Origin of the sequence: Pseudomonas sp. JV245A (assembly GCF_032424515.1) — a bacterium.
GTDB lineage: Bacteria > Pseudomonadota > Gammaproteobacteria > Pseudomonadales > Pseudomonadaceae > Aquipseudomonas > Aquipseudomonas protegens.
The window spans coordinates 56,177-113,847 of record NZ_VYKE01000002.1 but is presented as its reverse complement, the minus strand read 5'-3'; the positions used below and the strand labels follow the sequence as shown (position 1 = coordinate 113,847).

Sequence of the window (57,671 nt, the reverse complement as noted above, 5' to 3'; positions counted from 1 at the left end):
GGGCATTGGGCAAGGCGTGGTGGAAGATGATCCGCGCCTGGCTGACGCCCTTGAGCCGGGCCATCTCGATATAGGGGCTGGCCAGCACGTTGATCAAGGCCGCGCGGGTCATGCGCATCATTTGCGCGACCACCACCAGGCTCAGGGTCAGCACCGGCAGTAGCGAGCGCTCCAGCACCTCGGCGAACGATACCCCCGGAGCCAGGTTGGAGATACTCGGCAACCAGTTGAGCTTGACCGCGAACACCAGGATCAGGATATAGGCGACGAAAAACTCCGGGAACGACACCGCGCTCAGGGCGCTGGTGTTGAGCAGGCGGTCGAACCAACTGTTGCGGTACAGCGCCGCGAGCATGCCCAGCAGCAAGGCTACCGGCACCGACACCAGCGCCGCCAGCAAGGCCAGGGTAAAGGTGTTGCCCAGGCGCGTGCCGATCAGCTCGGCAATCGGCCGCTGGTTGGCCAGCGACAGGCCCAGGTCACCCTGCAGCAGTTGCCAGGCCCAGTGGCCGAAGCGGGTCAGCGGCGGCAGGTCCAGGCCCAGTTGGGCACGGAAGGCAGCGACAGTCTCGGGAGTTGCCGCCTGGCCGAGCATGGCCTGGGCGACATCGCCCGGGAGCATGCCAACGGCCAGGAAGATGATCACCGACACCGCCAACAGCGACAACAGGCCCAGGGCCAGGCGCTGGAGCAATAGTTTGCAAAGGCTATTCACCGTACAGCTCCTCGAACAGGATCAACGAAGAAAGGTGCAAAAAGTGTCGGGCTTACGCCTGCCACCAGCGCTCGATCAAGCGCAGGCCATCGAGCTCGCCATAGGGCGCGGTCAGCCCGCCGTGGGCCACGCGCTTGGAGCGTGCGGCCACTGAGCTTGCGAACAGCGGCACGATCGCCCCGCCCTCGTCACGGCACAGGGCCTGCATTTCGTTGTACATCTCCTGGCGCAGCGGCGCGTTCATCTCGCCGCGAGCGGCGTTGAGCAGCTGGTTGAAACGGGCGTTGTCCCAGTGCGTCTCGTTCCAGGCCGCGCCCTTGGCGTAGCCGATGCTGAACATGCGGTCGGCGGTCAGGCTGCTGTACCAGAACGAGGTGGTGAAGGGCTGCTTCATCCACACATTGGAAAAAAAGCCGTCGGCAGGTTCGCGCACCACGTCGATGTCGATACCGGCCTGGCGTGCCTGCTCCTTGAACAGTACCGAGGCATCCACCGCTCCGGTGTAAGCGGCATCGGAGGCCTGCAGGCGCACCTTGAGCGAATCGACCCCGGCCTGGCGCAGGTAGAAACGCGCCTTGTCCGGGTCATAGCCACGCTGCTCCAGGGCGCTGTTGATGAAGCGACTACCGGGCTGGATCGGGTGGTCGTTGCCAATCTGGCCATAGCCATAAAGCACCGAGGCCAGCAGGGTTTCGCGGTTGATCGCATGTTTGAGCGCCAGACGGATGTTGTTGTCCTGGAACTGCTGGCTGTCGGTCAGCATCGGGAAGGTGTAGTGCTGGGCGCCCTTGGTCTCTTCGATGACCAGATTGGGGTTGCGCTTGAGCAAGGCGACAGTCTTGAGATCGACCTTGTTGATCACATCGACCTGGCCGGTGACCAGGGCGTTGACCCGCGCGGCGCCATCGGCGATGGCCAGCAGCTCGGCGCTGGCGAAATGCGCGCGGCCGGCTTTCCAGTAATCCGGGCTGCGCTCAAGGTCCATGCGCACGCCGGGTTCGAAGCCCTTGAGGCGATAACCGCCGGTGCCGATCCCGGCCTGCCAGTCGGCGGCGCCGTCCTTGGCGGGCATGATCACCAGGTGATAATCGGCCACCACGTAGGCGAAGTCGGCATTGCCCGAATGCAGTTCGAACACCACGGTGTCATTGCCCTGGGCGCTGACCTTGGCAACATCGCCGAGCACAGTCTTGGCCGCCGAGGTGGACTTGTCGCCCAGGTGATGCCCGATTGAGGCGACCACATCGCCGGCATCCAGAGTCTTGCCGTTATGGAAGGTCACCCCCTGGCGCAAGGTGAAGGTCCAGATGCGTGCATCGGGGCTGGATTCCCAGCGCTCGGCAAGCTCGGGGATCGCCGTACCATCGACGCCGATTTCGCTCAGGGTGTTGTACACCGCCGAGAAACCGACAAAGGTAAAGGTGTCGCTCCATGAACCTGGATCACGAGAATCGGTAGTACTGCCACCGGCCAGGCCCATGCGCAGCACGCCGCCCGCTTTCGGGGTAGCCTCCCCGGCCCAGCCGCGTTGCGGCAAGCCCATTGAAAACGCCCCGGCCACGGCAACCGCCGCGGCGCTGTACTTGAGAAAATCCCGACGCGGCAGGCCGCTGTCGTGCATCGCTTGAGTTATTTTGTTGTTGTTATCGCTCATGGCATTGCCTCTGTTGAACCGCAGAGAAAAGGATTCAGCCGACCTCGCACGCACTGATGCTAAATATTTGTAATTGTCATCGTGACAAATACATTAAGCTCAAAAACAGGTCGCTGCCAATCCCCTTTTCTTTACGAGCGAGGCTCTTGCTAGGCGGGGTTTTGTCAGTACTATCGGTTCGAAGGGGCAGATCGGAATGTCGCTACTGCCCTACCACTGAAGAGAGAATTCAAACTAGATGAGTCAGTCGACCCGCCTGATCACCGCCTCATACATCCTCTCGTTCGTAGCGGCCAACGCGCCGCAGAGGTTGCGTACCGAGACCATTGCCAAGTGGGTCAAGACTCATCCCACCCGGGTACGCAGTCTCGTGTCGTTGATGGTCAAAGCCAATATTCTGAAGTCATGGCGCGGCGCCCACGGCGGCCTGACCCTCGCACGCCCAGCCAGCGATATCACCTTGCGTGAGGTCTATGACGCCGTACAGGAAAGCTCGCTGATCGCCGAGAAGATCGACAACCCGTTCTCAGGCATGGAAGAACACTGCAAGGTATTCGATGTATTCACCCGCCTGTTCGCCATGCTTGAAGCCAACATGCGCCTGGACCTTGGCACTATCACCGCAGACCAACTGTTCGTTGCCTTCGAAAAGCCGCAGGAAAATGTCAGGCAGGCCTAAGACCTTAGGGCGCAATGCTCGGGGCCTTCATCAGCGCAGCAAATGGGCGCTTATCGCTCCCGCGCTCGATTGATATACACCACAGCACTGGATTTCATGAGGACCTGATAGACATCAGGATCCTCATAAAACCAATCAACGACAGCAACTCCTCAAGCCTTGGATGCAGGGGTCTGTTCCGCCAGTGCCACGGCACGGAACATTGCGCGACGCTTGTTCAGCGTCTCTTCCCACTCCAGGGTCGGCACCGAGTCGGCAACAATCCCGCCGCCGGCCTGTACATGCAGCTCGCCGTTCTTGATCACCGCCGTGCGAATGGCAATGGCGGTGTCCATGTTGCCGTTCCAGGCGAAGTAACCCACGGCGCCGCCATAGATCCCACGCTTGACCGGTTCCAGCTCGTCGATGATTTCCATCGCACGGATTTTCGGTGCGCCGGACAGAGTGCCCGCCGGCAGGATCGCCCGCAGCGCATCCATGGCCGTCAGCCCGGCCTTGAGCTGGCCGGTGACGTTGGAAACGATGTGCATTACGTTGGAATAGCGCTCGATGACCATCTTTTCGGTGAGTTTCACCGAACCGATTTCCGAGACCCGACCGGTGTCGTTGCGTCCCAGGTCGATCAGCATCAGGTGCTCGGCGATCTCCTTGGCGTCCGACAGCAGGTCCTGCTCCAGGGCCAGGTCGGCCTCCTCGGAGGCGCCCCGCGGGCGGGTACCGGCGATCGGCCGCACAGTGATCAGGTTGTCTTCGACCCGCACCAGCACTTCCGGCGAGCTGCCCACTACGTGGAAATCACCGAAGTTGAAGAAGTACATGTAAGGGGTCGGGTTGAAGCAGCGCAGCGCCCGGTACAGGTCGATGGGCGCCGCCGAAAAATCGATGGACATGCGCTGGGACGGCACCACCTGCATGCAGTCACCGGCCAGGATGTATTCCTTGATAGTGTCCACGGCCCGCTCATAGTCAGCCTGGGTAAAGCTGGAGCGGAACAGCGGATCAGCGGCCAGCTGCTTGCTGAAATCCAGGCCCGGACGCGGAGTGATCGGCTGGCGCAGTTGCGCCAGCAATTCCTGCAAACGTGCCTGGCCGGCTTCGAAGGCGTTGTCCTGGCCAGGGTCGGCCAGCACGATGGCGTGCACCTTGCCCGCCAGGTTGTCGAACACCACTACCGCGTCGGAGACCATCAACAGGATATCCGGCACACCGATCGGATCCGGGTTCGGGCACGGGCCCAGGCGCGGCTCGACATAACGCACGCAGTCATAGCCGAAATAGCCCACCAGGCCACCGTTGAAACGCGGCAGGCCGGCGATGGTCGGGACGTTGTAGCGAGCTTTGAATTCCTCGACGAAGGCCAGCGGGTCGGCCACTTCGTGACTTTCGATCTCCACGCCATCATGGGTCACGCTGACCTGGAAGCCGTGCACCCGCAGCACAGTGCGGCACGGCAGGCCGATGATCGAGTAACGCCCCCACTTCTCACCGCCCTGCACCGACTCCAGCAGATAGGAGTTGGGCTGGTCGGCCAGTTTCAGGTAGATCGACAGCGGGGTGTCGAAGTCGGCAAGGGTTTCGCAGGCCAGCGGGATACGGTTGTAACCGGCTGCGGCCAAACGCAGGAATTCTTCGCGAATCATGGGGTGCCTCGTGGCTTGAGGGTCTAACAGTCAGGTATGCAAACGTGCCGGCGGGGCCGGCCAGACAAAAATCAGGCGCGCCAACGCCAGCGGGCCAGGGCCTTGATGACTTTCATCCAGAGTTTGCGAGTGACCACCACGATGGAGTTTCCAGAATGGGATGGAACAGCGTCGGGCAACGTTATCTCAGCGGCAGGTTCTAAGCAACCGGGGATCAGCGCCCGCAGGTTGTCGATCACCAGCGCCGGCGACTCCTCGGCAATCGGCCTGCCGTGGTTGTAGCCGTAGCTCAGGGCGACGCACTTGACCCCCGCCGCCTTGGCTGCCAGCACGTCACTGCGCGAATCGCCGACGAACAGTGATTGCGAGGCCGGCACGCTGGCCATCTTCATCACAAAGAACAGCGCCGCCGGGTCGGGTTTCTTCTGCGGCAGGGTATCGCCGCCGATGATCCAGCGGAAATACCGACCGATTTTCATCTGGTCCAGCAAGGGGGCCACGAAACGCTCGGGCTTGTTGGTAATCAGGGCCATTTCCACGCCCTGCTTGTGCAGCCACTTGAGAGTCTCGCGCGCACCGGGATAGACCACGGTCAACTCGTGGCTGTCCTCGTAGGCGGTATTGAACAGCTCCAGCGCATACTCGGCCTCGACATCGTCGACACCCTGGGCCTCCAGGCTGTTGGCCAGGGCCCGGCGCACCAGCATGGGCGCACCGTTGCCAACCCACTCACGCACCGCCTCGACACCGGCAGGCTTGCGCCCCAGCTTGAGCAGCATCTGATCCACGGCGGCCGCAAGGTCCGGTACCGAATCGACCAGGGTGCCATCCAGGTCGAACATCACCAGCCGTGGCAGGCGCCCCTGGAACAGCTGCTCAAAGGCGCTCATGGTCGCGCCAACGCCAGTTCGGCACGCATCTTCTCGATGACTTCCTGATAGTTCGGCGCATTGAAGATCGCCGAGCCTGCCACAAAGGTATCGGCGCCTGCGGCAGCGATTTCGCGGATGTTGCCCACGTTCACCCCACCGTCGATTTCCAGGCGGATATCCCGCCCGGAGGCATCGATCAAGGCACGAGCCTCACGCAGCTTGTCGAGGGTGCCCGGAATGAACTTCTGCCCGCCAAAGCCCGGGTTGACACTCATCAGCAGCACCATGTCGACCTTGTCCATCACGTACTTGAGCACGTCCAGCGGAGTTGCCGGGTTGAACACCAGGCCGGCCTTGCAACCGCCTTCGCGGATCATCTGCAGGGAACGGTCCACATGCAGCGTGGCTTCGGGGTGGAAGGTGATGTAGGTGGCGCCCGCTTCGATGAAGTCACCGATGATGCGGTCCACCGGAGTGACCATCAGGTGTGCATCGATCGGCGCGGTGATCCCGTACTTGCGCAGCGCAGCGCAGACCATCGGGCCGATGGTCAGGTTCGGCACATAGTGGTTGTCCATGACATCGAAATGCACGATGTCGGCGCCGGCGGCCAGGACATTGTCCACTTCCTCGCCCAGACGGGCGAAGTCGGCGGAGAGAATCGACGGAGCAATAGCGAAGGGCTGCATGACGCACCTTTTTTGAGCAGAATCACGATGGCGCGCATTGTATACCTCATGCTTTGGAGCGCACACCGTAACCGCGATGATCAGTAGGCCGCGCGATAGATCTTCTCGATATCGGCGGGGCTCAGCCGGCGCGGGTTGTTGCGCATCAAGCGCTCGATACCCGCGGCCTCGACGGCCATGGCCGGGATCGCATCCTCGGGCACGCCGAAGCTGCGCAAGCCGCTGGGAATTTCCACCGCCGCACACAACGCTGCCATGGCCTCCACTGCCCGGTCGGCCGCCTCGCTGGCGCTCAGGTGCGCGGTCTGTACCCCCATGGCCTCGGCGATATCCTGCATACGCTCGACGCAGGCCATCTTGTTCCAGGTCATGACATAGGGCAGCAGCAAGGCATTGCTGACCCCGTGGGACATATGAAAGCGTCCGCCCAGGGGATAGGCCATCGCATGTACCGCACCGACCCCGGCATTGCCGAAGGCCATGCCGGCCATCAGGCTGGCAGTGGCCATGTCCTCCCGAGCCTGCAGGTGAGCCGGGTTGGCAAAGGCCTTGGGCAAAGCCTTGACGATCAGCTTGATGGCGCCGATGGCCAGGGAGTCGGTGATCGCGGAAGCATTGAGGGACAGGTAGGCCTCGATGGCATGCGCCAGGGCATCGACGCCGCTGGCCGCGGTGACACGCGGTGGACAGGTCAGGGTCATCTGCGGGCTGACCAGGGCCACGTCCGGCAGCAGGTAGTCGCTGATGATGCCTTTCTTCAATTGCGCGACCCGGTCCGAGAGGATCGCCACATTGGTCACTTCCGAGCCAGTGCCTGCGGTGGTGGGAATGGCGATCAGCGGCGGCCCCTTGCGCGGCACCTGGTCGATGCCGAACAGATCCTCCAGGGCGCCGTGATAGCCGGCATAGGCTCCGACACTCTTGGCGATATCGATGGCGCTGCCGCCGCCCAGGCCGATCAGCCCGTCATGCCCACCCTCGCGGTACACCTGCATGCAGTCCTCGACGATGGCGATTTCCGGATCAGGCTGCACCCGGTCGAAGACTTCGTAACTGCGCTCCCCCAGGTGGGCCAGCGCCAGCTCCACCGTGCCGGACCTGAGCAGGGCAGTATCGGTGACGATCAGCGGGTTATCGACATCCAGGCGGGTCAGCTCGGCAGCCAGTTGCTCGATGGCGGTGCTGCCGGTCAGCAATTTATGGGCGATCTTGAAAGAGGAAATACTCATGTGCGCAGCCTCTTATATAAAGGTGGGAGCCGGCACAAGCGTAGCTGGGGATTGCGCAACCGGGCTGTCGCGATGCCCGATCGGCATCACGACAGTGCTCACGTTACCCGCCAAGGCTCAGGCCACCTCGCTTTCCACCGCCCGGGCGGGCTTGGCCTGGGGCCCTGGCTGGGCATCCGGGACGGGAGTTGCGTCCGCGTCGCCCAGGTCCTTGCTGAAAGTCCGGTCGTTCTCGCCCTTGAAGAAGTTCTTGCCGTAGATCAGCAGGCACAGCACCACGCCAATGGCAAAGCCCCAACTGGCGCCCTTGATCGCCAGCACTGCACCGATCACCCCTGCGATGCCCAGGTCACGCTGGCTACGGGCCTCGAGAATGCCCAGGCGCACGCTGACGTAGCCCTGGATCAGCAAGGTCAGCGCCAGCGCGACCCCGAGAATAGGCTGCACCAGGGTCACTACCGGCAACAGCAGCAAGCCGGTGTTGGTGCCCCAGCGGAACGAACCCATACCGCCATAGATCGACTTCATGGCCTTGGGCCCGCCCTTGAAGCGCTCGATCACCACCACCAGCATCGCCGCCCATTTCGGCCCGCACATGGCAATGTCCGGACCGAAGATGCTCATGAATGCGTTGCGCCCGCCGAAGATCAGGTGCGAGCGGTCCGGGTCGTAGTCGACTTTTTCGTCGGTGCGGATCTGCTCGGCCTCGTCCAGCAGCACCTTGGCGCTGAGCACATCGCCAAAGACGATGATGTACACCGCGAGCATGGTCGGCAGCGCGCTGATGAACATCGACAGCGGCGGCATGCCCAGGCCGAACACCGTGTAGTTGTTCCACAGGCCGATGAAGTCCGGCTTGCTCAGGCCCCACTGGATGGTCGGCCACGGCGCTTCACCGAACAGCGGCGCCAGCACTACCGCCAGCAGGATGATCGGCAGGATGCCCAGCTTGGCGAAGTTCCACCAGAAGCGGTTGCGCAGCTTGAGCTGGGCAAAGTGCTGGGAAAAGATCAGGTAGAAGGCAATGGCGATGGAAATGGTCCAGGGAAAACTGTCGAACTTGCCGCCCACCTGGAACACCGCGGTCACCGCACTGAGCCCGGCGCCGACAATGATTCCCGACTTGATCGCCGAGGGCACGAAGCCCACCACCTTGCGCGCCATGCCGGTGGCCCCCAGGGCGATGGAGAACACCCCGAGCATCAGCTGGAAGGCAATCAGCGCGTGGACACGCTCCGGGCCCACGGGAAACTGCGCGCAATAGGCCATCAGCAGCGGCACCGCCGGGGTGATCCAGCCGGGCACCACGGGGTCGCCCAGCAGGTGGTGGGCCAGGTACAACAAGCCGTTGAGCATGACCACAGCCAAGGCCATCTCGAAGGGCATGCCGAGGAACTCGGTCATCAGTGGAGTGGCCGCCAGGTCGACGGCGCACATCAGCAAGCCTTGCAGGTAGTCCGGCAGCTCGAATTTGTAGTGGATAAAGGGCAAACGCACCTTGAACGGGCCAAGGGCGATGTACGGCGTTTCGTGCCGAGTGTCGGAAGGCGTTGGCATCAACTGCACCTGTCTTATTGGTATTGGTGGCGGTGTAAAGCGGCCCGCGCCAGTTGGCACGGGCAAGGATCGATCAATAGGCAGCCCGGTAGATCTGCTCGATATCGCCGGGGCTCAGTTGGCGCGGGTTGTTGCGCATCAGCCGCTGGATACCCGCCGCTTCCAGGGCCATGGCCGGGATCGCGTCCTCGGGCACACCGAAGCTGCGCATGCCCGTGGGGATGTCCACCGCAGCGCACAGCGCAGCCATGGCCTGGACCGCCTGCTCTGCGGCCTGGCCATCACTGAGCCCGGCGATCGGCAGGTCCATGGCCTGGGCGATATCGCGAAAGCGCTCGACACAGGCCATCTTGTTCCAGGCCATGACGTAGGGCAGTAGCAGCGCGTTGCTCACCCCGTGGGCGATATTGAAGCGCCCGCCCAGGGGATAGGCCAGGGCATGCACCGCACCGACTCCGGCATTGCCGAAGGCCATGCCGGCCATCAGGCTGGCGGTGGCCATGTCTTCCCGGGCCTGCAGGTTGGCCGGGTTGGCGTAGGCCTTGGGCAGCGCCCTGACGATCAGGCGGATCGCGCCCAGGGCCAGGGAGTCGGTGATCGGCGAACCGTTGAGCGACAGGTAGGACTCCACCGCATGCACCAGCGCGTCGACGCCACTGGCGGCGGTGACGCTGCGCGGGCAGGTCAGGGTCATCACCGGGCTCACCAGCGCTACGTCCGGCAGCAGGTAATCGCTGACGATGCCCTTTTTCAACTGGGCCACCTTGTCCGAGAGGATCGCCACGTTGGTCACCTCCGAACCGGTGCCCGCAGTGGTAGGAATGGCAATCAGCGGCGGCCCCTTGCGCTGCACCTGATCCACCCCGAACAGTTCTTCCAGCGCGCCTTCATGGCCGGCGAACGCCGCCACCGCCTTGGCGATATCAATGGCGCTGCCGCCGCCCAGGCCGATCAGGCCATCGTGGCCACCGGCCCGGTAAGCCTGGGTGCAGGCCTGGACTATGGCGATTTCCGGCTCCGGCTGGACCTCGTCGAAGATCCGGTAGGCGCGCCCGCCCAGGTGGGCCAGGGCCAGATCGACGGTGCCGGACTTGACCAGGATCGCATCGGTGACGATCAGCGGGTTGCTGATCTGCAGGCGCGCCAGTTCGGCGTCCAGCTGCTCGATGGCGCCCTGGCCGGTAATCAGTTTGTTGGCAATCTTGAACGCAGAGATACTCATCAGCTCGGCCTTGTTTAATTGTTGTGGCAAGAGCGCCGTCAGGCGGCCACTCTCGAATGGGCTCGCAGGCTGTAGAGCGAAAGCTGTGCCAAGATACGCAAAGCCTTGATCTACAAGGCTCTGGAAGGAAATCCAGGGGAATGACCGGGCCGTCGCGATTGAATTGCTGATCGCTGCAGGCAGCTCTGATCAGAATCCTAATCAGAGTGTTCCCAGCGCTTCATCTTCTGCACCACCGTGGCCTGGCTCACCCCCAGCGCCTTGGCGGCCAGGCGGGTGGTCTTGTGCAGTTGCAGGGCCGCGCGAATCGCCTGGCGCTCGGCGTTCTCCAGCACCTTGCGCAGCGGCAGGCGGCTGTCGTCGGTGTTGCGGGCCTGTTGCTCGATCAGGTCCTCCGGCAGGTCCAGGGCCTCTATCACCTGGCCGGAGCAGGTCACCACCAGGCGCTCCACCACGTTGATCAGCTCGCGGATGTTCCCCGGCCAGGCGTACTCGCCCAGCAGTTCCAGGGCTTCCAGGCTCCACTGCACCTGACGCTGATAGCGCTGGTTGAAGTGCTCCAGGTAGTACTCCAGCAAGGGGCCGATTTCCTCGCTGCGCTCGCGCAGGGCCGGGATCGCGATGGGCACCACATTCAGGCGGTAATACAGGTCGGCGCGGAACTTGCCCTCGGCCACCCGCTGCTTGAGGTCGTGATGGGTGGCGCTGATGATGCGCACATCCACCTCCTTGAGCTCCAGGCCGCCCACCGGAATGAAGCGGTTCTCTTCGATGACCTTGAGCAGCTTGACCTGCACCGCCAGGGGCAGATCGCCGATCTCATCGAGAAACAGCGTACCGTTGTGTGCCAGTTCCAGCAGCCCGCGCTTGCCCTTGCTGCCGGCACCGGTGAAGGCACCCGGGGCATAGCCGAACAGCTCGGCCTCGATCAGGTTCTCCGGCAGCGCCCCGCAGTTGAGGGCCAGGAACGGTTCGCGGGCACGAGCACTGGCGTTGTGGATAAATTGCGCCACCAGGGTTTTACCCACACCCGTCTCCCCTTGCAGCAGCACCTTCACGTCGCAGTCGGCCACTTGCCGGGCCTGGGCAAAGACCCGCCCGGAAACCTCCTGGTCGGCCATCAGCGGTGATTGCAACAGGTCGTCACGCTGGCCCGCATGCAGCCGCGCAGTGCTGGTGCGCAGCTGCTTGAGCTGCTGCAACTCGTCGCGCTCGCGCTTGATGCGCAGCAGCTCGGTCATGTCGCGCACGGTGCTGACCACATAGCGAATGCTCTGGTCGGCGGCGAGGATCGGCGTGGCACTGACCAGCAACTTCTTGCCGTGGCTGAGGCTCTGCATCACCGACACCGGCCGACCGTCCTGCAGTACCCGTAGTGAAGCGGACTGGGAAATCACCCCGCTCTTCACCAGCTCCTGCATCGGCCGCCCCAGCAGCTCGGCGCCATTCAGGCCGGTGAGGCGCTCGTAGGCCTGGTTGACCTTGAGGGTCTGGCCCTGGCCATCGGTGATGTAGACGCCGTCATGCAGCGCATTGAGCAGCTCTTCGAAACTGGCATCGTTGAAGTTCACCCGCGACTCCACAGTAAGCATGGGAAGCGCGCAGTTTACGGGTGAACGACAAGCAGAGGGGACGGGGCGGCCCAGACCTTAGTACAAGGCCGCCCGAGGGGCTCAGGCCTGAGCCGTGCGCAGTTTCTCGCTGCGCCCGCGCAGCCATTCCAGGGTCAGCAGCAGGATCACCGAGAAGGCGATCAGCAACGTGGCCGCAGCGGCGATGGTCGGGCTGAGGTTCTCGCGGATGCCGCTGAACATCTGCCGCGGCAGGGTGGCCTGCTCCGGGCCGGCGAGGAACAGGGTCACTACCACTTCATCGAACGAGGTGGCGAAGGCGAACAGCGCGCCACTGATGACCCCGGGGGCGATCAACGGCAAGGTCACCCGGCGGAATGTGGTCAGCGGCGAGGCACCCAAACTGGCCGCGGCCCGCACCAGGTTGTGGTTGAAGCCCTGCAGGGTTGCCGACACGGTGATGATCACGAAAGGCACGCCGAGCACCGCATGCACGATGATCAGCGAAAAGAAACTGTTGCCCATGCCCAGCGGGGCGAAGAACAGGTAGCTGGCCACACCGATGATCACTACCGGTACCACCATCGGCGAAATCACCAGGGCCATCACCAGCGCCTTGCCGGGGAAATCACCGCGGGTCAGGCCGATGGCCGCCAGGGTGCCGAAGACCATGGCCAGCAAGGTTGCGGCCGGCGCCACGATGACGCTGTTCTTCAGCGCGCGCATCCACTCGGCAGAGGCGAAGAAGTCCTGGTACCAGTGCAGCGAAAAGCCCTGCAGCGGGTACACCAGGAAACTGCCGGAGTTGAACGACAGCGGGATGATTACCAGCACCGGCAACACCAGGAACAACAGGATCAAGCCGCAGAGAATCCGCAAGCTGTAGAACCAGACCCGTTCGACGGGCGACATGTAGGGGCTCAGCATTTCGATTCTCTCCTTAGCTCAGGCGCAGGCGGCTTGCGCCCACAAGCCAGCTGTAAATCAGATAGAGCACGATGGTCGCCAGCAACAGCAGGCCGCCCAGGGCCGTGGCCATGCCCCAGTTGATGCTGGTGTTGGTATAGAAGGCGACGAAGTAGCTGACCATCTGGTCGTTCGGGCTGCCCAGCAATGCCGGGGTGATGTAGTAACCAATCGCCAGGATGAACACCAGCAGGCAACCAGCGCCGACCCCGGCGTAGGTCTGCGGGAAATACACCCGCCAGAAGCTGGCGAACGGATGGCAGCCCAGGGAGATCGCCGCACGCATGTAGGTCGGCGAGATGCCTTTCATCACGCTGTAGATCGGCAGGATCATGAACGGCAACAGGATGTGCACCATGGAGATGTAGACCCCGGTACGGTTGAACACCAGTTCCAGGGGCTTGTCGATCACCCCCATGGCCAGCAGCGCGCTGTTGATCAGGCCACCCGATTGCAGCAGCACGATCCACGCCGCCACTCGCACCAGGATCGAGGTCCAGAACGGCAGCAGCACCAGGATCATCAGGAGGTTGCTCTTGCGCGCCGGCAGGTTGGCCAGCAGGTACGCCAGGGGATAGGCCAGGGCCAGGCAGATGGCGGTGATCACCAGGCCCATCCAGAAGGTGCGGGCGAAGATGTCCAGGTAGATGGACTGGTCCGGGGTGGCCGGCGCCAGTTCGCCCAGGTCGTCGATGCGATGGTCCACCGCCGCCAGCAGGTAGTACGGGGTCAGGCTGCTGGTGTTGCGGCGGATCGCCTGCCAGTAGGCCGGGTCGCCCCAGCGCTCATCCAGGCTTTCCATGGCTTCTTTATAGGATTCGGGCTCGGCCTTGAACGGCAGGGCGCGAGCGGTCTTGGTCAGCAGGCTGCGGTAGCCGGCCAACTCCATGTTCAGGCGCTTGGACAGGTCGCCCAGGGTCTGATTCTTGCGGGCATCCGCCAGGTCTTCGCTCAAGGCCTTGTAGGCCCCTTCGGCGGGCAGGCCACGACCGTCCCAGGCACTCACGGCCGCCACAGTACGCGGCATGCCGCCGACCACTTCCGGGTTGCCGACGCTCTTGTACAGCAGCGCCACGATCGGTACCAGGAACACCAGCAGCAGAAACAGCACCAGGGGCGCGATCAGCGCCTGGGCCTTCCAGCGGTTGACCCGCTCGGCACGGGCCAGCCGCTGCTTGAGGGTCGGGCCGGTGACCGCGTTCAGGGGAACGGTGATGGTCATGACAAACTCCGCGAATCGATCTTTCGAATACAAACCACCAGGCGGCAGGAGCGGGCTTGGCCGCGCATCGAAGGCTGTGCTTCAACATCAAGGTTGATGCTGATGACGCCTTCGCGAGCAAGCTCGCTCCTACAACGGCAGGGGGTGGTTACTTGGCTGCCCAGGCGTTGAAGCGCTGTTCCAGTTGCTCACCGTTGTCAGCCCAGAAGCTGACGTCGATCTGCACCTGGTTGGCGATGTTTTCCGGAGTGGTCGGCATGTCCTTGAGGATGTCCTTGGCCAGCAGCGGCACGGCCTGGGTGTTGGCCGGGCCGTAGGCGATATTCTCCGAATAGGTCTTCTGCTGCTGCGGTTGCACCGAGTAGGCGATGAACTTCTTCGCCGCTTCGGCGCGAGCCTTGTCCAGGCCTTTTGGAATGGCCCAGGCGTCGAAGTCGTAGATGCCGCCGTTCCACACCACTTTCAGGTTGCTTTCCTTCTGCACCGCGGCGATCCGGCCGTTGTAGGCCGAGCTCATGACCACGTCGCCGGAAGCCAGGTACTGCGGCGGCTGGGCGCCGGCTTCCCACCACTGAATGTAGGGCTTGAGTTCATCGAGTTTCTTGAAGGCACGGTCCTGGCCATCCTTGCCGGCCAGGACCTTGTACACGTCCTTGGGCGCGACGCCGTCGGCCATCAGGGCGAACTCCAGGGTGTACTTGGCGCCCTTGCGCAGGCCGCGCTTGCCCGGGAACTGCTTGACGTCCCAGAAATCAGCCCAACTGCTCGGAGCGGTTTTCAGCTTGTCGGCGTTGTAGGCCAGTACCGTGGACCAGACGAAAAAGCCCACGCCGCACGGCTGGATCGCGCCCTTGACGTAGTCTTCGCTGTTACCGAACAGCGCCGGGTCCAGTTGCTCGAACATGTCCTCGTCGCAACCGCGGGACAGTTCCGGGGACTCCACTTCTACCAGGTCCCAGGACACACTCTTGGTGTCGACCATGGCCTTGATCTTGGCCATTTCGCCGTTGTATTCGCCGGCGATGATCTTGCCCTTGCCCGCCGCCTCCCAAGGGGCATAGAAGGCCTTGACCTGGGCCGCCTTGTTCGCCCCGCCAAAGGACACCACGGTCAGGTCCGGGCCCGCCGCCATGGCGTGCGCCGCACCCATCATGCCCAGTGCCAGGGCGGTGAATTTCAGGGATCTCAACATTTATTGTGTTCTCCACGTGCAGGTTGGTGTTGCAGGGGGGCGATCAATTCGCCTCTAGAAGCGGGTCGAGCGCGCGAACGTGCTCGACTTGCCAGCCAAGCGGCACCACGTCACCTACTGCCAGCGCAGGATCGAGCTCGGCAATCGGCTGTTTCACGAAGAAGTCGCTCTTGCCGCAGACTTCCAGGCGCACCCGGACGTGGTCGCCCAGATAGATGAATTCCGCCACCCGGCCGGAGAAGCGGTTGACGCAGCTTTCGCTGGAACCGTTGAGGCTCACCCGCTCCGGGCGGATGGACAAGGTCACCGGGCCGCCGACCTGGCCGACATTCACCGCCAGCGCCTCGACCTTCTCGCCACGCCCCAGCTCCACCACGCAACGCTCGCCGTTGTGGCTGTGCAGGCGGCCGTTGAGGCGGTTGTTCTCGCCGATGAAGTTGGCGACGAAGGTGTTCTTCGGCTCTTCGTAGAGAGTGCGCGGCGGCGCGATCTGCTGGATCTCGCCCTGGTGGAACACCGCCACCCGGTCGGACATGGTCAGGGCTTCGCCCTGGTCGTGGGTCACATAGACCACGGTCACGCCCAGGCGCTGGTGCAGGTGCTTGATCTCCATCTGCATGTGTTCGCGCAGTTGCTTGTCGAGGGCGCCAAGGGGTTCGTCCATCAGCACCAGCTGTGGCTCGAACACCAGGGCCCGGGCCAGGGCCACCCGCTGCTGCTGGCCGCCGGACAGCTGGGCCGGGTAGCGCTGGGCGAAAGCGTCGAGCTGGACCATGCTCAGCACCCGCTTGACCCGCTCGCTGATGTCGGTCTTGCTCAAGCCGCGTACCGACAGCGGAAAGGCCAGGTTCTCGGCCACGGTCATGTGGGGGAACAGCGCGTAGTTCTGGAACACCATGCCGATGTCGCGCTTGTGCGGCGGCACATTGTTGATCGAGCGCCCGGCCAGCTGGATCTCGCCGGCGGTCGGGGTTTCGAAACCGGCCAGCATCATCAGGCTGGTGGTCTTGCCGGAACCGGATGGCCCCAGCAGGGTGAGGAACTCGCCTTTGCGAATTTCCAGGTTGAGGTCTTTGACGATCAGGTTCTCGCCGTCGTAGCTCTTCTGCACACCACGAAAGCTGACCAGAACATCGTTGGCCCCAGCACTTGAAACGACCTCGCTCATACCCGCACCTTTTGTTTTAGACGGCTGTGGAACAAGCCTAGAGGAGCCTGCAGAGCGCGCAAATCGGGGGCCAGGAGAGATTCGCCTCAGCCCTCTGGAAGGTTGCGTGTAGGGATTGCCCTACAAGAATGGCGCGATTGGATAAGGGCGGAGGCAAACGGCAGGCTGCAAGCGGCAAGAAACGGCGAAAGCCTGAAAGCGCGGAATGTCGCAAATGGATAAGTGCCCTCCCCCAAGGGGAGGGAGAGCACCGCAGAGGGTGTCAGAGCAGCTTGTGTTCCATGGCGTATTTCACCAGTTCGGCCAGGGAGGTGATGTTGAGCTTCTGCATCAGCCGCGCCTTGTGGGTACTGATGGTCTTGCTGCTCAGGGCCAGTTGCTGGGCAATGTCGTTGACATTGGCGCCCTGGGCCAGGCGCTCGAAAACCGAGAATTCACGCTCGGAAAGCAGCGAATGCAAGGGCCGGGTATCGGTCAGACCGACCTCGAAGACCATACGGTCAGCCAGGTCCGGGTCGATATAGCGGCCGCCAGATGCCACCTTGCGAATGGCCGTCAGCAGCAGCGACGGATCACTGTCCTTGGTGGCGTAGCCGGCAGCGCCGATCTTCAGCGCCCGGGCGGCCATCTGCGCCTCGTCGTGCATCGACAGCACCAGGATCGCCGGCGGATTGCTCAGGGCACGGATCCGCGGAATGGCCTCCAGGCCGTTCACCCCGGGCATGGAGATATCCAGCAGCACCACTTCGCAAGGCACCTGACGCAGGGTCTCCAGCAACTGCTCGCCGTTGCTCGCCTCGCCCACCACGACCAGGTCCTTGGCCAGGCCAATCAGTTGCTTGATGCCTTCGCGAACGATGGTGTGGTCTTCGGCTACCAGTACACGGATCACGCGTGTCTCCTCATTATTGTTCTTGGTCCAGGGGCACCCGGACACTCAGGGTGGTGCCTTCGCCCCGCTCACTGTGCAGCGACAGGCTCCCGCCCATGATCAGCACCCGCTCGCGCATGCCCACCAGGCCAAAGGACGTCGGACGTGCAGAAGCGGTGTCGAAGCCCAGGCCGTCATCGCTGATGCTCATGCACAGCTCGTGTGCTTCCAGGGTCAGAGTGAGTTCCACAGTATGCGCCTGGGCATGGCGCATGACATTGGTCAGGGCCTCCTGGAGGATACGGAACAGGCCGACGGCCTTGGCGTCGCTCAAGCGCGGCAGGTTGTCCGGCACCTGGACCAGGCAGGGGATCTGGGTGCGGGCCTCGAACCGGCGGGCCTGCCATTCGATGGCCGAGGCGATGCCCGCATCGAGGATTGGCGGCCGCAGTGCGGTAGCCACATCCCGCACCAGCTGGAACAGCTGGGCGATCAGGCGCTTCATGCTGTTGAGGCGTTCATGCAGGCCCGGGTCGAGCTGGGCATAGGCCAGCTCACACATGGACGTTTCCAGCTTGAGCACAGTCAGCATCTGCCCCAGTTCGTCATGGACTTCCCGGGCAATGCGGGCCTTTTCCTCTTCGCGCACGCTTTCCAGGTGCGCCGACAGCTCCCGCAACTGTTCACGGGAGCTGGCCAGTTCCAGCTCGATGCGCTTGCTTTCGCTGATGTCCCAGACAATGCCGTCCCAGACAAACGCGCCGTCATCCAGGCGCCGGGTGATGGCCTTGATCTCGGCCCAGCGCTGCTGGCCCTGGCGAGTGAGGATGCGGCCCTGCCAGGACCAGTCGCTGTCGGTGTCCAGGGCCTGGTCCTGGGTCTGGTGATAGCTGGCCTTGTCGTCCGGGTGCACCAGGCTGCGCAGGCCCTTGTCCCGGTGGGCCAGCACTGATGGCGAGTAGCCCACCAGGGTCTCGCTGCCTTCGCTGATATAGGCGAAGTCGATCTGCCCGGTGACCGGCGCCCGCTCCAGGCGGAACACCAGGCCCGGCACGTTGGCTGCAATCCCCTGCAGACGCGCCTCGCTTTCGCGCAGGGCCGCCAGCGCGCGACGGCGCTCGGTCACGTCATTGAGATAGACCACCAGGTATTCGCTGTCGCGAAAGCGCAGGAAGCTCAGGGACACGTCCGCCGGCAGGATGCTGCCATCGGCACGCACACACTGGGTCTCGAAACTTTGCACGCCCTCCTCGCTGCCCCGGGCCCGCTTCCACAGGTTGAGCCAGCGATCCATATGCAGGTTGGGCTCGAAATCGATCAGCGGCCGGTCGATCACCCCGCCCGCCGGGTAACCGAGCATCTCTTCGGCTGCCCGGTTGGCGTAGCGCACATGGCTGTCCCAATTGACCCAGAGAATGCCCACGGTGCTCTGATCGATGGAGAACTGGGTCAGGCGCAGGGCTTCCTCGCTGGCGGCACGCAAGGCGATGTCCTCCCGCGCCGCCAGCAGGCGCTGCTCCAGGCTGCGCTGCTGGCGGCGCTGCCAGAAGACGATCGCCAGACTCGCCAGCAGCAGGATCACCAACAGCAGGCTGAGGTTCTGCCAGACCCCGGGGGACTCGCCAAGCCGCGGGTACTTGGGCTGGAGCCAGCGGCCATGGAGCTGCTCCAGCTCCTTGGCCGGGATCGCATGCAAGGCCGCTTCGACAATGCTCGCCAGTTCCGGCCAATCGCGGCGAGTGGCTACCCGCAGCAATTGCGGCAAGCCGATATCCCCCACCACGGCCAGCCCGGCGAACTCCGCCTCCCCCGAAAGGCGACTGAGCTGAGCCTCGTCCACCACCGCGTAGCGGGCCTGCTGGCTCAGCAGCAACTGCAGGGCCTGGCGCTCCAGGGGCACTCCTTGCAGGTTGAGGTTGGGGTAAGTCAGGCGCAGGTAATCGGCCACCGCACTGGGCATGCGCACGGCGACCCGGGCCTGGCTGTCGAGTTTTTCCAGCTCCACCGTACCTGCGCCCTTGCGCTCCCCGACCACCAGCTGCGGCACGCGCATATAGGGGTCGCTGAACAACCACAGGCGCAGACCGGCCGGGGTCTGGGTCAGGCCCGGGGCCATGTCCACCTCGCCGTCGCGCAGGGCCCGCTCCAGCTGTGCCTGGTCAGGGAAGTTGCGCCAGCTGAGCTCGATGTTCAGCGCCTTGGCCAGGGCTTGCATCAACTCGACATTGGCCCCGGACAGCCGCTGCAGGCGCCGGTCGTACTGGGCGAACGGCGCCTGCAACACCAGCCCCACCCGCAACTCGGGGTGCTGCGCCAGCCACTGGCGCTGTTCCAGGCTCAAGGGCGCAGTCGGCACCTGGGGCGCCGGGGCCGCATGGCCTATCAAGGGAAGGCACAGACAGCCGATAAGCAGAAGGCAGCGAAAACGCATCATCTGAAGTCTCACACCCTGACAAATACTGACCAACCCATTAGGCTGCCGGAATTACTTCTGGCCTGGAATATCCGATGCCCCTTGTCCACCGCTCGGCACTGCCCGCATTGTGCCTGTCGCTGATCCTGCCCTGGACCTTTTCTGTGCAAGCTGCCGACCCGGCTCCAGAAACCAAGACTCCCGAGGAACAACCGGCGCAACGCCAACCTCTGCCTGAGCGTAGCCAGGAAGACGCCGCCGCCCTGGAGCGCCAGTTGCCCGCCCTGGAACAGCAGCAGTTGCAAGCCGGCGGCGATACCTTCCTGGCCCTGTGGAAGCCGGCCAACACCAGCGACCCCAAGGGCGTGGTGATTATCCTCCCGGGAGCGGGTGAAACCGCTGACTGGCCGCAAGCCATTGCACCTTTGCGCAACAAATTGCCGGACACCGAGTGGGCCAGCCTGAGCCTGACCCTGCCCGACATGCTCAGCGAGGCCGCGCAACCACGGGTGGTCGAAGCCGCACCGGCCCCTACGGACAAGGCCAACACCGCCAAGGATGCCAGCACCGAGGCCAAGCCGATCGAGCAGGTCGCTGGCGGCGAAGCCGACGTGGCCGACCGGGTAGTAGCAGAAAGCACGGAAGAGCAGATCAAGGCGGATGCCGAGCGCATCTTCACCCGCGTCGATGCTGCCCTGGCCTTTGCCGAACAGCAGAACGCCCGCAGTATCGTGCTCCTGGGTCATGGTACGGGTGCCTACTGGGCCGCACGCTACCTCAGCGAGAAACAGCCGGCCCAGGTACAGAAGCTGGTGATGGTAGCAGCCCAGTCCCCGGCCAATGGCAAACCGCAACTGCTGGAGATCACGCCTACGTTGAAGCTGGCCACTGCCGACTTCTTCTATGTCGACAAGCCTCTGGCGCAAAAAGCCGCCCTGGAGCGACTGCAAGCGAGCAAGCGCCTGAAGCACTCGAACTTCAGCCAGATTCCCCTCAAGGCCCTGCCCGGCAACAACACCGCCCAGCAAGAGCAGCTGTTTCGCCGGGTACGCGGTTGGTTGAACCCTCAGAACACCGATAGCTGAGCCCACAGGCCGCGACTGCCGCAGCGGCAATCGCGGCCTGCACCCTCAACGGAATTCCCGGCGCTGGCGTATCAGGGCATAGGCGCTGTGCAGCTCCCGGGTCTTTTCCGTAGCCTCACGCACCTGTGCCTCGCTGGCGCCGTTGCCGGCGATCTTGTCCGGGTGATGGCGGCTGAGCAGGCGCCGATAGGCCCGCTTGATCTGCGCCGGCTCGCTGGTAGCTGCAACCCCCAACAGGCGCAGCGCCTCTTGATAAGTCAGGGCGCCTTCGGCCAGTGACTTCCTCGCCGGACCGTAGTCCTGCGCCAACGCCTGCACCTGCTCACGGGTCCAGCCCAGCCATTTGCCCCAGAGCTGGATCAGTTCGCGCTCCGCCGGCCCGACCCGGCCGTCGGCCCAGACCATGCGCCAACAGGCCCGCAGCACGCCTTCGGCGGCATGGGGCTGAGCCGCGAGGCGACGCAGATAGCCGCGCAGACGGTCATTGCCCGACTTGCCGCGGTTGAATGCGGCAATCGCCCGGCGCTGGGCCGCATCGTTCATCTCCAGCGAGCGCATTTCCTGGCGCGCCTGCTGGATATGCCCGTCCATCACCCGGCCATCACTCTTGGCCAGCCGCCCCAGCAGCACGAACAGCAATTCATCATTGCGCAACGCCGGGCGACCGCCCAGGCGTTCACGCACCTGCGCCCAGCTGTGCAGTTGCAGGCGCCGGTCCAGCGCCTGCCCCAGCAACGCACCGAGCATGGCCCCCGGAATACTGGCGATTGCAAATCCAGCTCCGGCTCCGATCAGAGTCCCTGGCCACCACATATCAGCGACTCGCTTGCAGCAAGTGTTCAACCTGGGCCAGACGCTCGACGGTGCCGACATCGACCCAGTGCCCCTGCATATGTTCGCCACTGACCTGGCCTTGGGCCATGGCTTCGCGCAATAGCGGCGCCAGCTTGAACGGACCGGCAACACAACCCTGGAATAACCGCGGATGCAGCACCGATATGCCGCTGAACGTGAGCGCCGCTGCGCCTGGCTGGCGGTCGTGCAACTGGCCGTTTACCAGGCAGAAGTCGCCACCACTGGGGTGGTGCGGCGGGTTGTCCACCATCACCAGATGAGCCAGCCCGGCCAGGGGCCGGCGCAGGGCGGCAAAATCGTAGTCGGTCCAGATATCGCCATTGACCACCAGGAACGGCGCGTCCCCCAACAAGGGCAATGCCTGGAAAATCCCGCCGCCGGTTTCCAGCGGCTGGCCTTCGGCCGAATACTGAATGTTCAGGCCCCAGCGCTGGCCATCGCCGAGGGCATCCTCGATCTGCTGGCCGAGCCAGGCATGGTTGATGACGATGTCGCGAAAACCTGCCGCCGCCAGGGCCCGCAGGTGGTACTCGATCAGCGGCATGCCCGCTACAGGCAGCAAGGGTTTGGGAGTGGTCAGGGTCAGGGGGCGCATCCGCTCGCCCTTGCCGGCTGCCAGGATCATCGCCTTCATGCATGGGCTCCCGCCGGCTGGCGCAGGCTGAGCAGCAGTTGCGACAGCTCTGCAAGCTCGGGGCGTCGGGACGTGACCGCCTCTATATAAGCAAAGAAGCGCGGCACGTCGGCCAGGTAGCGTGGTTTGCCATCGCGGTGGCAAATCCGCGAGAAGATACCGATCACCTTGAGGTGACGCTGCACGCCCATCAGGTCGCTGGCCCGCAGAAACTCGTCAAAGTCGTCCTGCACCGGGATACCCCGCGCCCGCGCCTGGTGCCAGTACTGGCTCAGCCAGCCTTGCACCCGGGACTCCGGCCAGCTGAGGAAGGCATCCTTGAACAGACAGGTCACGTCATAGGTCACCGGGCCGTAGACCGCATCCTGGAAGTCCAGCACGCCGGGGTTCGGTTCGCTGTGCATCAGGTTGCGTGGCATATAGTCGCGGTGCACCAGCACCTTGGGTTGCGCCAGGGCGCTGTCGATCAGCAGGTCGCTGGCACGCTGCCATTGCTCGCGCTGCTGTGGACTCAGGCTGATGCCCAGCTCACGGCCGATGTACCACTCGGGGAACAGCTCCAGTTCACGGCGCAGCAGGGCCACGTCGTAACTGGGCAGGGGCGCGTCCATCGGCAACTGCTGGAAGGCCAGCAAAGCCTGGAATGCATCCTCGAACAGTGCGTCGGCATTATGTTCGTTGATCACGTCCAGGTAGGTCTGATTGCCCAGGTCATTGAGCAACAGGAAGCCGCGAGGCAAATCTTCTGCATAAATTTTCGGCACGTTGATGCCGCAAGTCGCCAGTAAACGGGCGATATCCACGAAGGGTTTGCAGTTTTCCTGGGGGGGCGGAGCGTCCATCACCACGAAGCTGCGACCCGCGCCCTGCCAACGGAAATAACGACGGAAACTCGCGTCGCTGCTGGCTGCGGTCAATGTTGCCGGGGGCACTTCACCCCAGCCCTGCGCTGCATAAACAATCGCCAACTGCTCATCGAGCCAAACTTTCAGGTGTTGCAAGCGTACATCTTGGTCAGGCATTACAAGGGTCTCCGACGGCGCTAGCCGTCAAGCGGGTCATGCTTTATTATCCAGCATCTTTTTCAGACCATCGAGAGGCGTGCGGCCCACACCGCGGGCAGATGGCACGCAGGAAGCCCGGACTAATAAGATGGCATTGAAATCCCCCGCGTTTCGTAAAAAATTTCCGTTGCTGGTTACCGGCAGTTTGCTGGCCCTGCAACCTCTAGCCACTTCCTTCGTGGTCGCCGCGGAACAGTATGACTGCTCAGTCTCTGCTTCGGGTGGCTGGGCCTGTGCGCCGAAAACCAGCGCCGCCCAACTGCCGCCGCGCCCGGTCCACGACGCCAACTCGGTCAGCTCCAGCGTTGCCACGGCAGCCGATGCTACGGGCGAAGAAGCCAGCGGCGACAAGTCGAAGCTGGTGACCGAGGCCAAGGGCCGTGGCCTGAAGTCCCGCAGTGCGGACTACAGCCACCTCGACTGGGTACCGCGTGAGAAGCTCACCGCCGCTCAATTGGCCGAGACTGGTCCTTACTGCTCTGGTTCCTATATCGAACCGATTCGTCCTGGCATGAATGACAAGACGAATAAAAGTGACGCTCCGACCTTTATCGGCGCCAAGGCTTCCCGCTATCAGCAGGAAGAACAGGTGGCGACCCTGGCCGGTGACGTGGTCATGCGCCAGGGCAGCATGCAGGTCGAGGCCGACGAGGCCAGCCTGTATCAGGCCGAGAACCGCGGCGAACTAAGCGGCAACGTGCGCGTACGCGACAATGGCGCGCTGCTGGTGGGCGACCACGCCGACATCCAGCTGGATACCGGTGAAGCCAAGGTCGACAACGCCGAGTACGTTCTGCACAAATCCCGCGTCCGTGGTAATGCGCTGTACGCCAAGCGTGCGGAAAACGCCATCATCCGCCTCAAGGATGGTACGTACACCACGTGCGAACCGAACAGCAACGCCTGGCAGCTCAAGGGCAACAACATCACCTTGAACCCGGCCACCGGCTTCGGTACCGCGACCAACGTGACCCTTCGGGTCAAAGATATTCCGGTGCTCTACACCCCGTATATCTACTTCCCGATCGACGATCGTCGCCAGTCCGGCTTCCTGCCACCGAGCATCGGCACCAGCAGCGACACCGGTTTCATGCTGGTTACCCCCTACTACTTCAACCTGGCGCCCAACTACGACGCCACGTTGTACCCACGCTACATGGCCAAGCGCGGCCTGTTGATGGAAGGCGAGTTCCGCTACCTGACCAAGAGCAGCGAAGGTCAGTTCGGCGCCGCGTACCTCAACGACGACGACACCGATCGCAAGAAGCAGACCGACTACGAAAAAACCCGCTACATGCTCAACTGGCAGCACAAGGGCGGGCTTGATCAGCGTCTGATGACCGAAGTCGACTACACCAAGATCAGTGATCCGTACTACTTCCAGGACCTGGAAACCGATCAGATCGGCGTGAAGTCCACCGATTACGTCAACCAGCAAGGCGCCGTGACCTACCGTGGCGACGACTACACCGCACGCTTGAACGTGCAGGCGTACGAGCTGGCCAGCGTGTCCAACATCACACCGTACAACCGTCTGCCGCAGCTCACCTTAGCCGGTGAGCTGCCGTTCCATCCGCAGGGCCTGGACTTCACCTACGACACCGAGCTGGTGCGCTTTGAACGGGACCTGTTGAAAGGCAACTACACAGATAAAGATGGGGGCCCCATCGATCTGGATACCGGAGCCATTGGTACGCCACGACTGGATACCAACGTCGCCGGCCTGGCTCGCTCCAATGGTGATCGTTTGAACCTCAAGCCTGGTGTCAGCCTGCCGCTGAACTGGAGCTACGGTTATCTGACCCCATCCCTGAAGTACATGTACACCCAGTACAACACCGACCTCGATCGCCAGGGTAAAGATGACCTGGTCAACAACCGGAACAATTCAGCAGCCTTGGGTGAGTCGTTCAAAAGCTCGCAGAACCGTGGCGTACCAATCGCCAGTGTCGACGGCGGCCTGTACTTCGACCGTGATACCCAATGGTTTGGCACCAACTATCGCCAGACGCTGGAGCCACGTGCGTTCTACCTGTACGTACCGGAGAAGGACCAGAAAGACATTCCGGTATTCGACACGGGTGAACCGACCTTCAACTATTCTTCGCTGTTCCGCGAGAACCGGTTCTCCGGCTCCGACCGTGTCGGCGACGAAAACAAGCTGTCCCTGGGTCTAACCAGTCGCTGGATCGAAGACAACGGCTTCCAGCGCCAGCGTGTAAGCGTCGGCCAGGCCATGTACTTCAAGGACCGCACCGTTCAGTTGCCCGGTATCGACTACCGTACCCGCGCCGACGCCACCTCCAACGTCTCGCCTTACGCCCTCGAGTACGAATACCGTTTCAACCGCGACTGGCGCGCCAACGCCGAGTACAACTGGGATCCGGACAGCCACAGCCCGCGTTCCGGCAGTGCGATGTTCCACTATCAGCCTGAAGACAACCCGAACAAGGTGGTCAACGCCGGCTATCGCTATCGCAACGACCAGATTCGCTACGACCAGAACAGCGGTACCTGGAAAATGGGTGGCGACTACGGCACTCCGGGCACTCCGGGCTACGTGAAGGACTACTACAAGATCCAGCAGCATGACTTCTCGGTGATCTGGCCGATCGTGCCGCAATGGAACGCCATCAGCCGTTGGCAGTACGACTACAACCGTAACCGCACGCTCGAGGCCTTCGGTGGTTTCGAATACGACAACTGCTGCTGGAAACTGCGCCTGATCAGCCGTTACTGGGTCAAGTATGACGAGTTCAGTCAGAACGCTCCTGAGAACGAAAAAGGCGACCGCGGCATCTTCCTCCAAATTGTTCTGAAGGGTCTCGGTGGCGTCATGGGCACCAAAGTAGAGAGCTTCCTCGACAAAGGCATCCAAGGTTATCGTGAACGTGAAGACCAAGCTTTCTGATTGTCTGCGCCCGCTGATGCTGGGCGCGCTGTTCCTGAGTACTGCGGCCAGCGCCGCAGTACAGTCCATCGACAAGGTCGTGGCCATCGTCGACAACGACGTGGTCATGCAGAGCCAGTTGGACCAACGGGTTCACGAAGTCCAGCAAACCATCGCCAAGCGTGGCGGTGGTGTACCGCCTACCAGCGTCCTGGAGCAACAGGTTCTGGAACGCCTGATCGTTGAAAACCTGCAACTGCAGATTGGCGAACGCTCCGGCATCCGCATCACCGATGAAGAACTGAACCAGGCGATCGGCACCATTGCCCAGCGCAACAGCATGAGCATCGAGCAATTCCGTGCTGCCCTGGCCCACGATGGTCTCTCTTATGAGGACGCCCGTGACCAGGTTCGCCGCGAGATGATCATCAGCCGCGTGCGCCAGCGCCGTGTGGCCGAACGCATCCAGGTATCGGAACAGGAAGTGAAGAACTTCCTGGCCTCGGACCTGGGCAAGATGCAGCTCTCCGAAGAACTGCACCTGGCCAACATCCTGATCCCGACCCCGGAAAGCGCCAACTCCGAAGCCATTCAGAGTGCTGCCCGCCAGGCCATGGAGGTGTACCAGCAGCTCAAGCAGGGTGCGGACTTCGCCCAGCTGGCAATCGCCCGCTCCGGCAGCGACAACGCTCTGGAAGGCGGCGACATGGGCTGGCGCAAAGCGGCTCAACTGCCCCCTCCATTCGATCGCGAACTGAGCGCCATGGCCGTGGGCGACATTACCCAACCGGCCCGTACCCCTGGCGGCTTCATCATCCTCAAGCTGCTGGACAAGCGTGGCGGCGGCAATCAGGTGCGTGACGAAGTGCACGTGCGTCACATCCTGATCAAGCCAAGCGAAATTCGCAGCGAAGAAGAGACCAAGCGCCTGGCGCAGAAACTCTACGATCGCATCGAGGCCGGCGAAGACTTCGCCGAACTGGCGAAAAGCTACTCGGAAGACCCAGGCTCCGCCCTCAACGGCGGCGACCTCAACTGGATCGACCCGAACGCCCTGGTGCCGGAATTCCGCGAAGTGATGGCCAAGACCCCACAAGGTCAACTGTCCAAGCCCTTCAAGAGCCCTTACGGCTGGCACGTACTGGAAGTCCTTGGCCGTCGCGCCACCGACAGCACCAGCCAGGCCCGCGAACAGCAAGCCATGACCGTCCTGCGTAACCGCAAGTACGACGAAGAGCTGCAGACCTGGTTGCGGCAGATCCGTGACGAGGCCTACGTCGAAATCAAGCTGCCCGGCGCTGAACAGGCCGCACAGTGAAACCCAGACGTTTCGCTCTGACACCCGGCGAACCGGCGGGTATAGGTCCTGACCTGTGCCTGCTGCTCGCTTCGCAACCCCAGCCTCACCCCCTGATTGCCATTACCAGCCGCGACCTGCTCCTAGAGCGGGCCGCGCAGCTGGGCGTGGCCGTCGATCTGCTGCCGGTAACCCTGGAGCAACTGCCGACTGAACCCGCCCCGGCGAACAGCCTGTATGTCTGGGACACGCCCCTGGCCAAACCTGTGATCAGCGGCCAGCTGGACCAGGCCAATGCGGCTTTTGTCCTGCAAACCCTGACCCGCGCCGGCCAGGGCTGCCTGGACGGGCACTTTGCCGGCATGATCACCGCCCCCGTGCACAAAGGCGTGATCAACGACTCCGGGATCGCCTTTTCCGGCCATACCGAATTCCTCGCCGACCTGACCCACACCGAGCAAGTGGTGATGATGCTGGCCACCCACGGCCTGCGCGTGGCGCTGGTAACCACCCACCTGCCCTTGCGGGAAATCGCCGACGCCATCACTGTCGAGCGCCTGGAGCGGGTCACGCGGATCCTGCATGCCGACCTGCAGCACAAGTTCGGCATCGCCCGGCCACGCATCTTGGTCTGCGGGCTCAACCCCCACGCCGGTGAAGGCGGTCACCTGGGCCGCGAAGAAATCGACATCATCGAACCTACCCTAGAGCGCCTGCGCACCGAAGGCATGGACCTGCGCGGTCCGTTGCCTGCCGACACTCTGTTTACCCCCAAATATCTGGAGCACTGCGACGCAGTGCTGGCGATGTACCACGACCAAGGCTTGCCTGTGCTGAAATACAAAGGCTTCGGCGCGGCCGTCAACGTGACGCTCGGCTTGCCGATCATCCGCACCTCCGTCGACCACGGCACCGCCCTGGACCTGGCCGGCAGCGGCAAGATCGACACCGGCAGCCTGCAGGTCGCCCTGGAAACCGCCTACCAGATGGCCGAGAACCGTATATGACCGAGCAATACCAACACCGGGCGCGCAAGCGCTTCGGCCAGAACTTCCTGCATGACGCTGGCGTCATCGACCGCATCCTGCGGTCCATCCACGCCAAGCCCGAGGACCGCATGCTGGAAATCGGCCCGGGCCAGGGCGCCCTGACCGAAGGCCTGCTGGGCAGCGGCGCCCAGCTGGACGTGGTGGAGCTGGACAAGGACCTGATCCCGATCCTCAACCAGCAGTTCGCCGGCAAGAGCAACTTCAACCTGCACCAGGGCGACGCCCTGAAGTTCGACTTCAACACCCTGGGCGCAGCGCCAGGCAGCCTGCGGGTGGTCGGCAACCTGCCCTACAACATCTCTACTCCGCTGATCTTCCACCTGCTGCAGAACGCCGGACTGATCCGCGACATGCACTTCATGCTGCAAAAGGAAGTGGTCGAACGCCTGGCTGCCGGCCCTGGCGGTGGTGATTGGGGCCGCCTATCGATCATGGTCCAGTATCACTGCCGTGTGGAGCACCTGTTCAACGTCGGCCCGGGCGCCTTCAATCCGCCGCCAAAAGTCGACTCGGCGATCGTGCGCCTGGTGCCCCACGCGGTACTGCCACACCCTGCCAAGGATCATCGCCTGCTGGAGCGCATCGTGCGCGAAGCCTTCAACCAGCGCCGCAAGACCCTGCGCAACACCCTCAAGGCACTGCTCAGCAGCGCCGAGATCGAGGCCGCCGGCGTCGACGGCAGCCTGCGTCCCGAGCAACTGGACTTGGCCGCCTTCGTGCGCCTGGCCGATCAGTTGGCAGACCAGCCCAAGCCCGCTACCGACTGAAACGCCCTCGGCTGATATCGGGTAGGACGCCAGACAGGATGTCTGGTCTACTACCCGATACTTGACCTAGACTGACCTCCATCAGTCCTGTCCCGCGTCCCGCTTTGCTTTAAAGGCCTCTTGCATGTCCGATCCTCGTTACCAGGTCGACGTCAGCGTCGTCACTCGCTTTCTGGCAGACCAATCGCAACCCGAGCAGAACCGCTTCGCTTTCGCCTACACCATCACCGTGCAGAACAATGGCTCGCTTCCAGCCAAGCTGCTGTCCCGGCACTGGGTGATCACCGATGGCGACGGGCATGTCGAAGAGGTCCGTGGTGCCGGCGTGGTGGGCCAGCAACCGCTGATCGCCGCAGGCAAAAGCCACACCTACAGCAGCGGCACGGTAATGACCACCCGGGTTGGCAACATGCAGGGCAGCTATCAGATGCTCGCCGAGGACGGCAAACAGTTCGACGCCGTCATTGCGCCTTTCCGCCTGGCCGTGCCCGGAGCCTTGCACTGATGGCGACCTACGCCGTCGGCGACCTGCAAGGCTGCCTGGAACCTCTGCAATGCCTGCTTGAACAAGTAGCCTTCGATCCCGCCCGGGATCGCCTGTGGCTGGTGGGCGACCTGGTCAACCGTGGCCCGCAGTCGCTGGAAACCCTGCGCTACCTGTATTCGATCCGCGACTCGCTGGTCTGCGTGCTGGGCAATCACGACCTGCACCTGCTGGCCGTCTGGCGCAACGTCGAGCGCCTGAAGAAATCCGACACTCTGCGCGAGATCCTGGAGGCTCCCGATTGCGAGGAGCTCTTGCAGTGGCTGCGCCAGCAGAAGCTGATGCATTACGACGAAGCCCGCAACATCGCCATGGTGCACGCCGGCATAGCCCCCCAGTGGTCGCTGAAGAAAGCCCAGAAATGTGCCGCCGAGGTCGAAGAAGCGTTGCGCGACGACAACCTCTTCGCCCCCTTCCTGGACGGTATGTATGGCAATGATCCAGCGAAATGGGACAGTGATCTCAAAGGCGTGACTCGCCTGCGGGTCATCACCAACTACTTCACCCGCATGCGCTTCTGTACCAGCGACGGCAAGCTGGACCTCAAGAGCAAGGAGGGCCTGGACACCGCGCCACCGGGCTACGCCCCCTGGTTCAGCCACAAGGAGCGCAAGACCCGGGACCTGAAGATCATCTTCGGCCACTGGGCAGCCCTGGAAGGCCATTGCAACGAGCCCGGCATCTTCGCCCTGGACAGCGGCTGCGTCTGGGGCGGGGCCATGACCCTGCTGAATGTCGATAGCGGCGTACGCCTGACCTGCGACTGCGATGCCCAAGGCCGCACCGCCGCTCTTTCCCCCGAACCCCTGCCGGCACCGGCAAAGCGCTAGCCGGCGCTGATTATCAAGCTCCAGGAGCCCGCCATGAGCGAATTCAAACGCATCCCCCCAGAACAGGCCCAGGTACTGCGCGAGCAAGGTGCCGTGGTGGTGGACATCCGCGATCCGCAAACCTACGCACTGAACCACATCAGTGGCTCGCAACACCTGGACAATCACTCCATTTCCGACTTCATCCGCGCTGCTGACCTCGACGCTCCGCTAGTGGTGGTTTGCTATCACGGAAACTCGAGCCAGAGCGCGGCAGCCTACCTGGTCAGCCAGGGCTTTTCCGACGTCTACAGCCTGGATGGCGGCTTCGAACTGTGGCGCAGCACTTATCCAGCGGAAACCGCTCAGGGCAACCCTGAATAATTTTTTTCCGACGCTCTAGCCCGCGTACGACGCGGGCTGACGCAGCACCAGACGAACGGTAGCGGGCAACTAATTCCCCATCTCGCCTTGACCTCCCGGATTCCGAACTATCCTTAGCCTCAGGCCATCCAAATCAGGGGAGAGCCGGTACACCGGCGAGCGGGTCATCGGTACTAGCTTTCAAGGTCGATAGCTTTGAAAGTGTTCTGGGGGGTAAACAGCAGCTGGAAACTCAGCTGCATGCCAGCACTTGACTGACTGATCCGACGCCGGCTCCACGTATCGAGCGAGGTGACGTCATGAGTATTTTTAGCCACTTCCAACAACGCTTCGAATCCACACGCCAGGAAGAGTTTTCGCTGCAGGAATACCTGGAGCTGTGCAAGAAGGATCGAAGCGCCTACGCCTCGGCCGCCGAGCGCCTGCTGCTGGCCATCGGCGAGCCCGAATTGCTGGATACCTCGACCAATTCGAGGCTGTCGCGAATCTTCTCCAACAAAGTGATTCGCCGCTATCCGGCGTTCGAAGACTTCCATGGCATGGAAGAATGCATCGATCAGATCGTCTCCTACTTCCGTCATGCCGCTCAGGGCCTGGAAGAAAAGAAACAGATCCTCTATCTGCTGGGGCCGGTGGGCGGTGGTAAATCCTCCCTCGCCGAGAAACTCAAGCAACTGATCGAGAAAGTGCCCTTCTACGCCATCAAGGGCTCTCCGGTCTTCGAATCACCGCTGGGCCTGTTCAACGCCACGGAAGATGGCGCGATTCTCGAAGAAGACTTCGGCATTCCCCGGCGTTATCTCAACACCATCATGTCGCCCTGGGCCACCAAGCGCCTGTCGGAGTTCGGCGGCGACATCAGCCAGTTCCGGGTGGTGAAACTCTATCCGTCGATCCTCAACCAGATTGCCGTGGCCAAGACCGAGCCTGGGGATGAGAACAACCAGGACATCTCGGCCCTCGTGGGCAAGGTGGATATCCGCAAGCTGGAAGAATTCCCCCAGAACGACGCCGACGCCTACAGCTACTCCGGGGCGCTGTGCCGGGCCAACCAGGGCCTGATGGAATTCGTCGAAATGTTCAAGGCACCGATCAAGGTGCTGCACCCATTGCTGACCGCGACGCAGGAAGGCAACTACAACAGCACCGAGGGCCTGGGGGCGATTCCGTTTACCGGCATTCTGCTGGCCCACTCCAACGAGTCGGAATGGCACACCTTCCGCAACAACAAGAACAACGAAGCCTTCATCGACCGGATCTATATCGTCAAGGTGCCGTACTGCCTGCGGGTCACCGATGAGGTGAAGATCTACGACAAGCTGCTGTTCAACAGCTCCCTGGCCAAGGCCCACTGCGCCCCCGACACCCTGAAGATGCTGGCGCAGTTCACCGTGCTTTCGCGCCTCAAGGAACCGGAGAACTCCAACATCTACTCGAAGATGCGGGTGTATGACGGCGAAAATCTCAAGGACACCGATCCCAAGGCCAAGTCGATCCAGGAGTACCGTGACAGCGCCGGCGTCGATGAGGGGATGAACGGGTTGTCGACTCGCTTTGCCTTCAAGATCCTGTCGAAGGTCTTCAACTTCGACCCTCACGAAGTGGCGGCGAACCCGGTGCACCTGCTGTACGTGCTGGAACAGCAGATCGAGCAAGAGCAGTTCCAGGCAGAAACCCGCGAGCGCTACCTGCGCTTCCTCAAGGAATACCTGGCACCGCGCTACATCGAATTCATCGGCAAGGAGATCCAGACCGCCTACCTCGAGTCCTACAGCGAGTACGGCCAGAACATCTTCGACCGCTACGTGCTCTATGCGGACTTCTGGATCCAGGATCAGGAATACCGCGATCCGGAGACCGGCGAAATCCTCAATCGCGTGGCCCTCAACGAGGAACTGGAAAAGATCGAAAAACCGGCCGGGATCAGCAACCCGAAAGATTTCCGCAACGAAATCGTCAATTTCGTCCTGCGCGCCCGGGCCAACAACAACGGCAAGAACCCCACCTGGCTCAGCTACGAGAAGCTGCGGGTGGTCATCGAGAAGAAAATGTTCTCCAACACCGAGGACCTGTTGCCGGTCATCAGCTTCAACGCCAAGGCGAGCAAGGAGGATCAGCAGAAGCACAACGACTTCGTCACACGAATGGTCGAGCGCGGCTACACCGACAAACAGGTACGGCTGCTATCCGAATGGTATCTGCGGGTCAGAAAGTCGCAGTAAAGCAGCTGCAAGCTTCTAGCCCCAAGCTGCGGGCACCTTGCCGTAGAGCCCTTGCGGGCTCTGCTGCAACGCTGCCTACCGCTTGAAGCTTATGTCTTGAAGCTCCCCGGAGGGGCCCATGAGCTATGTGATCGACCGACGTCTCAATGGCAAGAACAAGAGCACGGTAAACCGCCAGCGGTTTCTGCGGCGCTACCGTGACCACATTAAAAAGGCCGTCGAAGAGGCGGTTAGCCGGCGCTCCATCACCGATATGGAGCATGGCGAGCAAATCAGCATTCCCGGGCGGGATATCGACGAGCCGGTGCTGCACCACGGCCGTGGCGGCAAGCAGACCGTGGTTCACCCAGGCAACAAGGAATTCACTGCCGGCGAGCACATTGCCAGGCCTCAAGGCGGCGGTGGGGGCGGTGGCGGCCGGGGCAAGGCCGGCAACTCCGGCGAAGGCATGGACGAGTTCGTGTTCCAGATCACCCAGGAGGAATTCCTCGAATTCATGTTCGAGGACCTGGAACTGCCCAACCTGGTGAAACGCAACCTGACCGGAACCGACACCTTCAAGACCGTACGAGCCGGGATCAGCAACGAAGGCAACCCGGCCCGGATCAATATCATCCGTACCTTGCGGTCGGCCCACGCGCGGCGCATTGCCTTGTCCGGCAGCAGCCGGGCCAAGCTGCGGGAAGCCAAGGAAGAACTGGCGCGCCTGAAGCGGGAAGAACCGGACAATTTCGGCGATATCCAGGAGCTTGAGGCGGAAATCGAGCGCCTGAGTGCCCGGATTCACCGCGTGCCCTTCCTCGACACCTTCGACCTCAAGTACAACCTGCTGGTGAAACAGCCCAACCCCAGCTCCAAGGCGGTGATGTTCTGCCTGATGGACGTTTCCGGCTCCATGACCCAGGCCACCAAAGACATCGCCAAGCGTTTCTTCATCCTTCTGTACCTGTTCCTCAAGCGCAACTACGACAAGATCGACGTCGTGTTCATCCGCCACCACACCAGTGCCCGGGAAGTGGACGAAGAGGAGTTCTTCTATTCACGGGAAACCGGCGGCACCATCGTCTCCAGCGCCCTGAAGCTGATGCAGGAGATCATGGCCGAACGCTACCCGAGCAACGAGTGGAACATCTACGCTGCCCAGGCCTCCGATGGCGACAACTGGAACGACGACTCGCCGATCTGCCGCGACATCCTGATCAACCAGATCATGCCGTTCGTGCAGTACTACACCTACGTGGAAATCACCCCGCGCGAGCACCAGGCCCTGTGGTTCGAGTACGAACGCATCGCCGAGGCCTTTTCCGATACATTCGCCCAGCAGCAACTGGTTTCGGCCGGAGACATCTATCCGGTCTTCCGTGAACTCTTCCAGCGCAGGTTAGTGACATGACCGCCAGAGAGCAGAAGCGCCAACCCATCTCCACCGGCTCGGAATGGACCTTCGAGCTGATCCAGGCCTACGACCGTGAAATCAGCCGTATCGCGGCCCGCTATGCCCTGGACACCTATCCCAACCAGATCGAAGTGATCACCGCCGAGCAGATGATGGACGCCTATGCCTCGGTGGGCATGCCCCTGGGCTATCACCACTGGTCCTACGGCAAGCACTTCCTCAGCACCGAAAAATCCTACAGCCGGGGCCAGATGGGCCTGGCCTACGAAATCGTCATCAACTCCGACCCTTGCATTGCCTATCTGATGGAAGAGAACACCATCTGCATGCAGGCGCTGGTGGTGGCTCACGCCTGCTATGGCCACAACAGCTTCTTCAAGGGCAATTACCTGTTCCGCACCTGGACCGATGCCAGCTCGATCATCGACTACCTGGTGTTCGCCAAGCAGTACATCATGCAATGCGAGGAGCGCCATGGCATCGATGCCGTGGAAGATCTGCTGGACTCCTGCCATGCCTTGATGAACTACGGTGTCGACCGCTACAAGCGGCCCTACCCGATTTCCGCCGAAGAAGAACGGCGCCGGCAGAAAGACCGGGAGGAACACCTGCAGAAACAGATCAACGACCTGTGGCGCACCATTCCCAAGGGCGCGGACAAGTACAGCGACAAGGACAATGCGCGCTTCCCCGCCGAACCTCAGGAAAACATCCTCTATTTCATCGAAAAACACGCGCCACTGCTGGAGCCCTGGCAACGCGAGATCGTGCGCATCGTGCGCAAGATCGCCCAGTACTTCTACCCGCAACGCCAGACCCAGGTGATGAACGAAGGCTGGGCTACCTTCTGGCACTACACCTTGATGAACGATCTGTACGACGAAGGCCTGGTCACCGATGGCTTCATGATGGAATTCCTCACCTCCCATACCAGCGTGGTATTCCAGCCAGGCTTCGACAGCCCCTACTACAACGGCATCAACCCCTATGCCCTGGGCTTTGCCATGTACCGCGACATCCGACGCATCTGCGAGGAGCCCACGGAAGAGGACCGGCGCTGGTTCCCGGAACTGGCCGGCACCGACTGGCTGTCGAGCATCAAGTTCGCCATGAGCAGCTTCAAGGACGAGAGCTTCATCCTGCAGTACCTGTCGCCCAAGGTCATCCGCGATCTCAAGCTGTTCAGCATCATGGACGACGATCAGAAGGACGACCTGCTGGTACCGGCAATCCATGATGAAAGCGGCTATCGGATCATCCGTGAAACCCTGGCCGCGCAATACAACCTGGGCAACCGCGAACCCAACGTGCAGATCTGGAGCATCGACCGCCGGGGCGACCGCTCCTTGACCCTGCGTCATCAGCAACACGACCGTAAACCCCTGGGGGACTCCACCGACGAAGTGCTCAAGCACCTGCACCGCCTCTGGGGCTTCGACATTCACCTGGAAACCCTGCAGGGCGACCAGGTGATGAAAACCCACCACGTACCGCCAAAGAGCGATCACAACGAAAACGACTACGGTCGCCTGGACCTGGCGGTTATCCACCTTTAAGCCCGATAACAAGCCTCCGGATGCGCGATACAAGGGTTATCCTGTCGCGCTAACGGAGGTTTTTTTATGCGGATTTACAAAGTCGGCGGCGCCGTGCGCGACCGCCTGCTCGGCAGGCCGGTTACCGATATCGACTGGGTGGTAGTGGGTGCCAGCGCAGAGGAGATGCTCGCCAAGGGCTTTCGCCCCGTGGGCGCGGACTTCCCGGTGTTCCTGCACCCCAAGAGCGGCGAGGAATATGCCCTGGCCCGCACCGAGCGCAAGAGTGGGCGGGGTTATGGCGGTTTCACCTTCCATGCCAGCCCGGAAGTCACTCTGGAAGAGGACCTGATCCGTCGCGACCTGACCATCAACGCCATGGCCGAAGATGAACAGGGCCGCCTCACCGATCCCTACAACGGCCAGAAGGACCTTGAAGAGCGGCTATTGCGCCACGTTTCCCCGGCATTCGCCGAAGATCCCCTGCGAGTACTGCGGGTCGCCCGCTTCGCTGCCCGCTACGCCGGGCTGGGTTTTCGCGTGGCGCCAGAGACACTCGAGCTGATGCGCGAACTCAGTGAATCCGGCGAGCTTCAGGCCCTGACGGCCGAACGCAGCTGGAAAGAGATATCCCGCGCCCTGATGGAGGATCAGCCCCAAGTCTTTATCCAGGTATTGCGCGACTGCGGCGCGCTGGCGGTGCTGATGCCCGAAATCGACGCACTGTTCGGCGTACCTCAACCCGCGGTCCACCACCCGGAGATAGACACCGGCGCGCACACCCTCAGCGTTCTGCTGCAAGCCGCGTTGCATCAGCAACCCCTCAGCGTGCGCTGGGCCTGCCTGCTCCACGACCTGGGCAAAGGCCTGACACCCGAGGAGGAGTGGCCACGGCACATTGGCCATGAGCGCACAGGCCTGGAACTGATCAAGGCGGTCAATGAACGCTTCAAGGCGCCCCGGGAATGCCAGGAGCTGGCACTGCTGGTGGGCCAGTACCATACCCACGGCCACAAGGCGCTGGAACTCAAGGCCTCGACACTCCTGGAACTATTGCAAAGTTTCGACGTGTTCCGACGCCCACAGCGTTTCGAAGAGTTCATAGCGGCATGCGAAATGGATGCTCGCGGCCGTCTTGGGCTGGAGTCGCGGCCTTATCCGCAGGCCGATTACCTGCGAGGAGCCGCCGAGGCGGCGCGCAAGGTGGCGGTTCAACCCTTGCTGGAACAGGGGTTCAAGGGGCCGCAACTGGGCGAGGCACTAAGGCTGGAACGACTGAAGGCCATCAAGGCCTACAAGGAACAGCACGCGCCTTGAGTGAGTCGCGGACCGCTCCGACTGGTCCGCGATTAGCCGAGGGTGGCTATAAGTCTGGAGGGGTCAGTTGCATGCCCCGCCATTCGAAGGCGACCGGGGCCAGCACCTGATCGCTCTGCGCCTCGGCCCAGAGCGCCCCGAGGCTCTTGCCCGCCAGCGGATGCACCCGCTCGGGCGCCATCAGCGACAGCGGCCAGAGCACGAAGGCGTTCTTCAGAATCTCTGCCCGGGGCAGGATCAGGCCATCGAAATTGCCGGTCAGTTCACCGTAGAGCAATACATCGATATCCAGCGGCAGGCCTTTACGATCAGGGGCATAACGGCCGTTATCGGCCTCGATGAACTTCAGGCGCCGGTCCAGTTCGATCAGAGGCAAGTCGGTAAAAGCCGTCACCACCAGGTTGAAGAACGGGCCGCTCTTGATTCCCACCGGCTGGCTTTCGAACACCGGCGAGCAACGCATATCCACCAGAAAACCGGCCAGGGCATCGAGCCCGGCCCGAAGATGAACTTCACGCTCGATATTGCTACCGAGCCCCAGATACACCTGAGTCAGCGACATCCGCGCTCAATCTCCACACCCACACCCGAGGCAGCCGGGACGGCGCCAGGCTTGGTCAGTTTCAAGCGCAACCAAGGGATGTGAAATTCATTCATCAGAACCTCGGCAAGGCGCTCGGCAAAGGTTTCCACCAACTGGTACTGGGCATGCTCGGCAAACGCCTGGATCCGGGTGGAGACACTGGCATAGTCCAATGCCAGCGTCAGATCATCTCCAGCAGCTGCCGGGCGATTGTCCCAGGCAAAGCTCAGATCAAGACGCAGGCACTGTCGGATGCCGCGCTCCCAGTCGTAGGCACCAATCACGGTGTCCACTTCCAGCCCTTCGATAAACACTCTGTCCAAGCACTCTTCTCCGCAGCACGACAAGGGCGCAATGCGCCGTTAGAATCAGGGCTTCCTCGCCCGGAATAGTTAGCATGTTTTGGTTACTGGCGATTTTCGCCTACCTGCTCGGCTCTCTGTCCTTCGCCATTTTGCTCAGCCGCCTTACGGGTAATCCCGACCCGCGAATGAGTGGCTCGGGTAATGCCGGCGCCACCAACATGCTGCGCCTGGCCGGCAAGAAGCTCGCAGTCCTGACCCTGCTGGGAGATCTGTGCAAAGGCCTGGTGCCTGTGCTGATCGCCCACCTCGCGGGCTTGTCCCTGCAACAACAGGCCTGGGTGGGGCTCTATGCCGTCCTCGGCCATCTGTTTCCACTGTACTTCCGCTTCCGCGGCGGCAAGGGTGTCGCAACCGCCGCCGGCATGCTGCTGGGGCTCTACCCCCCGGCCGCGCTGCTGGCCATCGCCGCCTGGGCGCTAACCTTCTATCTCACTCGTACCAGTTCACTGGCCGCACTGATCGCCACCCCCCTGACCTTGCCACTGCTGGCCTGGCAGGAACCGGAGGCGCTATTGCCGATGAGCGTGCTGACACTGCTGATCGTCTGGCGCCACCGCGGCAATTTACGCGACCTGTTTGCCGGGCGCGAACGGCATTTTTGAATCCCTCAGATGAAAAGGTCTCAGCCCGAGCCTCTCCGCATGAAATCAGAGAGCTGACAACTGCTCCATCGGCCAACGCGCCTGTACGCTGATCGCCAGGCTTTCCTGCTGCCCGGCCTGCAAGCGCTGGCAACCGGCAAAGGCGATCATCGCTCCGTTGTCGGTGCAGAACTCGGGACGGGCATAGAACACATTGCCCTTCATTTCAGCCAGCATCTTTTCCAGCGAGGCGCGCAATGCCTTGTTGGCACTTACACCTCCCGCAATAACCAGACGTTTGAGACCGGTCTGCTTCAAGGCACGCTTGCATTTGATGGTCAGAGTCTCCACCACCGCCTGCTGGAACGCGAGGGAGATGTCGCAACGGGTTTGCTCGCCGTCGTCTCCAGCGCTGACGCACTGCTGCCAGGTGTTCAAGGCGAAGGTTTTCAAGCCGCTGAAGCTGAAATCCAGCCCCGGGCGATCGGTCATCGGCCGCGGAAAGACAAAGCGCCCCGCTACGCCCTGAGTCGCCAGGCGCGCAATCTCGGGGCCGCCCGGATAATTCAGGCCGATCATCTTCGCCGTCTTGTCGAATGCCTCGCCTGCGGCGTCATCCAGGGTCTCGCCCAACAACTCGTATTGGCCGATACCATCGACCCGAACCAACTGGGTATGACCACCGGACACCAACAAAGCGACGAACGGGAATTGCGGAGGTTGCTCCTCCAGCATCGGCGCCAGCAGGTGGCCCTCCATATGGTGCACGCCCAGGGCTGGAATGCCCCAGGCAAAGGCCAGCGCCTGGGCGCAGGAAGCCCCCACCAGCAAGGCACCGACAAGGCCGGGGCCAGCGGTGTAGGCAATCGCGTCGATCTCGGTAGGCACGCAGTCGGCCTCGGCCAGCACCTGGCGGATCAAGGGCAGCATGCGCTTGACGTGATCCCGGGAGGCCAGCTCCGGCACCACGCCACCGTAGGCGCGATGCAGGTCGATCTGGCTGAACAGCGCGTCGGCCAGCAGGCCCCGCTCACTGTCGTATAACGCGACGCCGGTTTCGTCGCAGGACGTTTCTAATCCCAGTACTAGCATGGGTTTGCGCCTTGTAGAGGCTGAATTCGAAGGCGCGCATAATAGTCGCCACTCCCGCGCCCGACCAGCGGTTTTCGATCAGAGGCTTTGCATTCCGAGCGTTGAGGGGTTAACATCCGCAACCCTTAAAAACCGACGACCTCAGCCGCGATTTTTGCGACGAGAACGTTGACCCCGGTAATGAATGAAGGTAGCTCTGGATGCCAGCCGTCAAAGTTAAAGAGAACGAACCCTTCGACGTAGCTCTGCGTCGTTTCAAGCGCTCCTGCGAAAAAGCCGGTGTTCTGGCTGAAGTTCGTAGCCGCGAATTTTACGAGAAGCCGACTTCTGAGCGTAAGCGCAAAGCAGCTGCTGCTGTTAAGCGTCACGCCAAGAAAGTTCAGCGCGAACAGCGCCGCGCCGTACGTCTGTACTAATACACAGACGTTCGTTGCAAGCTTCTGCCAAGCCCGGCCCTCAGCCGGGCTAATGGCATTTGCGGAATACGCTTGATGCTTCACCGTCGAAGCCGCCCATGCGACCCAGACGATTCTGCTTCACCACGTCAGACCTGGCTTCTTGCCAGCGGTGCACGTCTTTTCTGACGAGCCTTCCAAGGCTACTGACGAGCACACCCTTATCTGATTCCTACAGACGATCAGCCCAAGGCGCCCTTCTCCAGCGCCCGCTTAATGAGCTATCCGAGGCCAGCCCAAAGCCACTGTCGGACTCAGCGCAACACCTTCAAATAGTCGAATACTGATTGAAACTAACGTCAGTGGACGTTCGGCAGATACACTTCCCGACTGCGATCACGCCGAAAACCAGGGTCGAGCCGCGTAACCTCACGCTTGGCCGCCACCTGAACTTTCGACGGTGTCGCCAGGGCTATCTTTGCGCGCAGTGATGACGAGAACGCCATGGCCGGGCTTATTCCCCAGAGCTTTATTGACGACCTTCTGAACCGCACCGACATCGTCGATGTCGTCAGTTCGCGCCTGCAAATCAAGAAAGCCGGCAAGAACTACACCGCCTGCTGCCCCTTCCACAAGGAAAAGACCCCCTCCTTCAGCGTCAGCCCCGACAAGCAGTTCTACTACTGCTTTGGCTGCGGCGCAGGCGGGAACGCCCTCGGCTTCATCATGGACCACGACAACCTGGACTTTCCCCAGGCCGTCGAGGAACTGGCGAAGGCGGCTGGCATGGAAATCCCCCGCGAAGAGAGCAGCCGCGGCCAGCGCAAGCCTCGGCAACCCACCGACTCACCGCTGTATCCGCTGCTCACTGCCGCCGCCGACTACTACCGCCAGGCCCTGAAAAGCCATCCAGCGCGCAAGGCTGCGGTCGACTACCTGAAGGGGCGCGGCCTTACCGGCGAGATCGCCCGGGACTTCGGCCTGGGCTTCGCTCCGCCTGGCTGGGACAACCTGTTCAAACACCTGAGCAGCGACACCCTGCAGCAGAAAGCCATGATCGATGCCGGCCTGCTGATCGAGAACGCCGAGACCGGCAAGCGCTATGACCGCTTTCGCGACCGGGTAATGTTCCCGATCCGCGACACTCGCGGTCGGATCATCGCCTTCGGCGGCCGGGTTCTGGGGGACGACAAGCCCAAATACCTGAACTCTCCGGAGACCCCGGTCTTTCACAAGGGCCAGGAACTCTACGGCCTGTTTGAAGCCCGCAAGAACAACCGCAACCTCGACGAAATCATCGTTGTCGAGGGCTACATGGACGTCATCGCCCTGGCCCAGCAAGGCCTGCGCAACGCCGTGGCCACCCTGGGTACCGCCACCAGCGAAGAACACCTCAAGCGCCTGTTCCGCATCGTACCCAACGTACTGTTCTGCTTCGACGGTGACCAGGCTGGGCGCAAGGCCGCCTGGCGCGCCCTGGAGGCGACCCTGACCTGCTTGCAGGACGGGCGCCGCGCGCGCTTTCTGTTCCTTCCCGAAGGCGAAGATCCGGATACCCTGGTCCGCGCCGAAGGCACCGATGCCTTCCGCGCTCGAATCAACCAGCACGCACAGCCGCTGGCCGATTACTTTTTCCAGCAACTGATCGATGAAGCCGACCCGCGCTCACTGGAAGGCAAGGCCCATCTGGCGACCCTGGCCGCGCCCCTGATCGAGAAAATCCCCGGGGCCAACCTGCGCACCCTGATGCGCCAGCGCCTGAGCGAAATCACCGGCCTGACCAACGAAACGGTCAACCAACTGGCCCACAGCGCACCGCCCGAAGCGCCACCCGCGTACGACGCAGGCATCGATTACGACGCGATGCCGGATTATGCCGACTATCATGAGCCGCACCAGGAGGCGTACACCCCACAACAAGAGTGGACGCCAAAGAAAAATGCCGGCGGCAAGAAATGGGAAAACAAACCCTGGGACAAGAACGGCAAGGGCAAGCGCCAGGGCGATCGCGACCAGCCACGCGGCCCGCGCATCCCCGCTGCAGTGGAACCGCCGACCCTTTCAGCCTTGCGCACTTTGCTGCATCACCCGCAACTGGCAGAAAAAGTTGAAGATGCCGGGCATTTTGCCGATGACGACAACACCAATACCCAGTTGCTGGTGGCTCTGATCGAAGCCGTGCAGAAAAATCCTAAGCTACGCTCTATTCATCAATTGATGGCGCGCTGGCACGGCACCCAGCAAGGGCATCTGCTCACCGCACTGGCGGAAAAAGAATGGCTGATCGACGGAGATAACCTTGAACAACAGTTTTTCGACACCATTAATAGTTTGTCAGCTCGCCAACGCGAGCGTGTTTTAGAGCAACTTCTCAGGAAATCGCGTCAAAGCGAGCTCAGCAGCGAAGAGAAAAAACAGCTGGTTGAGCTTCTAAAACGCAATGTTCCCGCATCAAACCCGACCTCAACTGGCGCGTGAGGTCATAGCTCGGGTATAATCCTCGGCTTGTTTTTTGCCCGCCAAGACCTTCAGTGGATAGGGTGTTATGTCCGGAAAAGCGCAACAGCAGTCTCGCCTCAAAGAGTTGATCAGCCGTGGACGTGAGCAGGGTTACCTGACTTACGCGGAGGTCAACGACCACCTGCCGGAGGATATTTCAGATCCGGAACAGGTGGAAGACATCATCCGCATGATCAACGACATGGGGATCAACGTATTCGAGAGTGCTCCGGATGCGGATGCCCTTTTGTTGGCCGAAGCCGATACCGACGAAGCAGCAGCTGAAGAAGCCGCCGCAGCGTTGGCGGCTGTGGAAACCGACATTGGTCGCACTACCGACCCAGTGCGCATGTACATGCGCGAAATGGGCACGGTAGAGCTGCTCACACGTGAAGGCGAAATCGAAATCGCCAAGCGTATCGAAGAGGGTATCCGTGAAGTGATGGGCGCAATCGCGCACTTCCCTGGCACGGTTGATCACATCCTCTCCGAGTACACTCGCGTCACCACCGAAGGTGGACGCCTGTCCGACGTTCTCAGCGGGTACATCGACCCGGATGACGGCATTACGCCGCCTGCCGCCGAAGTGCCGCCGCCTGTCGACACCAAGACCGCGAAAGCGGATGACGACAGCGAAGACGAAGAAGCGGAAGCGACCGAAGACGAAGAAGAAGCCGAAAGCGGTCCGGATCCGGTCATCGCCGCACAGCGCTTTGGCGCCGTCGCCGACCAGATGGAAGTCACCCGCAAGGCGCTGAAGAAACACGGCCGCGAGAACAAGCAAGCCATCGCCGAAATGCTGGCCCTGGCTGAACTGTTCATGCCGATCAAACTGGTTCCGAAGCAATTCGAAGGCCTGGTTGAACGTGTACGCAGTGCCCTGGATCGCCTGCGCCAGCAGGAACGCGCCATCATGCAGCTCTGCGTGCGTGATGCCCGCATGCCACGTGCCGACTTCCTGCGCCAGTTCCCGGGCAACGAAGTGGATGAAAGCTGGACCGACGCCCTGGCCAAAGGCAAGAGCAAGTACGCCGAAGCCATCGCCCGCCTGCAGCCGGACATCATCCGTTGCCAGCAGAAGCTGACCGCTCTTGAAGTCGAAACAGGCTTGAAGATCGCCGAGATCAAGGACATCAACCGTCGCATGTCGATCGGTGAGGCCAAGGCCCGCCGCGCGAAGAAAGAGATGGTTGAAGCCAACCTGCGTCTGGTGATCTCCATCGCCAAGAAGTACACCAACCGTGGCCTGCAGTTCCTCGACCTGATCCAGGAAGGCAACATCGGCTTGATGAAAGCCGTGGACAAGTTCGAATACCGTCGCGGCTACAAGTTCTCGACTTATGCCACCTGGTGGATCCGTCAGGCGATCACTCGCTCGATCGCCGACCAGGCCCGCACCATCCGTATTCCGGTGCACATGATCGAGACGATCAACAAGCTCAACCGTATTTCCCGGCAGATGCTGCAGGAAATGGGTCGCGAACCGACTCCGGAAGAGCTGGGCGAACGCATGGAAATGCCTGAGGACAAGATCCGCAAGGTATTGAAGATCGCCAAAGAGCCGATCTCCATGGAAACCCCGATCGGTGATGACGAAGACTCCCATCTGGGCGACTTCATCGAAGACTCGACCATGCAGTCGCCAATCGATGTCGCCACAGTTGAGAGCCTGAAGGAAGCAACTCGCGAAGTACTCTCCGGCCTCACTGCCCGTGAAGCCAAGGTACTGCGCATGCGCTTCGGCATCGACATGAATACCGACCATACCCTCGAGGAAGTCGGTAAGCAGTTCGATGTGACCCGTGAGCGGATCCGCCAGATCGAAGCCAAGGCGCTGCGCAAGCTGCGCCACCCGACGCGAAGCGAGCATCTGCGCTCCTTCCTCGACGAGTAAGCCCAAGACCCCCAGCCCAGCTGGGGGTTTTGCTTTTTGCAGCCCGTCCTTCTTTCCTTCCCCGCCCCATAGCCGGTCTACACTCGAAACATTCCCCGTGCCATAACGAGACGGTTATGCCCAGACTGTCGGCCATGCTCCTGCTGGCGCTGCTCACCTGGACCGCAACGGCTGGCGCGCTGACTCTCACCGACGAAGAACGTAGCTGGCTCAAGACTCACCCGGAACTGCGCCTGGGTGTGGACGCTTCATGGCCGCCTTTCGAGTATCGGGATGAAGAAGGCCGCTATCAGGGCCTGGCCGCGGACTACATCCACCTGATCCAGGAACGCCTGTCCGTAAACCTCAAGCCCGTCGAGCCCGCCAGCTGGACCGCGGTGCTAGAGGACGCCAAGCAGGGCAAGCTGGACCTGCTGCCCGGGATCATGTCGACCCCCGAACGCCAGAGCTACATGGCCTTCACCCGGCCTTACCTGGACTTTCCCATCGTCATCCTCGCCCATGAAGGCGGCGCGCAACCCCACAACCTCAAGGAACTGTACGGCCTCAAGATAGCGGTGGTGGAAAACTACGCCCCTCACGAACTGTTGCGCACCCACCACCCGGACCTGAACCTGGTGGCCATGCCCAATGTCAGCTCGGCGCTGCAGGCCCTGGCCACCGACGAAGTGGACGCCGTGGTCGGCGACCTCGCCTCCAGTGTCTGGAGCCTGCGTCAGCTCAAGCTCGACGGTCTCTACGTCAGCGGCGAAACCCCCTATCGCTATCAGTTGGCGATGGGCGTCCCGCGGGAAAACAAGGTCCTGGTAAGCATTCTCGACAAGGTGCTCGCCGACCTCAGCCCCGAGGAAATCAGCACCATCCAGCAACACTGGGTGGGCAGCGTGCTCGACCACAGGACCTTCTGGTCGGATGTCCTGATGTATGGCCTGCCCGGTCTACTGCTGCTGGTGACCGTGCTGGCGGTGGTGATCCGTATCAACCGCCGCTTGAGCTCGGAAATTTCCCGGCGGGTCGCCCTGGAACAGGAACTGCGCAGCAGCGAATACCACTACCGCAGCCTAGTGGAAAGCCTGTCCGCGATTGCCTGGGAAGCGCGCATCAGCGACTTTACCTACAGCTATGTCTCGCCCCATGCCGAAGCCCTGCTGGGCTATCCCCTGGCCCATTGGCTGATTCCCGGTTTCTGGCGCAACATCATCCACCCCGCGGACCTGACCCGGGCCCAGGCCTTCTGCGACCACGAAGTGCAGGCCGGGCGGGATCACAGCCTCGATTACCGGGTGATCGCCGCCGACGGTCGCTGCCTCTGGGTGCGCGACATCGTCAGCCTGATCGAGCATGGCCACGAACCGGTGATGCGCGGGTTGATGATCGACATCAGCGAGACCAAGCACACCGAAGAGGCCCTGCGCCTGTCCGAACAGAAGTTCGCCTCGGTGTTCCAGCAATGTCCGGACATACTGGTGATTGCCCGGCTGTCCGACGGCTGCCTGCTGGAAGTCAACAAGGCCTTCGAGGAGCAGATCGGCCTGAGCGCGCAAAGCGTGGTTGGCCAGACCGCCACCGAGCTCAATATCTGGGGCATCCCCGGGGTCGGGCCAGGGCTGCTGCAACGCTTGCAGGCCGGCAGCATCCGCAATCTGGAAATGCCCTTTCGCCGGCATAACGGCCAGTTGTTCACCGGCCTGATCTCCGCCGAGCCCTTCGACCTCGACACCACGCCGGCGCTGGTGGTAGTGGTACGCGACATCAGCCAACTCAAAGAGACCCAGCAACAACTGCAGACCTCCGAGGAGAAGTTCGCCAAGGCCTTCCATGCCTCCCCCGATGGCCTGCTGCTGACCCGTCAGCGCGACGGGCTACTGATCGAGGTCAACGAAGGCTTCAGTCGCATCACCGGCTTCAACAGCGCCATGTCGCTGGACCGCTCGACCCTGGACCTGGGCATCTGGGTCAATCTCAATGAGCGCAAGCAGATGCTCGACCTGCTGCAGCGCGATGGTTTCGTCCGCGACTTCAACTGCCATATCCGGCGCAACGATGGCCAGATCCGCCTCTGCGAGCTGTCGAGCCGGCCACTGCCCATCGGCGGTGACGACTGCATGCTGACCATCGCCCGGGACATTACCGACCGACGCCTGATGCAGGAGAAGCTGCAACAGGCGGCGACCGTATTCGAAAGCACAGCCGAAGGCGTGATGATCACCGATACCCAGCAGCGCATCAGCGCAGTCAATCGCGCCTTCAGCGAAATCACCGGCTACAGCGAACGTGAAGCCCTGGGCCACACTCCGCGCCTACTTGCCTCGGGCCTGCATGACAGCGCCTTCTACGCCGCGATGTGGCATCAGTTGACCCTGGAGGGCCACTGGCAGGGTGAGATCTCCAACAGGCGCAAGAACGGTGAGCTTTATCCCAACTGGCTGACCATCAATGCGGTGCGCAACCGGGAAAACCAGATCACCCATTTCGTCGCGGTGTTCGCCGATATTTCCAGCCTCAAGCACGCCCAGGCGCGGCTCGACTACCAGGCTCACCACGACCCCCTGACCGGCCTGCCGAATCGCACCCTGTTTGAAAGCCGACTGCTCAGTGCTCTCAATAGCCAACAGGACAACGGCAGCCAGGGCGCGGTACTGTTCCTAGACCTGGACCGGTTCAAGCACATCAACGACAGCCTCGGCCACCCGGTGGGCGACCTGCTGCTCAAGGGCATCGCCGTGCGTCTGAAGGAACAGCTGAGGGATATCGACACCGTGGCCCGCCTGGGTGGCGACGAATTCATCATCCTGCTGCCGGGCCTGCACCAGGCCAGCGATGCCGATCACATCGCCACCAAGCTGCTGAACTGCTTTACCGCCCCCTTCCAGGCCGGCGAACACGAGTTTTTCATCAGCGCCAGCATCGGCACCAGCCTGTACCCCAAGGACGGCTGCGATGTCGCCACCCTGATCAAGAACGCCGACGCCGCCATGTATCGCTCAAAGGCCAAGGGCCGCAACCGCGTGGAGCGCTACACCCGCGACCTGACCGCCCAGGCCAGCGAACGGGTAGCCCTGGAGCACGAGCTGCGGCGAGCCATTGAGCGCAACGAGCTGTCGCTGTATTTCCAACCCAAGATCAGCCTCAGCAACCACGAGCTGGTGGGCGCCGAAGCCCTGATCCGTTGGCATCACCCCACTTTCGGCGATGTGCCCCCCGAGCACTTCATTCCCCTGGCCGAAGAAAACGGCATGATCCTGCTGATCGGCGACTGGGTACTGGAACAGGCCTGCCTGCAACTCAACAACTGGAACCGACGCTTTGAGGATTTCGGCCCCCTGTCGGTGAACCTCGCCGGCGCCCAGTTGCGCCAGCCCAACCTGCTGGGGCGCATCGAGCAACTGCTGCGCGACTATGACCTGCAGCCCGGAATGCTACAGCTGGAAATCACCGAGAACTTCATCATGAGCCAGGCCGAAGAAGCCCTGGAAGTGCTGCATCAGCTCAAGCGCCTGGGCGTGCAACTGGCCATCGACGACTTCGGCACCGGCTACTCGTCCCTCAGCTACCTCAAGCGCCTGCCCCTGGACTTTCTCAAGATCGACCAGTCCTTTGTCCGCGGGCTGCCGGACGACCCCCACGACGTGGCGATTGTCCGCGCCATCATCGCCCTGGGGCGCAGCATGCAGTTCACGGTGATTGCCGAAGGCGTGGAGAACCAGGAGCAGCAGACCTTCCTCACCCTGGAAGGCTGCGAACAGATCCAGGGTTATATCGTCAGCCTGCCCCTTGAAGCCGAGGAGTTCTGTACGACCTTCCTGCGAATCCGAGTTTCCGATTTTTCGGATAGCACAGCCGAGAAACCATCGCTATAATCCGGCGCCTACTGAGGGCCTATAGCTCAGTTGGTTAGAGCAGAGGACTCATAATCCTTTGGTCCACGGTTCAAGTCCGTGTGGGCCCACCAAACAAGAAAGCCGCGCAATGCGCGGCTTTCGCTTTTCTGAATCGTTCAACAAATAGCCCCCTTTCCTTTCCACCCACACAAGCTCAGTTAACCCTGGACAGGGTTGGTATAGACCCTAGAAGCCCCTTCTGCCCTCATCGCCGACCGCCGATACATACAGACAACTTCTACTGCCATAGCGCAACCTCATCAGTTGCGCGGAGAGTTAAACCTCCACTAAAGACGTGCGGCGGATACTGGTCTGACGCGAACTGGCGGCGACCCTGACCGATCCGCCGCTCCTGAATCTGAAGCACGTCGTTCTGTGAGACGTCCAGATCCTGGCGCATGGTCAGAGCCTGCAAGCGCCAAACAGCTGGATCCGATCTAAGGACGTGAATCTATTCAAGATTGTTTGCAATACGCTCACCCCACTGGCGGGTATGAACACTCAACTCGCCGAGCATATTCATTAGCAGGCCCTGCCGCCGAGCAATGCTAATGCACTCAAATATACTCATGCGATTCCAAGCTTTAAAAAGTCAACTGACAACAAAACAATTAACATCACATTATCGACCAACTACAAGAGAGAGCCTAAATAGATATATCAATCAGCCAGAACGTTACAATTCAACAATCAAATATCAACGCAAAAATACCATCATGCATACCCATACAGCATTTACATCGCATTCACAATTAAAGCGAACTTATTATCAGCGTAAGCACCACCTGAATTCTTCCTGCTTCAATATTTTTAAAATCGCGCTCTAACCTAGCCAAAAAGTGGTGCGTTATTCTTTCTCCGCTCAGGCTATAATCACCACCCCTCATCAAATAAGATTTATTTAAATCAATCATTTTCCCCTTAGCATTTGCCACTGTGATCAATATGCCTTTGGCGCACCCCTCGCATCGGTCATTTTCCAGCCTTCCATCTGTTCGTATATTTTTCGACTGAAAATGGAAACTGGCAACGCTGTTGAATTCTTCGGCTGCGCTTTGGCTGCCACAACTCCCAAGCGTAAGATCAAATTTCTTTTCTACCATGCCGCCATCTGCAAGGTGATATGGATTCACTCCTTCGAAGTCAACTGTTTTGTTTGCGTCAACCATTCGGCAGTCTGCTACCAGCAGTTTGGCGGTTGAATAAAATGCATAGTTTCCCCAAATATTGCTATTGGTTGTACCTTTCCAGTATGAGGAGATATAGCTACTCGGAGGCAGTCGCAGCTCATGTAACCCTGGCCCGAGGGAGGTTCTCGGCTTGGTTTTAATGAACTCCACCGCTTGATCCAATGAGACCGCGTAGTACCCGCCTTTTTTTGGCCGGACCAGGAAAACTTCGTCCCAATGGTCACATGGTATGGCTCTACCATAAGCCGATCTATATCGCACTCCAACTCCATCAATCGGCGTACTGCAAATGTCCCCAGGCTCGCCTGTACCAGGACCAACTTGTAGACTAAAGCCCAACTTTCCGTAAGGTTCCTCTACATCGTTACATGTCACGGCACCCACCAGCGCTGCGGTTCCGAGAACACCTCCAACTTCCACCTCAGAGAAAGGGCGTAAGTATCCGAGCTTAAAAGATATAGAGTTACTACCCAACTCCGCTCCGGAGTTACAGTAATTATTTCGATAATCCGCACTTACGAAACCGGAATAGATCACACAAACAAAAAATATTACAAGATAGCTCCGAAAAAAACTGCAACCACCTAAATAGCTAATCATGACTTCATCGCCCTAGTCGCTTGGAAAACTCACCTCTTAAAATTCTATTTCATTCAAACCGACCACGATCTAAGGCAATTCTTAAAAAACACGCCTAAAGACAGATTTTCGGAGGTGGGACACACCTTGAACAAGTTAAATTCTTAGTGAGTGATACGGCACCCTGAAAACAAATAGAGCGCCCAAAAATTCGTATCTATCGACAAGATCGAATTTCCAACTGTGAAACATCCGACCGACCAAATCGCAGTTACTTAATGACGGGGAGGTAGTAGTGGGCGATAAACCTCCAGCTGCAAGCCTCCGCTCTCCGATGGACACTTTTTAAGGCAGCCACCGATGATAATCCGTATAGGTATACATTAGTAACCACACATAAATCGGATGTAGAAAGCATTCCCCCGCTCGCCGACGAGTTCTGCACTCACTTTTTTGCCCATCTCAAGATCGCGGCGCGTACCGACTGCAGAGGCGGCGGGGCGTATGTCTCGAAGCCCACCAAACACAAAATCCATGCAATGCGCAGCTCTGTGTTATTGCTTGAAAAGCAAACCTCATCAAGTCTTGTTCCGATAGCGCTCTTTCAACATGGGGCGAATTTTCAGGCGATCTTCCGGCGCCCACTCCCACACGGTTTCCAGTTCTTCGGTGACGGTTTGCACACTGATTCCCGGAAGCAGGACGACGAAGGTATTCCTTTGCAGGCAGTGCAATTCTGCACGGCCAGCGCCAGGTACATCCCCCTCCCTCTCCTGAAGGCTTTCATAGAAGGCCAGGGCCTCGACCACCGTGTGGAAATGCTCGACCGCATCCTGAAAGCCTGAAAGAGACAGCCTGTACGTCATGCCGAAATCCATATTCATTCCCACTATTTCGGGACCAGGAAAAGGCGGCTTTTTTAGCAAAATGCCCACAAACAGTATCTAAGACAGTTCTTATTTACACTCCCCTGCAGGCAACCACCAACGCCCTCCCGGAACATGCCCCTCCTTCCCCAAATCGCACGGGGCTGAAGCCCATTGCTTGCGCCCATGAAAAAGCCGCGCATTGCGCGGCTTTTTCATGGTGTTGCCAGGCTGCGCTTATTTCTTGGGCAACGCGTAAGCAATCACGTAGTCGCCACGATCCGTCGACTGCCGCGCACCGCCAGCGGTGAGCAGGATGTACTGGCGACCGGTCTTGGGCGACACGTAGGTCATGGGGCCCGACTGGCTGCCCACGGGCAGGCGCGCCTTCCAGATCTCATTGCCATTGCCGGTATCGAAGGCCCGCAGGTAGAAATCCTGGGTACCGGCGAAGAACAGCAGGCCGGATTGGGTAGCCAGGGACGCGCCCAGGGTCGGCATGCCAATCGGGATCGGCAGGTGCATGCGAATCCCCAGCGGGCCGGTGTCCTGCACGGTACCCACCGGCACTTGCCACACCAGCTTGCGGGTCTTCAGGTCGATGGCCGACATGGTACCGAACGGCGGCTTCTGGCAGGGAATGCCCGCCGCCGAGAGGAAGCGCTGGCGCATGGCGCCGAACGGCGTGCCTTCCTGGGGCACCACGCCCATCTCGATGCCACTGGCACCAGCGGCGATCTGGTCCCGGGGAATCATGTAGTTGGCCAGGCCCAGACGCATGTCGTTGACGAACATGTAGTTGCTGGTGGGGTCCACCGACACGCTGCCCCAGTTCATGCCGCCCAGGGAGCCCGGAAACTGCAACGCATGATCCAGGCCCGGCGGGGTGTACACACCCTCATGGCGCATGCCCTTGAACTGGATACGGCACATCAGCTGGTCGAAGGGGGTCGCGCCCCACATGTCGGACTCGGTCAGGGTCTGGTTGCCGATCGACGGCATTTCCACCGAGAACGGCTGGGTCGGCGAGTACCGCTCGCCCGGCACATTGCCCTGGGGCACGGGGCGCTCTTCCACCCGGGCAATCGGCTTGCCGGTCTCACGGTTGAGCAGGAATATCTCGCCCTGCTTGGTGACCTGGGCCAGCGCCGGCTGTACACCGCCCTTGTCGTCCGGAATGTCGTACAACAGCGGCTGTGCCGGCAGGTCGAAGTCCCAGAGATCGTGATGGGTGGTCTGGAAGTGCCAGCGAACCTGGCCGGTCTTCACGTCGATGGCGACGATGGAGGAGTTCCACTTGTCGTCGAACTCGGTGCGCTGGCCGCCGAAGAAATCCGGGGTGGCGTTGCCAGTGGGCAGGTACACCAGGCCCAGCTTGGCGTCATAGGACATTGCCGACCAGACGTTGGGCGTGCCACGGGTGTAGGTTTCACCCGCCGGCGGGCGCTTGGTGGTGGCCGGGTTGCCCGGGTCCCAGGCCCACATCAGCTCGCCGCTGCGCACATCGAAAGCCCGAACCACGCCCGGCGGTTCGCCGGTGGAGAAGTTGTCCGCCACCCGGCCGCCGACGATCACTACGGTGCCCGCCACCAACGGTGTCGAAGTCTGCTGGTAGTAGCCCGGCTTGATCTCACCCATGTCGGTTTTCAGATCGACCGTGCCCTGGTTGCCAAAGTCTTCACAGGGCTTGCCGGTTTCAGCGTTGATCGCGATCAGGCGCGCATCACCGGTCGGCAGGAACAGGCGCTTGGTGCAGGCCGCCGGAGCAGCAGGCGCCGAAGCATCGGCTACCGGGGTGGCAGAGGCGTCGAAATAACCCAGGCCGCGGCAGCGCTGCCAGTTTGGCGCGTAGCCCTGCGGGTCGAACTTCCAGCGCTCGGCGCCAGTGTCGGCGTCCAGGGCGAACACCTTGCCGTAGGCGGTGCAGGTGTAGACGGTATCGCCGATCTGCAGGGGTGTGTTCTGGTCTTCGGCACCAGCGCCGTTGCTTTCGGGCAGGTCACCGGTGCGGAAGGTCCAGGCCACCTGCAACTGGTCGATGTTGCCCTTGTTGATCTGGTCCAGTGCGGCGAAGCGGTTGCCCGCAGTGGTATTGCCCCAGTGGGCCCAGTCTTTCTGTTCCGTCCCGGGAGCCACCGGCTGGACCGCTGGCACCTTATCCGCCTTGACCACATGGGTCGGCACGAACATGTAGGCCAGGGTCGCGACCACACCGATCCCCAACAGCCCAGCCAGGCCATAGGCACCGCGCCCGGCATGGGCTCCGGAGGCGCGCACCAGGGTCGGGTAGATCAGCGCCACCACGAGGCCGATCACGGCGAAGGTCAGTACCCGCGAGACCAGCGGCCAGTATTCCAGGCCCGCATCCCAGACCGCCCAGATCGCCGTCAGCACCAGGGCCACCCCATACAGCCAGGCACCACGCGGGTTGCGCCGCGCGATCAGCAGCCCGGACACCAGCATCGCCAGGCCCATCAACAGGAAATAGGCACTGCCGCCCAGGCTCAGGAGGTAACCCCCGCCTGCGGCCAGGCCCAGCCCGATCAGGGCAATCAGGATACCCAGCCCCCCGAGCAACCATTTGCTGCCGGCGGCAGCCCCCGTGTTTTTCATCTTAAAAACTCTCCCATCTTCAAAACCTGACGGCGAGAATGTACTAACCAGTTACTTATGACAATCTGTCGCAGGTCATTTGTTTCAAAAAAATTCCCGACTTGCAGAGCGTAGCTGTCGCTTGCGCCATGTTCTCCGGGAGCTGCGGCGGGTGTTCACGGGAGCCTGTAACATGTGCGCTCCCCCGATAGCCGTGCTGGAGCCCACCTTGTCCGATAGCCGCCCTCCCGTTCTTGACGAAGTCGACCGTCAATTGATCGCAGCCTTGCAGATCAACGCCCGCGAAAGCGTGGCGATGCTGGCCCGGCAGTTGGGTATCGCCCGCACCACCGTGACCTCGCGCCTGGCCCGCCTGGAAAAGACCCGGGTCATTACCGGATATGGCGTGCGCCTGGGGCAGCGGGTAGTCGATGGCGGCTTGCAGGCGTATGTCGGCATCAAGGTCCAGCCGCGCTCTGGCAAGGAAGTGCTGCGGCGCCTGAGCGGCATGGCGCAGGTCCAGCAACTGTGTGCGGTCAGCGGCGAATTCGACTATGTGGCCTGGCTGCGCACCGACTCACCGGAACAGCTGGACCAGTTGCTGGACCAGATCGGCAGCGTTGACGGCGTGGAGAAAACCACCACCTCGATCATCCTCAGCAGCAAGATCGATCGCGGGCACGCGCTGTAAGGCGCGCCCTGCCAAACAGTCAATCTGACGCAAAAATTCGTCATATCGATAAATAACCGAGCATAACGACGACAGTTTGCGTCTTATTTACGTGTTTCACCCTCTCTAGAATGGCTGCCATCTTTTCCTATACTCAGCACTCTGCTGAGCCGCCCGCCAAGGTCAGCCATGAACAAGAACAATCGCCATCCTGCAGACGGTAAGAAGCCGATCACCATTTTCGGCCCGGACTTCCCTTTCGCCTTCGACGACTGGATCGAGCATCCTGCCGGCCTGGGCAGCATTCCCCAGGCACGGCACGGCACCGAAGTGGCGATTGTCGGCGCCGGTATCGCCGGGCTGGTGGCGGCCTACGAGCTGATGAAGCTGGGCCTCAAGCCAGTGGTCTATGAAGCCTCGAAAATGGGCGGCCGCCTGCGCTCCCAGGCCTTTGAGGGAGCCGAAGGGGTCATCGCCGAGCTGGGTGGCATGCGCTTTCCGGTGTCGTCCACGGCCTTCTACCATTACGTCGACAAGCTCGGCCTTGAAACCAAGCCCTTTCCCAACCCGCTGACCCCGGCCTCGGGCAGCACCGTCATCGACCTCGAAGGCCAGACCCACTACGCCCAGAAACTCGCCGACCTGCCGGCGCTGTTCCAGGAAGTAGCCGATGCCTGGGCCGATGCCCTGGAAGATGGTTCGCGCTTCAGCGAAATCCAGCAGGCAATCCGTGACCGCGACGTGCCGCGCCTCAAGGAACTGTGGAACACCCTGGTGCCGCTGTGGGACGACCGCACCTTCTACGACTTCGTCGCCACCTCCAAGGCCTTCGCCAAGCTGTCTTTCCATCACCGTGAGGTGTTCGGCCAGGTGGGCTTCGGCACCGGCGGCTGGGATTCGGACTTCCCCAACTCGATGCTGGAAATCTTCCGCGTGGTCATGACCAACTGCGACGACCACCAGCACCTGGTCGTGGGCGGCGTCGAGCAGGTGCCCCTGGGCATCTGGCGCCACGTACCGGAGCGTTGTGCCCACTGGCCGGCCGGTACCAGCCTCAGCTCGCTGCACCACGGCGCGCCGCGTACCGGGGTCAAGCGCATTGCCCGGGCCGCCGACGGCCGTTTCAGCGTCACCGACAACTGGGGCGACACCCGGGAATACGCCGCGGTGCTGACCACCTGCCAGAGCTGGCTGCTGACCACCCAGATCGAATGCGAGGAATCGCTGTTCTCGCAAAAGATGTGGATGGCCCTGGACCGCACCCGCTACATGCAGTCGTCGAAGACCTTCGTCATGGTCGACCGGCCGTTCTGGAAGGACAAGGATCCGCAAACCGGTCGCGACCTGATGAGCATGACCCTCACCGACCGCCTGACCCGCGGCACCTACCTGTTCGACAACGGCGACGACAAGCCGGGGGTGATCTGCCTGTCCTACTCGTGGATGAGCGATGCCCTGAAGATGCTCCCGCAGCCTGTGGAAAAACGCGTGAAGCTGGCCCTGGATGCGCTGAAGAAGATCTACCCCAAGGTGGATATCGCCAGCCGTATCATCGGCGACCCGATCACCGTCTCCTGGGAGGCCGACCCGCATTTCCTCGGTGCCTTCAAGGGCGCGCTGCCGGGCCACTACCGCTATAACCAGCGGATGTACGCGCACTTCATGCAGGACGACATGCCCGCCGAGCAGCGCGGTATCTTCATCGCTGGTGACGATGTCTCCTGGACTCCGGCCTGGGTCGAGGGTGCGGTGCAGACCTCGCTGAACGCGGTGTGGGGGATCATGAAGCACTTCGGTGGCGCTACCCACGCCGAGAACCCGGGCCCGGGGGATGTGTTCCACGAGATCGGGCCGATTGCCCTGGCCGACTGAAACCGGCAGCCGGGCAGGCGCTCGTTCCCGCAGGCTTGCCCTGCGGGGATGTCGTACGAACCTGCGACAGCGGCTACAGTGGCTGGTCTGTCAGTGAGTGGAGTGAAGACCATGCGCGTCGCCCTGTATCAGTGCCCGCCACGGCCGCTGGATGTGGCCGGCAACCTGCAACGCCTGCATCAGGTGGCCATGGAGGCCACCGATGCCGATCTGTTGGTGCTGCCGGAGATGTTTCTCAGCGGCTACAACATCGGCCTGGAAGCGGTAGGCGCTCTGGCCGAGGCCCAGGACGGCCCTTCGGCCCAGCGCATCGCCGCCATCGCCCAGGCCGCCGGCACGGCGATCCTCTATGGCTACCCGGAGCGCAGTGACGACGGCCAGATCTACAACGCCGTGCAGTTGATCGACGCCCAGGGGCAGCGCCTGTGCAACTACCGCAAGACCCACCTGTTCGGTGACCTCGACCATTCGATGTTCAGCGCCGGCGAAGATGACTTTCCGCTGGTGGAACTGGACGGCTGGAAACTCGGCTTTCTGATCTGCTACGACATCGAGTTCCCGGAGAATGCACGACGCCTGGCCCTGGCAGGCGCGGAGCTGATTCTGGTGCCGACCGCCAACATGATCCCCTACGACTTCGTCGCCGACGTGACGATCCGTGCCCGGGCCTTCGAGAACCAGTGCTACGTGGCCTATGCCAACTACTGTGGCCATGAAGAACAGATCCGCTATTGCGGCCAGAGCAGCATCGCCGCCCCCGACGGCAGCCGGATTGCCCTGGCCGGTCTCGACGAGGCCCTGATCATCGGCACCCTGGACCGCCAACTGATGGGCGAATCCCGGGCGCTCAACCGCTACCTGTCCGATCGCCGCCCCGAGCTTTACGACGACCTGAGCAAGCGCTGATCCGGGGATATCCGCTAGCATGAGCGCTTCTCTGTTCTGGAAGTGCTCATGCCCGCGCCGAATCACCCTCTGCCCCCACTGGAGACCCTGGCCAACGGCCTGCGGGTTTCCCTGCGTCATGCTCCCCATTTGAAACGCTGTGCCGCGACATTGCGCGTCGCCGCCGGCAGCCACGATGTGCCGCTGGCCTGGCCGGGC

Annotated in this window: 46 protein-coding genes and 1 tRNA gene (2 of these 47 running past the window's edge); 23 read left to right on the top strand and 24 right to left on the bottom strand. The window is 61.8% G+C overall.

The window, feature by feature from the left end:
* Together F6S12_RS01445 and F6S12_RS01440 are read right to left on the bottom strand one after the other, a co-directional pair.
* On the bottom strand, positions 1–715 hold the 5' portion of the coding sequence (locus F6S12_RS01445; RefSeq protein ID WP_315868675.1) for an ABC transporter permease. Its footprint begins 245 nt before the window's first position; only the first 715 of its 960 coding nucleotides appear in the window; it begins with the start codon at positions 713–715; its stop codon lies off the left edge, out of view.
* A 52-nt stretch (positions 716–767) separates the two neighbouring features.
* Positions 768–2,369 (bottom strand): ABC transporter substrate-binding protein, encoded by a 1,602-nt coding sequence (locus F6S12_RS01440; protein WP_011063805.1) that lies wholly within the window; start codon positions 2,367–2,369, stop codon positions 768–770.
* A gap of 238 nt (positions 2,370–2,607) precedes the next feature.
* On the opposite strand from F6S12_RS01440, the gene F6S12_RS01435 reads away from it, so the two are divergent.
* Positions 2,608–3,048, top strand: a complete 441-nt coding sequence (locus F6S12_RS01435) for an Rrf2 family transcriptional regulator (RefSeq protein WP_011063806.1) — start codon at positions 2,608–2,610, stop codon at positions 3,046–3,048.
* A gap of 152 nt (positions 3,049–3,200) precedes the next feature.
* Here the strand turns inward: F6S12_RS01435 and trpE are convergent, their stop codons facing one another.
* The 13 genes from trpE to F6S12_RS01370 form a co-directional block, all read right to left on the bottom strand.
* Complete coding sequence (gene trpE / locus F6S12_RS01430; protein ID WP_011063807.1) at positions 3,201–4,688, bottom strand: anthranilate synthase component I; 1,488 nt, start codon at positions 4,686–4,688, stop codon at positions 3,201–3,203.
* Between the two features lie 71 nt (positions 4,689–4,759).
* Complete coding sequence (locus tag F6S12_RS01425) at positions 4,760–5,578, bottom strand: phosphoglycolate phosphatase (RefSeq protein ID WP_011063808.1); 819 nt, start codon at positions 5,576–5,578, stop codon at positions 4,760–4,762.
* The gene (rpe, locus tag F6S12_RS01420; RefSeq protein ID WP_011063809.1) at positions 5,575–6,249 is read right to left on the bottom strand and encodes a ribulose-phosphate 3-epimerase; all 675 of its coding nucleotides are present in this window, start codon (positions 6,247–6,249) and stop codon (positions 5,575–5,577) included. Before rpe ends, F6S12_RS01425 begins: the two co-directional genes overlap by 4 nt.
* Positions 6,250–6,329: 80 nt before the next feature.
* Positions 6,330–7,478: an iron-containing alcohol dehydrogenase gene (locus F6S12_RS01415; protein WP_011063810.1), complete on the bottom strand. Its 1,149-nt coding sequence runs from the start codon at positions 7,476–7,478 to the stop codon at positions 6,330–6,332.
* A 117-nt stretch (positions 7,479–7,595) separates the two neighbouring features.
* On the bottom strand, positions 7,596–9,035 hold the full coding sequence (locus F6S12_RS01410; protein ID WP_315868674.1) for a hypothetical protein: 1,440 nt from the start codon (positions 9,033–9,035) through the stop codon (positions 7,596–7,598).
* A gap of 73 nt (positions 9,036–9,108) precedes the next feature.
* A complete protein-coding gene (locus F6S12_RS01405; RefSeq protein ID WP_123472691.1) occupies positions 9,109–10,257 on the bottom strand; it encodes an iron-containing alcohol dehydrogenase in 1,149 nt (382 codons plus the stop codon).
* A 197-nt stretch (positions 10,258–10,454) separates the two neighbouring features.
* Positions 10,455–11,828, bottom strand: a complete 1,374-nt coding sequence (locus F6S12_RS01400; RefSeq protein WP_011063813.1) for a sigma-54 interaction domain-containing protein — start codon at positions 11,826–11,828, stop codon at positions 10,455–10,457.
* A gap of 102 nt (positions 11,829–11,930) precedes the next feature.
* Positions 11,931–12,755 (bottom strand): ABC transporter permease, encoded by an 825-nt coding sequence (locus tag F6S12_RS01395; RefSeq protein WP_011063814.1) that lies wholly within the window; start codon positions 12,753–12,755, stop codon positions 11,931–11,933.
* Positions 12,756–12,768: 13 nt separating this feature from the next.
* Positions 12,769–14,016 (bottom strand): ABC transporter permease, encoded by a 1,248-nt coding sequence (locus F6S12_RS01390; protein WP_011063815.1) that lies wholly within the window; start codon positions 14,014–14,016, stop codon positions 12,769–12,771.
* Between the two features lie 148 nt (positions 14,017–14,164).
* Complete coding sequence (locus F6S12_RS01385; RefSeq protein WP_011063816.1) at positions 14,165–15,208, bottom strand: ABC transporter substrate-binding protein; 1,044 nt, start codon at positions 15,206–15,208, stop codon at positions 14,165–14,167.
* A gap of 43 nt (positions 15,209–15,251) precedes the next feature.
* Positions 15,252–16,376: an ABC transporter ATP-binding protein gene (locus F6S12_RS01380; RefSeq protein WP_015637246.1), complete on the bottom strand. Its 1,125-nt coding sequence runs from the start codon at positions 16,374–16,376 to the stop codon at positions 15,252–15,254.
* Positions 16,377–16,638: 262 nt separating this feature from the next.
* Entirely contained in the window at positions 16,639–17,268 is a 630-nt protein-coding gene (locus tag F6S12_RS01375; RefSeq protein WP_011063818.1) for a response regulator, read from the bottom strand.
* 13 nt (positions 17,269–17,281) lie between these two features.
* A complete protein-coding gene (locus F6S12_RS01370) occupies positions 17,282–19,681 on the bottom strand; it encodes a PAS domain S-box protein (protein WP_315868673.1) in 2,400 nt (799 codons plus the stop codon).
* A 74-nt stretch (positions 19,682–19,755) separates the two neighbouring features.
* Between F6S12_RS01370 and F6S12_RS01365 the strand changes: the two genes are divergently transcribed.
* Positions 19,756–20,745: an alpha/beta hydrolase family protein gene (locus F6S12_RS01365; protein ID WP_315868672.1), complete on the top strand. Its 990-nt coding sequence runs from the start codon at positions 19,756–19,758 to the stop codon at positions 20,743–20,745.
* A 45-nt stretch (positions 20,746–20,790) separates the two neighbouring features.
* On the opposite strand, the gene F6S12_RS01360 is transcribed toward F6S12_RS01365, so the two are convergent.
* Genes F6S12_RS01360 through F6S12_RS01350 form a run of 3 tightly spaced genes read right to left on the bottom strand, consistent with a single transcriptional unit; the run spans position 20,791 to position 23,256 of the window.
* The gene (locus F6S12_RS01360; RefSeq protein ID WP_011063821.1) at positions 20,791–21,558 is read right to left on the bottom strand and encodes a TerB family tellurite resistance protein; all 768 of its coding nucleotides are present in this window, start codon (positions 21,556–21,558) and stop codon (positions 20,791–20,793) included.
* A 1-nt stretch (position 21,559) separates the two neighbouring features.
* Positions 21,560–22,234: an N-acetylmuramate alpha-1-phosphate uridylyltransferase MurU gene (gene murU, locus F6S12_RS01355; RefSeq protein ID WP_065365138.1), complete on the bottom strand. Its 675-nt coding sequence runs from the start codon at positions 22,232–22,234 to the stop codon at positions 21,560–21,562.
* Positions 22,231–23,256: an aminoglycoside phosphotransferase family protein gene (locus F6S12_RS01350; protein WP_011063823.1), complete on the bottom strand. Its 1,026-nt coding sequence runs from the start codon at positions 23,254–23,256 to the stop codon at positions 22,231–22,233. Before F6S12_RS01350 ends, murU begins: the two co-directional genes overlap by 4 nt.
* A 130-nt stretch (positions 23,257–23,386) precedes the next feature.
* Between F6S12_RS01350 and F6S12_RS01345 the strand changes: the two genes are divergently transcribed.
* The 11 genes from F6S12_RS01345 (at position 23,387) to F6S12_RS01295 (ending at position 37,508) form a co-directional block, all read left to right on the top strand.
* The gene (locus F6S12_RS01345; protein WP_315868671.1) at positions 23,387–26,209 is read left to right on the top strand and encodes an LPS-assembly protein LptD; all 2,823 of its coding nucleotides are present in this window, start codon (positions 23,387–23,389) and stop codon (positions 26,207–26,209) included.
* The gene (gene surA, locus F6S12_RS01340) at positions 26,190–27,506 is read left to right on the top strand and encodes a peptidylprolyl isomerase SurA (protein WP_036997049.1); all 1,317 of its coding nucleotides are present in this window, start codon (positions 26,190–26,192) and stop codon (positions 27,504–27,506) included. The genes F6S12_RS01345 and surA overlap by 20 nt, the downstream gene beginning before the upstream one ends.
* Complete coding sequence (pdxA, locus tag F6S12_RS01335; protein WP_015637252.1) at positions 27,503–28,492, top strand: 4-hydroxythreonine-4-phosphate dehydrogenase PdxA; 990 nt, start codon at positions 27,503–27,505, stop codon at positions 28,490–28,492. Before surA ends, pdxA begins: the two co-directional genes overlap by 4 nt.
* Positions 28,489–29,301 carry a 16S rRNA (adenine(1518)-N(6)/adenine(1519)-N(6))-dimethyltransferase RsmA gene (gene rsmA / locus F6S12_RS01330; protein WP_011063827.1) on the top strand — a complete coding sequence of 271 codons (813 nt, stop codon included), beginning with the start codon at positions 28,489–28,491 and terminating at the stop codon, positions 29,299–29,301. Before pdxA ends, rsmA begins: the two co-directional genes overlap by 4 nt.
* A gap of 124 nt (positions 29,302–29,425) precedes the next feature.
* A complete protein-coding gene (gene apaG / locus F6S12_RS01325; RefSeq protein WP_011063828.1) occupies positions 29,426–29,806 on the top strand; it encodes a Co2+/Mg2+ efflux protein ApaG in 381 nt (126 codons plus the stop codon).
* Positions 29,806–30,675: a symmetrical bis(5'-nucleosyl)-tetraphosphatase gene (locus F6S12_RS01320; protein ID WP_161466530.1), complete on the top strand. Its 870-nt coding sequence runs from the start codon at positions 29,806–29,808 to the stop codon at positions 30,673–30,675. Before apaG ends, F6S12_RS01320 begins: the two co-directional genes overlap by 1 nt.
* Positions 30,676–30,708: 33 nt before the next feature.
* Positions 30,709–31,038 carry a thiosulfate sulfurtransferase GlpE gene (glpE, locus tag F6S12_RS01315; RefSeq protein WP_152686486.1) on the top strand — a complete coding sequence of 110 codons (330 nt, stop codon included), beginning with the start codon at positions 30,709–30,711 and terminating at the stop codon, positions 31,036–31,038.
* A gap of 299 nt (positions 31,039–31,337) precedes the next feature.
* A complete protein-coding gene (locus F6S12_RS01310) occupies positions 31,338–33,260 on the top strand; it encodes a PrkA family serine protein kinase (protein WP_011063831.1) in 1,923 nt (640 codons plus the stop codon).
* 118 nt (positions 33,261–33,378) lie between these two features.
* On the top strand, positions 33,379–34,653 hold the full coding sequence (locus tag F6S12_RS01305) for a YeaH/YhbH family protein (protein WP_011063832.1): 1,275 nt from the start codon (positions 33,379–33,381) through the stop codon (positions 34,651–34,653).
* Entirely contained in the window at positions 34,650–36,212 is a 1,563-nt protein-coding gene (locus tag F6S12_RS01300; RefSeq protein WP_011063833.1) for a SpoVR family protein, read from the top strand. Before F6S12_RS01305 ends, F6S12_RS01300 begins: the two co-directional genes overlap by 4 nt.
* Positions 36,213–36,278: 66 nt before the next feature.
* Complete coding sequence (locus F6S12_RS01295) at positions 36,279–37,508, top strand: multifunctional CCA addition/repair protein (protein WP_015637254.1); 1,230 nt, start codon at positions 36,279–36,281, stop codon at positions 37,506–37,508.
* Positions 37,509–37,554: 46 nt separating this feature from the next.
* On the opposite strand, the gene folK is transcribed toward F6S12_RS01295, so the two are convergent.
* Complete coding sequence (gene folK / locus F6S12_RS01290) at positions 37,555–38,070, bottom strand: 2-amino-4-hydroxy-6-hydroxymethyldihydropteridine diphosphokinase (RefSeq protein ID WP_311166898.1); 516 nt, start codon at positions 38,068–38,070, stop codon at positions 37,555–37,557.
* Positions 38,061–38,414: a dihydroneopterin aldolase gene (folB, locus tag F6S12_RS01285; protein WP_011063836.1), complete on the bottom strand. Its 354-nt coding sequence runs from the start codon at positions 38,412–38,414 to the stop codon at positions 38,061–38,063. Before folB ends, folK begins: the two co-directional genes overlap by 10 nt.
* A 74-nt stretch (positions 38,415–38,488) precedes the next feature.
* Between folB and plsY the strand changes: the two genes are divergently transcribed.
* Positions 38,489–39,058, top strand: a complete 570-nt coding sequence (gene plsY, locus F6S12_RS01280; protein ID WP_019094979.1) for a glycerol-3-phosphate 1-O-acyltransferase PlsY — start codon at positions 38,489–38,491, stop codon at positions 39,056–39,058.
* A 45-nt stretch (positions 39,059–39,103) separates the two neighbouring features.
* Here the strand turns inward: plsY and tsaD are convergent, their stop codons facing one another.
* Positions 39,104–40,129 carry a tRNA (adenosine(37)-N6)-threonylcarbamoyltransferase complex transferase subunit TsaD gene (gene tsaD / locus F6S12_RS01275; protein WP_011063838.1) on the bottom strand — a complete coding sequence of 342 codons (1,026 nt, stop codon included), beginning with the start codon at positions 40,127–40,129 and terminating at the stop codon, positions 39,104–39,106.
* Positions 40,130–40,329: 200 nt separating this feature from the next.
* Between tsaD and rpsU the strand changes: the two genes are divergently transcribed.
* The 5 genes from rpsU (at position 40,330) to F6S12_RS01250 (ending at position 48,869) form a co-directional block, all read left to right on the top strand.
* Complete coding sequence (rpsU, locus tag F6S12_RS01270) at positions 40,330–40,545, top strand: 30S ribosomal protein S21 (RefSeq protein WP_002551877.1); 216 nt, start codon at positions 40,330–40,332, stop codon at positions 40,543–40,545.
* A 483-nt stretch (positions 40,546–41,028) separates the two neighbouring features.
* On the top strand, positions 41,029–43,002 hold the full coding sequence (gene dnaG, locus F6S12_RS01265; protein WP_015637256.1) for a DNA primase: 1,974 nt from the start codon (positions 41,029–41,031) through the stop codon (positions 43,000–43,002).
* 67 nt (positions 43,003–43,069) lie between these two features.
* Entirely contained in the window at positions 43,070–44,917 is a 1,848-nt protein-coding gene (gene rpoD / locus F6S12_RS01260; RefSeq protein WP_011063840.1) for an RNA polymerase sigma factor RpoD, read from the top strand.
* Positions 44,918–45,033: 116 nt separating this feature from the next.
* On the top strand, positions 45,034–48,777 hold the full coding sequence (locus F6S12_RS01255) for an EAL domain-containing protein (protein ID WP_011063841.1): 3,744 nt from the start codon (positions 45,034–45,036) through the stop codon (positions 48,775–48,777).
* A 15-nt stretch (positions 48,778–48,792) separates the two neighbouring features.
* Positions 48,793–48,869: transfer RNA gene (locus F6S12_RS01250), tRNA-Ile, on the top strand.
* A 681-nt stretch (positions 48,870–49,550) separates the two neighbouring features.
* On the opposite strand, the gene F6S12_RS01245 is transcribed toward F6S12_RS01250, so the two are convergent.
* The 3 genes from F6S12_RS01245 to F6S12_RS01235 form a co-directional block, all read right to left on the bottom strand.
* Positions 49,551–50,138 (bottom strand): hypothetical protein, encoded by a 588-nt coding sequence (locus tag F6S12_RS01245; protein ID WP_315868670.1) that lies wholly within the window; start codon positions 50,136–50,138, stop codon positions 49,551–49,553.
* Between the two features lie 1,007 nt (positions 50,139–51,145).
* Positions 51,146–51,445, bottom strand: coding sequence for a hypothetical protein (locus tag F6S12_RS01240; RefSeq protein ID WP_315868669.1), 300 nt, complete (start codon positions 51,443–51,445; stop codon positions 51,146–51,148).
* Positions 51,446–51,670: 225 nt separating this feature from the next.
* A complete protein-coding gene (locus F6S12_RS01235) occupies positions 51,671–54,046 on the bottom strand; it encodes a glucose/quinate/shikimate family membrane-bound PQQ-dependent dehydrogenase (RefSeq protein ID WP_019094517.1) in 2,376 nt (791 codons plus the stop codon).
* Positions 54,047–54,254: 208 nt separating this feature from the next.
* On the opposite strand from F6S12_RS01235, the gene F6S12_RS01230 reads away from it, so the two are divergent.
* The 4 genes from F6S12_RS01230 to pqqF all read left to right on the top strand — a co-directional run.
* Entirely contained in the window at positions 54,255–54,716 is a 462-nt protein-coding gene (locus F6S12_RS01230; protein WP_011063845.1) for an Lrp/AsnC family transcriptional regulator, read from the top strand.
* 168 nt (positions 54,717–54,884) lie between these two features.
* Positions 54,885–56,567 (top strand): flavin monoamine oxidase family protein, encoded by a 1,683-nt coding sequence (locus F6S12_RS01225; protein ID WP_041120105.1) that lies wholly within the window; start codon positions 54,885–54,887, stop codon positions 56,565–56,567.
* 111 nt (positions 56,568–56,678) lie between these two features.
* Positions 56,679–57,473 (top strand): carbon-nitrogen hydrolase family protein, encoded by a 795-nt coding sequence (locus F6S12_RS01220; RefSeq protein ID WP_041120107.1) that lies wholly within the window; start codon positions 56,679–56,681, stop codon positions 57,471–57,473.
* Positions 57,474–57,521: 48 nt separating this feature from the next.
* Positions 57,522–57,671, top strand: the start of a protein-coding gene (gene pqqF / locus F6S12_RS01215; protein ID WP_315868668.1) for a pyrroloquinoline quinone biosynthesis protein PqqF. It continues 2,313 nt past the right edge of the window; only the first 150 of its 2,463 coding nucleotides appear in the window; it begins with the start codon at positions 57,522–57,524; its stop codon lies beyond the right edge, outside the window.

What these genes read in the sequence shown, in the direction of transcription:
- F6S12_RS01440 (WP_011063805.1), bottom strand. Translation starts at nt 2,369, where the DNA reads ATGAGCGATAACAACAACAAAATAACTCAAGCGATGCACGACAGCGGC.
- F6S12_RS01435 (WP_011063806.1), top strand. Translation starts at nt 2,608, where the DNA reads ATGAGTCAGTCGACCCGCCTGATCACCGCCTCATACATCCTCTCGTTC.
- trpE (WP_011063807.1), bottom strand. Translation starts at nt 4,688, where the DNA reads ATGATTCGCGAAGAATTCCTGCGTTTGGCCGCAGCCGGTTACAACCGT.
- F6S12_RS01425 (WP_011063808.1), bottom strand. Translation starts at nt 5,578, where the DNA reads ATGAGCGCCTTTGAGCAGCTGTTCCAGGGGCGCCTGCCACGGCTGGTG.
- rpe (WP_011063809.1), bottom strand. Translation starts at nt 6,249, where the DNA reads ATGCAGCCCTTCGCTATTGCTCCGTCGATTCTCTCCGCCGACTTCGCC.
- F6S12_RS01415 (WP_011063810.1), bottom strand. Translation starts at nt 7,478, where the DNA reads ATGAGTATTTCCTCTTTCAAGATCGCCCATAAATTGCTGACCGGCAGC.
- F6S12_RS01410 (WP_315868674.1), bottom strand. Translation starts at nt 9,035, where the DNA reads ATGCCAACGCCTTCCGACACTCGGCACGAAACGCCGTACATCGCCCTT.
- F6S12_RS01405 (WP_123472691.1), bottom strand. Translation starts at nt 10,257, where the DNA reads ATGAGTATCTCTGCGTTCAAGATTGCCAACAAACTGATTACCGGCCAG.
- F6S12_RS01395 (WP_011063814.1), bottom strand. Translation starts at nt 12,755, where the DNA reads ATGCTGAGCCCCTACATGTCGCCCGTCGAACGGGTCTGGTTCTACAGC.
- F6S12_RS01390 (WP_011063815.1), bottom strand. Translation starts at nt 14,016, where the DNA reads ATGACCATCACCGTTCCCCTGAACGCGGTCACCGGCCCGACCCTCAAG.
- F6S12_RS01385 (WP_011063816.1), bottom strand. Translation starts at nt 15,208, where the DNA reads ATGTTGAGATCCCTGAAATTCACCGCCCTGGCACTGGGCATGATGGGT.
- F6S12_RS01380 (WP_015637246.1), bottom strand. Translation starts at nt 16,376, where the DNA reads ATGAGCGAGGTCGTTTCAAGTGCTGGGGCCAACGATGTTCTGGTCAGC.
- F6S12_RS01370 (WP_315868673.1), bottom strand. Translation starts at nt 19,681, where the DNA reads ATGATGCGTTTTCGCTGCCTTCTGCTTATCGGCTGTCTGTGCCTTCCC.
- F6S12_RS01365 (WP_315868672.1), top strand. Translation starts at nt 19,756, where the DNA reads ATGCCCCTTGTCCACCGCTCGGCACTGCCCGCATTGTGCCTGTCGCTG.
- F6S12_RS01360 (WP_011063821.1), bottom strand. Translation starts at nt 21,558, where the DNA reads ATGTGGTGGCCAGGGACTCTGATCGGAGCCGGAGCTGGATTTGCAATC.
- murU (WP_065365138.1), bottom strand. Translation starts at nt 22,234, where the DNA reads ATGAAGGCGATGATCCTGGCAGCCGGCAAGGGCGAGCGGATGCGCCCC.
- F6S12_RS01350 (WP_011063823.1), bottom strand. Translation starts at nt 23,256, where the DNA reads ATGCCTGACCAAGATGTACGCTTGCAACACCTGAAAGTTTGGCTCGAT.
- F6S12_RS01345 (WP_315868671.1), top strand. Translation starts at nt 23,387, where the DNA reads ATGGCATTGAAATCCCCCGCGTTTCGTAAAAAATTTCCGTTGCTGGTT.
- rsmA (WP_011063827.1), top strand. Translation starts at nt 28,489, where the DNA reads ATGACCGAGCAATACCAACACCGGGCGCGCAAGCGCTTCGGCCAGAAC.
- apaG (WP_011063828.1), top strand. Translation starts at nt 29,426, where the DNA reads ATGTCCGATCCTCGTTACCAGGTCGACGTCAGCGTCGTCACTCGCTTT.
- F6S12_RS01320 (WP_161466530.1), top strand. Translation starts at nt 29,806, where the DNA reads ATGGCGACCTACGCCGTCGGCGACCTGCAAGGCTGCCTGGAACCTCTG.
- glpE (WP_152686486.1), top strand. Translation starts at nt 30,709, where the DNA reads ATGAGCGAATTCAAACGCATCCCCCCAGAACAGGCCCAGGTACTGCGC.
- F6S12_RS01310 (WP_011063831.1), top strand. Translation starts at nt 31,338, where the DNA reads ATGAGTATTTTTAGCCACTTCCAACAACGCTTCGAATCCACACGCCAG.
- F6S12_RS01305 (WP_011063832.1), top strand. Translation starts at nt 33,379, where the DNA reads ATGAGCTATGTGATCGACCGACGTCTCAATGGCAAGAACAAGAGCACG.
- F6S12_RS01300 (WP_011063833.1), top strand. Translation starts at nt 34,650, where the DNA reads ATGACCGCCAGAGAGCAGAAGCGCCAACCCATCTCCACCGGCTCGGAA.
- F6S12_RS01295 (WP_015637254.1), top strand. Translation starts at nt 36,279, where the DNA reads ATGCGGATTTACAAAGTCGGCGGCGCCGTGCGCGACCGCCTGCTCGGC.
- folK (WP_311166898.1), bottom strand. Translation starts at nt 38,070, where the DNA reads ATGTCGCTGACTCAGGTGTATCTGGGGCTCGGTAGCAATATCGAGCGT.
- plsY (WP_019094979.1), top strand. Translation starts at nt 38,489, where the DNA reads ATGTTTTGGTTACTGGCGATTTTCGCCTACCTGCTCGGCTCTCTGTCC.
- tsaD (WP_011063838.1), bottom strand. Translation starts at nt 40,129, where the DNA reads ATGCTAGTACTGGGATTAGAAACGTCCTGCGACGAAACCGGCGTCGCG.
- rpsU (WP_002551877.1), top strand. Translation starts at nt 40,330, where the DNA reads ATGCCAGCCGTCAAAGTTAAAGAGAACGAACCCTTCGACGTAGCTCTG.
- dnaG (WP_015637256.1), top strand. Translation starts at nt 41,029, where the DNA reads ATGGCCGGGCTTATTCCCCAGAGCTTTATTGACGACCTTCTGAACCGC.
- rpoD (WP_011063840.1), top strand. Translation starts at nt 43,070, where the DNA reads ATGTCCGGAAAAGCGCAACAGCAGTCTCGCCTCAAAGAGTTGATCAGC.
- F6S12_RS01255 (WP_011063841.1), top strand. Translation starts at nt 45,034, where the DNA reads ATGCCCAGACTGTCGGCCATGCTCCTGCTGGCGCTGCTCACCTGGACC.
- F6S12_RS01240 (WP_315868669.1), bottom strand. Translation starts at nt 51,445, where the DNA reads ATGGATTTCGGCATGACGTACAGGCTGTCTCTTTCAGGCTTTCAGGAT.
- F6S12_RS01235 (WP_019094517.1), bottom strand. Translation starts at nt 54,046, where the DNA reads ATGAAAAACACGGGGGCTGCCGCCGGCAGCAAATGGTTGCTCGGGGGG.
- F6S12_RS01225 (WP_041120105.1), top strand. Translation starts at nt 54,885, where the DNA reads ATGAACAAGAACAATCGCCATCCTGCAGACGGTAAGAAGCCGATCACC.
- F6S12_RS01220 (WP_041120107.1), top strand. Translation starts at nt 56,679, where the DNA reads ATGCGCGTCGCCCTGTATCAGTGCCCGCCACGGCCGCTGGATGTGGCC.